The sequence below is a fragment of the Kitasatospora sp. NPDC036755 genome (assembly GCF_040636595.1).
Lineage (GTDB): Bacteria > Actinomycetota > Actinomycetes > Streptomycetales > Streptomycetaceae > Kitasatospora.
Genome location: NZ_JBEZUT010000009.1, coordinates 1 through 53,614 on the forward strand (window position 1 = coordinate 1; position 53,614 = coordinate 53,614).

The 53,614-nt window shown below is 73.9% G+C and carries 44 protein-coding genes and 2 pseudogenes; 21 read left to right on the forward strand and 25 right to left on the reverse strand.

The window, feature by feature from the left end:
• The 4 genes and pseudogenes from AB0E96_RS02550 to ftsH all read right to left on the reverse strand — a co-directional run.
• A partial coding sequence (locus AB0E96_RS02550) for a DUF255 domain-containing protein (RefSeq protein ID WP_359817653.1) occupies nucleotides 1-85 on the reverse strand: 85 nt, incomplete at its 3' end.
• A 5-nt stretch (nucleotides 86-90) separates the two neighbouring features.
• A pseudogene (locus AB0E96_RS02555) lies at nucleotides 91-1,044 on the reverse strand (ADP-ribosylglycohydrolase family protein); the annotation flags it as partial.
• Nucleotides 1,041-1,880, reverse strand: a complete 840-nt coding sequence (nadE, locus tag AB0E96_RS02560; protein WP_359817579.1) for an ammonia-dependent NAD(+) synthetase — start codon at nucleotides 1,878-1,880, stop codon at nucleotides 1,041-1,043. The pseudogene AB0E96_RS02555 and the gene nadE, both read right to left, overlap by 4 nt.
• Before the next feature lie 65 nt (nucleotides 1,881-1,945).
• Nucleotides 1,946-4,105 (reverse strand): ATP-dependent zinc metalloprotease FtsH, encoded by a 2,160-nt coding sequence (gene ftsH / locus AB0E96_RS02565; protein ID WP_359817581.1) that lies wholly within the window; start codon nucleotides 4,103-4,105, stop codon nucleotides 1,946-1,948.
• A 253-nt stretch (nucleotides 4,106-4,358) separates the two neighbouring features.
• Between ftsH and AB0E96_RS02570 the strand changes: the two genes are divergently transcribed.
• Nucleotides 4,359-4,952, forward strand: a complete 594-nt coding sequence (locus AB0E96_RS02570) for a DUF1707 domain-containing protein (RefSeq protein WP_359817583.1) — start codon at nucleotides 4,359-4,361, stop codon at nucleotides 4,950-4,952.
• Between the two features lie 38 nt (nucleotides 4,953-4,990).
• On the opposite strand, the gene AB0E96_RS02575 is transcribed toward AB0E96_RS02570, so the two are convergent.
• The 5 genes from AB0E96_RS02575 to AB0E96_RS02595 form a co-directional block, all read right to left on the reverse strand.
• Nucleotides 4,991-5,680, reverse strand: coding sequence for a DsbA family protein (locus tag AB0E96_RS02575; RefSeq protein ID WP_359817585.1), 690 nt, complete (start codon nucleotides 5,678-5,680; stop codon nucleotides 4,991-4,993).
• 164 nt (nucleotides 5,681-5,844) lie between these two features.
• Complete coding sequence (locus tag AB0E96_RS02580; RefSeq protein WP_359817587.1) at nucleotides 5,845-7,425, reverse strand: alpha/beta hydrolase; 1,581 nt, start codon at nucleotides 7,423-7,425, stop codon at nucleotides 5,845-5,847.
• Nucleotides 7,426-8,024: 599 nt separating this feature from the next.
• Nucleotides 8,025-8,735, reverse strand: a complete 711-nt coding sequence (locus AB0E96_RS02585) for a DUF6461 domain-containing protein (protein ID WP_359817589.1) — start codon at nucleotides 8,733-8,735, stop codon at nucleotides 8,025-8,027.
• Nucleotides 8,736-8,965: 230 nt separating this feature from the next.
• Nucleotides 8,966-10,201, reverse strand: coding sequence for a glycosyltransferase (locus AB0E96_RS02590; RefSeq protein ID WP_359817591.1), 1,236 nt, complete (start codon nucleotides 10,199-10,201; stop codon nucleotides 8,966-8,968).
• Nucleotides 10,202-10,646: 445 nt separating this feature from the next.
• Complete coding sequence (locus AB0E96_RS02595) at nucleotides 10,647-11,873, reverse strand: amidohydrolase (protein WP_359817593.1); 1,227 nt, start codon at nucleotides 11,871-11,873, stop codon at nucleotides 10,647-10,649.
• Between the two features lie 142 nt (nucleotides 11,874-12,015).
• Here AB0E96_RS02595 and AB0E96_RS02600 point away from each other — a divergent pair, with 142 nt between their 5' ends.
• Both AB0E96_RS02600 and AB0E96_RS02605 read left to right on the forward strand, forming a co-directional pair.
• Nucleotides 12,016-12,507 (forward strand): HPP family protein, encoded by a 492-nt coding sequence (locus AB0E96_RS02600; protein WP_359817595.1) that lies wholly within the window; start codon nucleotides 12,016-12,018, stop codon nucleotides 12,505-12,507.
• 278 nt (nucleotides 12,508-12,785) lie between these two features.
• On the forward strand, nucleotides 12,786-13,523 hold the full coding sequence (locus AB0E96_RS02605) for an ankyrin repeat domain-containing protein (RefSeq protein ID WP_359817597.1): 738 nt from the start codon (nucleotides 12,786-12,788) through the stop codon (nucleotides 13,521-13,523).
• Between the two features lie 54 nt (nucleotides 13,524-13,577).
• On the opposite strand, the gene AB0E96_RS02610 is transcribed toward AB0E96_RS02605, so the two are convergent.
• Both AB0E96_RS02610 and AB0E96_RS02615 read right to left on the reverse strand, forming a co-directional pair.
• Nucleotides 13,578-14,171 (reverse strand): DoxX family protein, encoded by a 594-nt coding sequence (locus AB0E96_RS02610; RefSeq protein WP_359817599.1) that lies wholly within the window; start codon nucleotides 14,169-14,171, stop codon nucleotides 13,578-13,580.
• Between the two features lie 199 nt (nucleotides 14,172-14,370).
• On the reverse strand, nucleotides 14,371-15,291 hold the full coding sequence (locus AB0E96_RS02615) for a hypothetical protein (protein ID WP_359817600.1): 921 nt from the start codon (nucleotides 15,289-15,291) through the stop codon (nucleotides 14,371-14,373).
• 447 nt (nucleotides 15,292-15,738) lie between these two features.
• On the opposite strand from AB0E96_RS02615, the gene AB0E96_RS02620 reads away from it, so the two are divergent.
• Complete coding sequence (locus tag AB0E96_RS02620) at nucleotides 15,739-17,106, forward strand: NUDIX hydrolase (RefSeq protein ID WP_359817602.1); 1,368 nt, start codon at nucleotides 15,739-15,741, stop codon at nucleotides 17,104-17,106.
• Between the two features lie 36 nt (nucleotides 17,107-17,142).
• Nucleotides 17,143-17,388 carry a hypothetical protein gene (locus tag AB0E96_RS02625; protein WP_359817604.1) on the forward strand — a complete coding sequence of 82 codons (246 nt, stop codon included), beginning with the start codon at nucleotides 17,143-17,145 and terminating at the stop codon, nucleotides 17,386-17,388.
• An 84-nt stretch (nucleotides 17,389-17,472) separates the two neighbouring features.
• Here AB0E96_RS02625 and AB0E96_RS02630 read toward each other — a convergent pair whose 3' ends face one another.
• The 3 genes from AB0E96_RS02630 to AB0E96_RS02640 form a co-directional block, all read right to left on the reverse strand.
• Nucleotides 17,473-17,886 (reverse strand): hypothetical protein, encoded by a 414-nt coding sequence (locus tag AB0E96_RS02630; RefSeq protein WP_359817605.1) that lies wholly within the window; start codon nucleotides 17,884-17,886, stop codon nucleotides 17,473-17,475.
• Nucleotides 17,887-18,187: 301 nt separating this feature from the next.
• Nucleotides 18,188-18,451, reverse strand: a complete 264-nt coding sequence (locus AB0E96_RS02635) for a hypothetical protein (RefSeq protein ID WP_359817607.1) — start codon at nucleotides 18,449-18,451, stop codon at nucleotides 18,188-18,190.
• Nucleotides 18,448-19,608, reverse strand: a complete 1,161-nt coding sequence (locus tag AB0E96_RS02640; RefSeq protein WP_359817609.1) for an inorganic phosphate transporter — start codon at nucleotides 19,606-19,608, stop codon at nucleotides 18,448-18,450. Before AB0E96_RS02640 ends, AB0E96_RS02635 begins: the two co-directional genes overlap by 4 nt.
• Nucleotides 19,609-19,848: 240 nt before the next feature.
• Here AB0E96_RS02640 and AB0E96_RS02645 point away from each other — a divergent pair, with 240 nt between their 5' ends.
• On the forward strand, nucleotides 19,849-20,580 hold the full coding sequence (locus AB0E96_RS02645; protein WP_359817611.1) for a hypothetical protein: 732 nt from the start codon (nucleotides 19,849-19,851) through the stop codon (nucleotides 20,578-20,580).
• Between the two features lie 474 nt (nucleotides 20,581-21,054).
• On the opposite strand, the gene AB0E96_RS02650 is transcribed toward AB0E96_RS02645, so the two are convergent.
• Nucleotides 21,055-21,630 carry an SRPBCC family protein gene (locus tag AB0E96_RS02650; protein WP_359817612.1) on the reverse strand — a complete coding sequence of 192 codons (576 nt, stop codon included), beginning with the start codon at nucleotides 21,628-21,630 and terminating at the stop codon, nucleotides 21,055-21,057.
• 216 nt (nucleotides 21,631-21,846) lie between these two features.
• Between AB0E96_RS02650 and AB0E96_RS02655 the strand changes: the two genes are divergently transcribed.
• Nucleotides 21,847-22,767: a LysR family transcriptional regulator gene (locus AB0E96_RS02655; protein ID WP_359817614.1), complete on the forward strand. Its 921-nt coding sequence runs from the start codon at nucleotides 21,847-21,849 to the stop codon at nucleotides 22,765-22,767.
• Between the two features lie 263 nt (nucleotides 22,768-23,030).
• Here the strand turns inward: AB0E96_RS02655 and AB0E96_RS02660 are convergent, their stop codons facing one another.
• The gene (locus AB0E96_RS02660; protein ID WP_359817616.1) at nucleotides 23,031-23,801 is read right to left on the reverse strand and encodes a crotonase/enoyl-CoA hydratase family protein; all 771 of its coding nucleotides are present in this window, start codon (nucleotides 23,799-23,801) and stop codon (nucleotides 23,031-23,033) included.
• 169 nt (nucleotides 23,802-23,970) lie between these two features.
• Between AB0E96_RS02660 and AB0E96_RS02665 the strand changes: the two genes are divergently transcribed.
• Nucleotides 23,971-25,305 carry a PLP-dependent aminotransferase family protein gene (locus tag AB0E96_RS02665; RefSeq protein WP_359817617.1) on the forward strand — a complete coding sequence of 445 codons (1,335 nt, stop codon included), beginning with the start codon at nucleotides 23,971-23,973 and terminating at the stop codon, nucleotides 25,303-25,305.
• Nucleotides 25,306-25,354: 49 nt separating this feature from the next.
• Here AB0E96_RS02665 and AB0E96_RS02670 read toward each other — a convergent pair whose 3' ends face one another.
• The gene (locus tag AB0E96_RS02670; protein WP_359817619.1) at nucleotides 25,355-26,317 is read right to left on the reverse strand and encodes a YafY family protein; all 963 of its coding nucleotides are present in this window, start codon (nucleotides 26,315-26,317) and stop codon (nucleotides 25,355-25,357) included.
• Between the two features lie 93 nt (nucleotides 26,318-26,410).
• Between AB0E96_RS02670 and AB0E96_RS02675 the strand changes: the two genes are divergently transcribed.
• Complete coding sequence (locus AB0E96_RS02675; RefSeq protein WP_359817621.1) at nucleotides 26,411-26,953, forward strand: DinB family protein; 543 nt, start codon at nucleotides 26,411-26,413, stop codon at nucleotides 26,951-26,953.
• 90 nt (nucleotides 26,954-27,043) lie between these two features.
• Here AB0E96_RS02675 and AB0E96_RS02680 read toward each other — a convergent pair whose 3' ends face one another.
• Entirely contained in the window at nucleotides 27,044-27,259 is a 216-nt protein-coding gene (locus AB0E96_RS02680) for a heavy-metal-associated domain-containing protein (RefSeq protein ID WP_359817622.1), read from the reverse strand.
• 402 nt (nucleotides 27,260-27,661) lie between these two features.
• On the opposite strand from AB0E96_RS02680, the gene AB0E96_RS02685 reads away from it, so the two are divergent.
• On the forward strand, nucleotides 27,662-28,363 hold the full coding sequence (locus AB0E96_RS02685) for a DUF3152 domain-containing protein (protein WP_359817623.1): 702 nt from the start codon (nucleotides 27,662-27,664) through the stop codon (nucleotides 28,361-28,363).
• 186 nt (nucleotides 28,364-28,549) lie between these two features.
• Complete coding sequence (locus tag AB0E96_RS02690; protein ID WP_359817655.1) at nucleotides 28,550-29,449, forward strand: glutaminase; 900 nt, start codon at nucleotides 28,550-28,552, stop codon at nucleotides 29,447-29,449.
• A gap of 98 nt (nucleotides 29,450-29,547) precedes the next feature.
• On the opposite strand, the gene glmS is transcribed toward AB0E96_RS02690, so the two are convergent.
• Both glmS and AB0E96_RS02700 read right to left on the reverse strand, forming a co-directional pair.
• Complete coding sequence (glmS, locus tag AB0E96_RS02695) at nucleotides 29,548-31,374, reverse strand: glutamine--fructose-6-phosphate transaminase (isomerizing) (protein ID WP_359817624.1); 1,827 nt, start codon at nucleotides 31,372-31,374, stop codon at nucleotides 29,548-29,550.
• Between the two features lie 96 nt (nucleotides 31,375-31,470).
• A complete protein-coding gene (locus tag AB0E96_RS02700; RefSeq protein WP_359817625.1) occupies nucleotides 31,471-31,746 on the reverse strand; it encodes a hypothetical protein in 276 nt (91 codons plus the stop codon).
• A 216-nt stretch (nucleotides 31,747-31,962) separates the two neighbouring features.
• Here AB0E96_RS02700 and asnB point away from each other — a divergent pair, with 216 nt between their 5' ends.
• The 3 genes from asnB to AB0E96_RS02715 all read left to right on the forward strand — a co-directional run bounded on the left by asnB (nucleotide 31,963) and on the right by AB0E96_RS02715 (nucleotide 36,834).
• Nucleotides 31,963-33,813 carry an asparagine synthase (glutamine-hydrolyzing) gene (asnB, locus tag AB0E96_RS02705; RefSeq protein WP_359817627.1) on the forward strand — a complete coding sequence of 617 codons (1,851 nt, stop codon included), beginning with the start codon at nucleotides 31,963-31,965 and terminating at the stop codon, nucleotides 33,811-33,813.
• A gap of 300 nt (nucleotides 33,814-34,113) precedes the next feature.
• Entirely contained in the window at nucleotides 34,114-35,250 is a 1,137-nt protein-coding gene (locus tag AB0E96_RS02710) for a hypothetical protein (RefSeq protein WP_359817629.1), read from the forward strand.
• Between the two features lie 144 nt (nucleotides 35,251-35,394).
• Nucleotides 35,395-36,834: a pyridoxal-dependent decarboxylase gene (locus tag AB0E96_RS02715; protein WP_359817631.1), complete on the forward strand. Its 1,440-nt coding sequence runs from the start codon at nucleotides 35,395-35,397 to the stop codon at nucleotides 36,832-36,834.
• Nucleotides 36,835-36,931: 97 nt separating this feature from the next.
• Here AB0E96_RS02715 and AB0E96_RS02720 read toward each other — a convergent pair whose 3' ends face one another.
• From AB0E96_RS02720 to AB0E96_RS02730, 3 genes are all read right to left on the reverse strand, one after another.
• The gene (locus AB0E96_RS02720) at nucleotides 36,932-37,603 is read right to left on the reverse strand and encodes a hypothetical protein (protein WP_359817633.1); all 672 of its coding nucleotides are present in this window, start codon (nucleotides 37,601-37,603) and stop codon (nucleotides 36,932-36,934) included.
• 181 nt (nucleotides 37,604-37,784) lie between these two features.
• Nucleotides 37,785-38,021, reverse strand: a complete 237-nt coding sequence (locus AB0E96_RS02725; protein ID WP_359817635.1) for a hypothetical protein — start codon at nucleotides 38,019-38,021, stop codon at nucleotides 37,785-37,787.
• 115 nt (nucleotides 38,022-38,136) lie between these two features.
• Nucleotides 38,137-42,192, reverse strand: coding sequence for an amino acid adenylation domain-containing protein (locus AB0E96_RS02730; RefSeq protein WP_359817637.1), 4,056 nt, complete (start codon nucleotides 42,190-42,192; stop codon nucleotides 38,137-38,139).
• A 263-nt stretch (nucleotides 42,193-42,455) separates the two neighbouring features.
• Here AB0E96_RS02730 and AB0E96_RS02735 point away from each other — a divergent pair, with 263 nt between their 5' ends.
• The 5 genes from AB0E96_RS02735 to AB0E96_RS02755 all read left to right on the forward strand — a co-directional run bounded on the left by AB0E96_RS02735 (nucleotide 42,456) and on the right by AB0E96_RS02755 (nucleotide 47,936).
• On the forward strand, nucleotides 42,456-43,154 hold the full coding sequence (locus AB0E96_RS02735) for a GNAT family N-acetyltransferase (protein WP_359817638.1): 699 nt from the start codon (nucleotides 42,456-42,458) through the stop codon (nucleotides 43,152-43,154).
• 262 nt (nucleotides 43,155-43,416) lie between these two features.
• Nucleotides 43,417-44,679, forward strand: coding sequence for a MurT ligase domain-containing protein (locus AB0E96_RS02740; protein WP_224281748.1), 1,263 nt, complete (start codon nucleotides 43,417-43,419; stop codon nucleotides 44,677-44,679).
• Nucleotides 44,680-44,725: 46 nt separating this feature from the next.
• Nucleotides 44,726-45,454 (forward strand): glutamine amidotransferase, encoded by a 729-nt coding sequence (locus AB0E96_RS02745; protein WP_359817641.1) that lies wholly within the window; start codon nucleotides 44,726-44,728, stop codon nucleotides 45,452-45,454.
• Nucleotides 45,455-45,806: 352 nt separating this feature from the next.
• Nucleotides 45,807-46,832 carry a 6-phosphofructokinase gene (locus tag AB0E96_RS02750; RefSeq protein WP_359817643.1) on the forward strand — a complete coding sequence of 342 codons (1,026 nt, stop codon included), beginning with the start codon at nucleotides 45,807-45,809 and terminating at the stop codon, nucleotides 46,830-46,832.
• Between the two features lie 108 nt (nucleotides 46,833-46,940).
• The gene (locus AB0E96_RS02755) at nucleotides 46,941-47,936 is read left to right on the forward strand and encodes a 2-hydroxyacid dehydrogenase (protein ID WP_359817645.1); all 996 of its coding nucleotides are present in this window, start codon (nucleotides 46,941-46,943) and stop codon (nucleotides 47,934-47,936) included.
• Nucleotides 47,937-47,991: 55 nt separating this feature from the next.
• On the opposite strand, the gene htpG is transcribed toward AB0E96_RS02755, so the two are convergent.
• The gene (gene htpG / locus AB0E96_RS02760; protein ID WP_359817647.1) at nucleotides 47,992-49,974 is read right to left on the reverse strand and encodes a molecular chaperone HtpG; all 1,983 of its coding nucleotides are present in this window, start codon (nucleotides 49,972-49,974) and stop codon (nucleotides 47,992-47,994) included.
• Between the two features lie 404 nt (nucleotides 49,975-50,378).
• Between htpG and AB0E96_RS02765 the strand changes: the two genes are divergently transcribed.
• Nucleotides 50,379-51,068: an SDR family NAD(P)-dependent oxidoreductase gene (locus AB0E96_RS02765; protein WP_359817649.1), complete on the forward strand. Its 690-nt coding sequence runs from the start codon at nucleotides 50,379-50,381 to the stop codon at nucleotides 51,066-51,068.
• A 294-nt stretch (nucleotides 51,069-51,362) separates the two neighbouring features.
• Here AB0E96_RS02765 and AB0E96_RS02770 read toward each other — a convergent pair whose 3' ends face one another.
• Entirely contained in the window at nucleotides 51,363-52,382 is a 1,020-nt protein-coding gene (locus AB0E96_RS02770) for an NAD(P)-dependent oxidoreductase (protein WP_359817651.1), read from the reverse strand.
• 201 nt (nucleotides 52,383-52,583) lie between these two features.
• Between AB0E96_RS02770 and AB0E96_RS02775 the strand changes: the two are divergent.
• Nucleotides 52,584-53,522 (forward strand): annotated as a pseudogene (locus AB0E96_RS02775) (cytochrome c oxidase assembly protein); the annotation flags it as partial.
• Between the last annotated feature and the right edge of the window lie 92 nt (nucleotides 53,523-53,614).

A 53,614-nucleotide genomic window follows, 5' to 3' on the forward strand; every position in this document is an offset into this window, starting at 1 on the left:
CATTGATCGCCTCCTCTCCCCGTGGCCGCCAATCCACCGGATTGGGGGCGTGCTGGAGCAGGTAAGGCGACTGCTCGGTGCCCAGTCCCCCAACCGGCGGGCCAGGCCCAGCAGTTCAGGCTGCCGCAGGACCCGCCCGCCGAACCCGGGCAGCCTGACGTGCAGCGGCCCGGTCCAGCGTTCCGGGATCGCCGCCAGGCCGTACCGGGCCCCGGCCAGGCCCCCGGTGACGGCCGCCACGGTGTCGGTGTCCCCGCCGAGGTCGATCGCGGCGCGCAGCGCCTGCTCGAAGCCCCCGGCGGTGCGCAGCGCCCAGACCGCCGATCCGAGGCAGGGCCAGACCGCGCCGTTGGCCTCGGTGGCGCGGTCCGGGTGCCAGTCGGGGGCGAGGACGGTGGCGTAGCGCTCGCGGTGCTCCGGGTCGACGTGGGCCAGGACGGCGGGGAGTTCCGCCAGTGGGTCGGCGCCGTCGAGCGCGATCCTGACGAGCTCGTGGAAGATCGCCGTGCCCTCCCAGGCGGCCGGGTCGCCGTGGGTCAGCGCCGCGATGCGCCGGCCGGCGTCCATGGTGGCCCTCCGCCCGGCGCGGGCGAAGGCGACGGCAGAGGTCGAGGCCCGCATCAGGGCGCCGTTGCCGGCCGCGTGCAGGGTGTCGGCGAAGTGGGCGGCGGCGGCCGTGTCCCAGGGCAGGCCGCTGCCGAGGACCGTCTCGGTCTGGATGCCGATGTCGCTGGGCCCGGCATCGGCCCAGCGGCGGAACCGGTCGAAGACGTCCGGGAGGTCCAGTTCGCCCCGCTCGACCAGGGACTCGGCGACCAGGACGGCCATCTGGGTGTCGTCGGTGGCCTCGCCGCGCGCCCAGCCGCCGCCCGCCACCAGGTCACCGGGGGTGTCCGGGAAGCGGGCGGAGAAGGCGTCGGCGGGGCCGAACTCGTACGGCGCCCCGAGGGCGTCGCCCACGGCGGCCCCGAGGACGGCCCCGGCCTCGCGGTCGGTGTGGTCAGCACGGTCGGTGCGGTCAGCGCGGTCGACCGGGCCGGTCATGCCACCGGCGGGGTGACGGGCAGGTTGCGCTTGTGCTCGGTGCGGCGGTAGTGGCCGAGGACGGTGCGGAAGACCTCCTCGCTGACCGGCATGCCCTCCAGGAAGTCGTCCAGGGCGTCGTAGCTGACGCCGAGGGCGTCCTCGTCGGGGCGGCCCGGGGCGAGGTTCTCCAGGTCGGCGGTCGGGACCTTCTTGACCAGTTCGGCCGGCGCACCCAGCGCCTCGGCGACCGCCCGCACCTGGCGCTTGGTCAGGCCGGAGAGCGGCATCACGTCGGCCGCGCCGTCGCCGAACTTGGTGAAGAAGCCGACGGCGGCCTCGGCCGCGTGGTCGGTGCCGACGACCAGTCCGCCCTTGGCGCCGGCCGCCGCGTACTGGACCACCATGCGCTGGCGGGCCTTGACGTTGCCGCCGACGAAGTCCTCGTGGCCGTGGTCGGAGTAGGTGAGGCCGGCGGCCTTCAGCGCGGCCAGCGCGCCGTCGGTGGCGGGCTTGACGTCGACGGTCAGCACCTCGTCGGCGCGGATGAAGCCGAGCGCGAGCTGGGCGTCCGCCTCGTCCGCCTGGACGCCGTACGGCAGCCGCATCGCGGTGAAGGTCACCTCGCGGCCCTCGGCCCGCAGCTGCTCGACGGCGAGCTGGCAGAGCCGCCCGGCGGTGGTGGAGTCGACGCCGCCGCTGATGCCCAGCACCAGGCTGCGCGCGCCCGTGGTCCGCAGCTGCTCGGCCAGGAACTCCACCCGGCGCTCGGCCTCCTTAGCGGGGTCCGGGACGGGCACGACTCCGAGGGCACGGGCGATCTCCCGCTGGACGTCGGCGGGCAGGGGCTCGGTCATTCCGACTCCTCGGGACGGTGGCACAGGACGCGGTCACGAGGATACGACCATCACCCGGGCGGCCGTCACGGGCGGGGGGCCTCCCCGGGTTCCGCCGGCCCCTCGGGCCCTCGGGGGCCGCCCGTTCCCCCCGCCTCCTCCAGCGTCTCCGGCTCCTCCGGCTCCTCCGGCGTCTCCGGCTCCTCCGGCTCCTCCGGCTTCCGCAGGGAGACCGGCCCGTCGGGGCCCGGCGCCGGGTGCGCCAGGATGTCGAGCACCACCCGCCCGTCCACCGTCTCCTGGGCCACCAGCAGCGCCGCCAGCTCGTCCAGGTGGTGCCGGTGTTCGGCGAGCAGGTCGAGGGCCCGCCGCTCGGCCCGGCGCAGCAGGCCCGCGACCGCTTCGTCCACGGCGTGCTGGGTCTGCTCGGAGTACGGGCGGCGCAGCAGGTCCTCGGGGCTGTCGCCGAGGTAGTGGGGGGTGCCGCTGGAGTAGCCGACGGGGCCGAGTTCCGGGGAGAGGCCGAACTCGCGGACCATCCGGGTGGCGACGGAGGTGGCGTTGGCGAGGTCGTTCGCGGCGCCGGTGGAGCCCTCGCCGAAGACCACCAGCTCGGCCGCCCGGCCGCCGAGCTGGACGGTGATCAGGTCGGTCAGGTAGCCCTCGCTGTACAGGTGCCGTTCGGCCTCGGGCAGTTGCTCGGTGGCCCCGAGCGCGACGCCGGCCGGGAGGATGGTCACCTTGGCGACCGGGTCGGCGTGCTCGCACAGCGCGGCGACCAGCGCGTGTCCGGACTCGTGCACCGCGACGGCGTGCCGTTCCTCGGGGAGCAGGGCGTTGGAGGACTCGCGGCGGCCGAGCAGCACCCGGTCGCGGGCGGCGTCGAGGTCGTCGGCGGTGAGGGTGGCCCGGTCGGCGCGCACGGCGTTGATGGCGGCCTCGTTGACCAGGTTGGCGAGGTCGGCGCCGGAGAAGCCGGGGGTGCCGCGGGCGAGCCGTCCGAGGTCGACGTCCGGGCCCAGGCGTTTGCCCTTGGCGTGCACGGCGAGGATGGCGGCCCGCTCGGCCTGGTTGGGCAGCGGGACGGTGACCTGCCGGTCGAAGCGGCCGGGGCGCAGCAGGGCGGGGTCGAGGGCGTCGGGGCGGTTGGTGGCGGCGATGACGACGATGCCGGTGCTCTGGTCGAAGCCGTCCATCTCGGCGAGCAGCTGGTTCAGGGTCTGTTCGCGTTCGTCGTTGCCGCCGAGCCGGGTGCCGCCCGCGCGGCGGCCGCCGACGGCGTCGATCTCGTCGATGAAGATGATCGACGGCGCGCGTTTGCGGGCGTCCTCGAAGAGGTCGCGGACCCGCGAGGCGCCGACGCCGACGAACATCTCGACGAATCCGGAGCCGGTCACCGAGAGGAACGGCACCGAGGCCTCGCCGGCGACCGCCCGGGCGAGCAGCGTCTTGCCGGTGCCGGGCGGCCCGACCATGATCACACCACGTGGCCCCTTGGCCCCGGCGGCGGCGTACCGCTCCGGGCTGCGCAGGAAGTCGACCACCTCGCTGACCTCCTGTTTCACCCCCTCGTACCCGGCGACGTCGGCGAAGCCGGTGTTCGGCCGCTCGGCCTCGATGATCTTGGCCCGGGACCGCCCGATGGCGCTCAGGCCGCCGCCCAGCGAGCGGGCGGCCATCCGGCCGGACCAGAGGAAGAGCGCGCCGAAGACGAGCAGCGGCAGGAACAGCAGCAGGGTGGACCAGATCGAGCCGCCGCTGCTGCTCCGGCTGCCGGTGACGGTCACGTGGTGGTCGGAGAGCGCGCTGCTGAGCCGGGAGGTGTCCAGGGCGGTGGGGATCTGGCTGGTGAAGTGGGTGCCGTCCTTGAGGGTGCCGCTCACCCCGCCGGTGTCGCTGACGTCCACGGTCTGCACCTGGCCGGCGTCGACCCGGTTGACGAAGTCGGTGTAGCCGAAGCGGGTGCCAGGCTTGCCGGGGTTGGAGAAGAGCACCACCAGGAGCAGCGTCGCCAGTACGGCGAGGGGCAGCAGCCAGCGGCGCCACGACGGCGGCGGGGGCTTGGCCGGACCGCCGGGGCCCCCGGGACCGCCCTGGCCCTGGTTCCGTCCCTGGCCGGGTCCCCGTGGCTGGCCCCAGCCCTGGCGGGGGCCCGGACCGGAGCCGGAGCTGCGGCCGGAGCCGGGGCCGGAGCCGGGTGGGGTCGCGGGTTGACGGGCAGCGCGCAGCCGGATTCGTACGATCATCCACGCTCACCGCCTCTCGCGGGGCCCGACGGCCTCCGCCCCTCCATGGTCGGTCGGTCGGCGCCCGGACGGGAGCCCGGAGGGGGTGACTGCGGTCCACTCGGGGGAGTACGGCCCGCTCGACACCGGGCCGGGGGCGGGTAGGGGGCCCGGCAGTCGCTCCGGCCGCCCCTCCCACCGCAAGGGGCAACGGGGCCCGGTGAGTTGATGATCAAGCTGTCGGCCCGAGCGGTCCGTGACCTAGAGTAGCCACATGGTCAACGAGGAATTGCCCGCGATACCCGGGCCGGCCGAGGCCCCCGTGGAACCCCGGGCCGGGGACAGCGACCGGGAGGCGGTGGCCGAACAGTTGCGGATCGCCGCCGGCGAGGGCCGCATCGACCTCGGGGAACTGGAGGAGCGGCTCGACCGGGCCTACGCCGCCCGCACGTACCGCGAACTCGACGCCCTGGTGGCGGACCTCGGCGGCCGTGCCGGGGCCGATGCCGAGTCCGCGACGGAGGACGTCCTCGTGCTCCGGCCCCGGATGAACAACCTGACGCAGGGCGGCCGGTGGTCCGTGCCCCGCCGGATCGTCGCGGAGACCAGGATCTCCCTGCTCACCATCGACTTCACCGAGGCCAGGTGCGCCCACCGGGAGATCGCGGTCACGGCGTCGACCGGCATGGGCCACATCCGGCTGATCGTCCCGCGCGGCTGGGGCGTTCGGATAGACCCGTCGAGCACCAATACCGGGAACATCGTCAACAAGGCCGCCGAACTCGCGGAGCCCGGCTGCCCGACGCTGACCGTGACCGGCCACCCGCGGTCGGGACCGATCAAGATCAAGCAGCGCCGCCGGAACTGACGACCCGGCGGTCGGGGCACCGGTCCGGTTCAGGCGGTTCAGGAGAAGTCGAGCCCGCCCGTCCGGGTCCGCTTGAGCTCGAAGAACTTCGGGTACCCGGCCAGCAGCCGCACCCCCTCGAAGACCCGCACGGCGTCCTCGCCGCGCGGCACGGCGCTCAGCACCGGACCGAAGAACGCGACGCCGTCCACGTGGATGGTCGGCGTGCCGACCTCCTCGCCGACGGGGTCCATCCCCTCGTGGTGGCTCTTGCGCAGGGCCTCGTCGTACGCGGTGCTGTCGGCCGCCCCGGCCAGTTCCTCGGGCAGGCCCGCCGCCGCCAGCGCCTCCCGGAGGAGGGCGTCGTCGGCGGCCCGGTCCTGGTCGTGCAGCCGGGTGCCGAGCTCGGTGTACAGCGCGCGCAGGACCTGTGGACCGTGCTGCTCGGCGGCGGCGATGCAGACCCGTACCGGGCCCCAGCCGGTGGTCATCAGGCGCTGGTACCGCTCGGGCAGGTCGGTGCGGCCCTCGTTGAGCACGGACAGGCTCATCACCCGGAAGTTCAGGTCGAGTTCGCGCTGTCGCTCGACCTCCAGGATCCACCGGGAGGTGATCCAGGCGAACGGGCAGACGGGATCGAAGTAGAAGTCGACCTTGACGGTGTCGTTGTCGGTCGTGCGGCCGTTGCCGGAGCGCTGGTCCAGGTCGGGCGCGGTGGCCGTCACGTCGCTCGCCACATCATTCGTCATATTTATCGTCACACCGGAGAGGCTAGCGCCGGACTGGCCCACTCTCCAGAGCCAATCAACGGATGATCCAGTGGGCCACTTTCCCGCCCGGCCTACCATCCGGCCGCACCTCACCCCGGTCTCCCTGCCTCCCCGCCTCCCCGGCCGCTCAACCTCTCAACCGCTCAACCGCACGTCGTCCCGTCCGCCGGCACCGTGCCGTCCAACAGGTAGGCGTCCACGGTCTGCTTCAGGCACGCGTTGCCCGTGTTGTAGCCCCCGTGCCCCTCGCCCTGCAGGGTGACGGTGACGCCGACGCCCGCGCCGAGCTGCTGCGCCATCGTCCGGGCGCCCTCCACCGGGGTGGCCGGGTCTCCGGTGGTACCGACCACCAGGACCGGGGCGGCCCCCGGCGCGGAGACCTCGGGGTGGGCGGTCCGGCCGGGAACGGGCCAGCCGGTGCAACCGGTCAGGCCCCACGCCGTGTACGCCCCGAAGACCGGGGAGGCGGCGCGGAACTGCGGCAGCTGCTGCTGCACGTCCTGGTCCGAGTAGCGCTGCCGGGCGTCCACGCAACTGATCGCCCGGTTCGCGGCGTTCAGGTTGCTGTAGTGGCCCTGCGCGTCGCGCCCGTTCAGCGCGTCGGCGAGCTTCAGCAGCGTGTCGCCGGTCCCCTGCTCCATCGCCTCGGTGAGCCCGGCGGCCAGCGCGGGCCAGGACTCCTGGCTGTACAGCGCGGCCGCGATCCCGGTGACCGCCAGGCTCTCGGTGAGCTGCCGCCCCTGCGCGGTCGGCAGCGGCGACTGCTCCAGCTTTTGCACCAGCGCGGCGACCTTCGCGGTGCCCTCGTCCCCGCCCGTGCCGGTCGGGCAGGTGGCTCCGGCCTGGGCGGCGCACGCCTTCATGAAGTCGGCGAGGGCGAGCTGGAAGCCCTGGGCCTGGCCGAGCGCCGACTGCTGCGGGTCCTTGGTCGGGTCGACCACCGAGTCCAGCACCATCCGGCCGACCTGCTGCGGGAACAGGTGGGCGTAGACGCCGCCGAGCTGGGTGCCGTAGCTGATGCCGAAGTAGGACAGCTTCTCGTCGCCCAGCGCCTGCCGCATCAGGTCCATGTCGCGCGCGGCGCTCTCGGTGTCCACGTACGGCAGCACCGGGCCGGAGTTGCGCTCGCAGGCGGCGGCGAACCGGGCGTTGCTGTCGTCCAGCGCCTTCACCTCGCCGGGGGTCTCGGGGGTGCTGTCGGCGGCGGTCGCGGCGTCCATCGCCCGGTCGTCCAGGCACGTCACCCCGGCGCTGGCACCCACTCCGCGCGGGTCGAAACTCACCAGGTCGTAGCGGGAGTTGAGGGAGGAGTAGGTCGCGGCGAGGGCCGGCAGGGTGGCCACGCCCGAGGCGCCGGGGCCGCCGAAGTTGAACAGCAGCGAGCCGATCCGCTGCTGCTCGTCCCTGGCCCGGCTGCGGATCAGCGCGAGGTCGATCGTGGTGCCGTTCGGCTTGGTGTGGTCCAGCGGGGCCTTCAGCGTCGCGCACTGCCAGTCGACGGCGGGCGCGGTGCCCTCGCCCTGCGCGCTGGTGGGGGCGGCGCAGGCGTGCCAGTCCAGTGGCTGGGCGGCCGATCCGGTGGCGGCGGCGCCCGCTCCTGCCGCCGCGCCGGTGGCCGGGGCGGGCTCGGCGGCGGAGGAACCGTCGCCCTGGCAACCGGTGGCGGCGGTGAGCAGCAGGACGGTCAGGCCGAGCGCTCCGGCACCACGGACGACGGTGTGCATGGGGTCGGGTCCACCTCTCGGTCGGCCGGGTACCCCGGCGCGGTCTCGGGCCCGCCGGACGCTCCGGCCCGCTGCGGGGCGGCGTGCGCCCGGCGCTCGGTTCGTCGACGCACCACAGACCCTAGGGGCCCGGACCCGGCGATGCTCTGCGGAGACCTCCGGACGGGGGGCGTGCGCCGAACCGACTGCCACCGGCCGACCGGGTGACGGCCAGTCCGGCCGGGCGAGGAGGGCGCGCCTCCGCCCTGCCCCGCGTCCCTGCGAGCCCGTCTCCGGGCCGGCCGCCCGCTCCGGTTCTCCACCCTGCCGATCGGCAGGGTGGAGAGCATGGTCACGCCCGGGGAACCTCCCGATCGGCACATGTGCGACGGCCTTGCACCGCGCAAGGATGAACGCCATCGGGGCCCCGTCCGAGGGTCCCCGGAAGGAGCCCTGTCGTGACCGTTCTCTTCCCGCCCCCCGCGTTGTCGCTGTGGCTGTCCCTGCCCCTGTCTCCGTCTCTGTTTCCGGTCCTGCGCCTCGCCCTGTTCGCTGCCTTCCGCGCGGGCCTCCGCAGCGGTCCCCGTACCCCCGGCCTCGTCGGTCGTCGGCGCACGCCCTCAGCGCAGCGCCATGCCCGGGGTTCCCCGCACCGCGTACGCCGGCAGCCGCAGCCCGCCGAGGGCTCCCCGGGGCAGGCTCAGCCCGAAGCGCCGCTCGACGGCGCCGAGGGTGCGGCGGCGGGCGGCCCCGTCGGGCTGTCGCCCGGGAGCGCAGGAGGTCACGCCGTCGGCCTCCAGCACTCCGGCGGCGACGAGGTCCGGCACCAGCAGGTCCGGCTCCTGGCCCCAGCGCCAGCGCTCCTCGCCGAGGCCGAAGCCGCACAGCACGGCGCCGTCCCGGGCGTAGTCGAGCAGGGCCGGCCGCTGTTCCGGCATCGGGCGGAAGTGCACCACCTCGGCTCCGTCGCGCGCTATCTCGGTGAGCAGTTCGCCTCCGGTGGAGTCCCCGTACTCGATCGCGAACGTCCAGCCGGCGCACGCGCCGACCCGGATCACGCCGTCCCCGTCGTCACCGGGGCGGTAGACCTCGATGTCCAGGTCCCGGATCTCGGTGTCACTGATCGGCTCGGTCGCGGTGGCCGGATCGGCGCCCATCCGGCGGGCGAGTTCCTCGGGCGTGATCCCCCGGGCGAAGACGACGCCGCCGACCTCACCGTCCGTACCGCTCCCACCCGTTGACGACCGACCGGTGCTCGACCGGCCGATCTCCGCGAGCCACTGGATGCCGTCGCCGTCCTGCTCGGCTCCCCCGTGCGTGCCCTCGGTCATGCCGCCCTCCCCTCGCGCACGGCCTGCGGTGACCGGGCGCGCCGGTGGGCACCCTAACCGACCGGGCCGACACCCGGCGGCCGCTCGCGTGATCGCCGCCGGAACCGGCCGCGCGCAGACCGACATCCGCCCCTGATCGATCGGAAGGAGACCGATTCGGAGCCTGACTCACCCGGCCCCAGCCGCCGTTCACACATCACGGGCACCGGCACCGGCACCGGGGCCGGACCTCACCCGGCCACGGCCGGCGCCTTCTGGCCCACGGCTTCGAACAGCAGCTTCGCGGCCACCGTCGCCCCGTCGGTGCGGATGCCGCCCGCGACGGCCTCCGCCCGCACCCGAGTCTCCGGCGCCAGGGCCGTGGCGAACGCGGCGGAGAGCGAGTCGACGGTCGGCGTGCGGTCGAGGTGCGCCACACCGATGCCCAACTCGGCCACCCGGCCCGCCCAGTAGGGCTGGTCGGCGATCCGGGGGACGATCACCTGCGGCACGCCCGCCACGGCCGCGGTCGTCGTGGTGCCCGCACCGCCGTGGTGGACGACGGCGGCCACCCGGCGGAACAGGACCTGCTGGTTCACCTCCCCGACGACATGGCAGTCCTCGCGGTCGTCGATCGGGGCGAGTCCGGCCCAGCCGCGAGCGAGGAGCACGCGGCGGCCGTGCGCGCGGCCCGCCTCGACGGCCACCTTCGCGATGCCCTCCGGGGCGTAGGCGGCCATGCTGCCGAAGCCGACGTACACGGGTGGTTCACCGGCGTCCAGGAACGCCTCCAGGTCGGCCGGGAGCGGGCGGTCGTCGGGCAGGATCCACGCCCCGGTCTGCAGGACGTCGAGTTCCGTCATGCCCGCAGACGGGCACAGCGTCGGGTCCGCCGCCAACCACGGTTGCGAGGTGAACACATGGTCGCGGACGTTCTCCACCGGCGGCAGGCCGAGCTCCGCCCGGTGGCTGTTGAGCGCCTCCCCGTACAGCCCGTTCACCCGCTGGGCGTCCTGCTCCCACAGCTTCCGGTAGTCCGTCTCGCCCGCCGGGGACGGCGTGCCCGGCCGCTGACCGGGCCGGAAGTGCCGCGAGGGCAGTCCGAGGGTGTGGAAGCAGGCCAACACGTAGTGGAGGCCGTACTTCTCCGCGACGTCCCGCGCACCGGCCGGCATCAGCCCGGTCGCCAGCAGCACGTCACAGCCCTCGGCCGCGGCCGTCAGCGTCTCGAACCGGGCGGCCACCAGCTCGCGGGCGAGCCGGAACGCGTCCTCCGCGGTCGGCGGCTTCGGGCCGGCGACCACCGAGTGGACGGACGGGCCGAGCGGCACCAGCGGCACTCCCGCCCGCGCCAGCACCGCCGCGAACTCCTCGTCCGGCGGCGCACACACCCGGACCTCCGCGCCGAGCCCCCGCAACGCCACCGCCAGCCCGGCCAACGGCTCGACGTCCCCCCGCGATCCCCACGTCGTCATCAACACACGCATTTCACGACTCCCGTTCCCGCAGGTCATGGCCTTACGGCCGGGATTCTGCGCCATGACGGGGGCCTTGCCGCAAGCCCCGGGGCACGGTATAGCTTGATAGTGGCAGGGGGATTGGTTCTGCTCGCCCTTCCTTTTGGCCGCCCGGTCCGACCCGCTCCCCCGAACCGGCCGCAACGGCCGCCCCGGAGCAACCCACCCCTTCGCGGCCACCCGGCTGCCCGCCGGACGCTTCCCGGGTGGCGGGTCCGCCACGTTCGCGGACCCCACCCCGAGCATCGCACCGAACCTCACGCCGACAGCTCGGCGCGTCCTCCGGCTACCCCCCCGGCCGCCCTGTTCGGCACGACCTTCCGTGCACCGGCCTGCCCGACACCTGCCTTCCGTGCACCGGCCTTCCGTGCACTGGCCCGCCCGGCGCCGGGCAGGTCCCGTCGGCCCGCGCCCGTCAGACCGTGAGCCGCCCGTCCCGCGCCACCACCCGGCCCGCACGGACCACCAGTTCGCGCGCCGGCAGGTCGATCACCACCTGCGGCAGGCACTCGCCCGTCACCAGCAGGAAGTCGGCGGGCGAGCCCGGCGTCAGGTCGGCGGCCGGCAGGTCCAGCAGTTCGGCGCCGCCGTCGGCCGCCAGTGCGAAGCAGTCGGCCAGTTGCTCGTCGGTGCGGGCGTCGGTGGTCCAGCCGAGCAGGTGGGCGCGGTGCAGCATGTCGGCGTTGCCGTACGGGCTCCACGAGTCGCGCACCCCGTCCGAGCCCAGCCCGACCCGCACCCCGTGCGCCCGCAGCTCGCGGAACGGCAGCACCTGGTGGGCCGAGGGCGCCACGGTGGTGAGGCCGACGCCGGATTCGGCCAGCTCGGCGGCGAGGTCGGCGAGCGGGGCGCCGGTCAGCTCGGGGACGCAGAAGGCGTGGCTGACGACCACCTTGCCGGCCAGTCCGGCCGCCCTGGTCAGTGCGGCGATGTCGCGCAGCGGGCCGAGGCCGCGCTCGCCCCGGTCGTGCAGGTGGATGTCGAGGCCCAGTCCGTGCTGCACGGCCAGGCCGAACAGCAGCTCCAGCTGGGCGGGCCCCTCGCCGTCCGAGCCGGCCGCGCCCTCGGCCGGGGTGCCGTCGAAGCCCGCCGGGTCGATGCCGCCGATGGCGTCGATGAGCCCGCTCGCCGCCGCCTCGGCGAGCAGCGCACCGGCGCCGGGCATCCGCCGCACCCCGTGCTGGGGGAAGGCGACCAGCTGCACGTCCAGCACTCCGGCCAGCCGTTCGCGGGCCTCGGCGAGCCCGGTCACGCCGGCCAGTCCGTACGCGGGCGCGACGTCCACGTGCGCCCGCACCGCGCGGGTGCCGCGGGTCACGGCGTGGCCGAGCAGCCGGTGGGCCCGGTCGGCGATCGGGGTGCGCTGGTTCCGGTGGAGGTCGACGTCGCCCTGCACGTACTCGGGCAGCGAGCCGGCCGGGCGGCGGCTGTACCAGGGCTCGCCCCAGGCGGTCTTGTCGGGGTGGATGTGCGCGTCCACCAGGGTGGGCAGGGCGATCCGGCCGGCGCCCTCGACCACCTCCGGCACCGCTCCGTCCGGCACCCGCTCGGCGAGCCGGCCGTCCACGGAGACCAGGTCGACGGCCCGCTCGGCGCCGTACGGGCGGACGTTCCGGAAGAGTGTGACGGACGGCGTGGTCATGGGGTGCTCGCTCTCGCTCCGGTTCCCGGGGTGGTCCGACTTCGTGGACGGAATCTGTCCGACAGGCAAAACGTCCAACCTTTCCTTCAACATTCTGTTTATCATCTCCGGGTCCCCGTCCCCCGTCCGGAGTCGCTCACGCATGCCCACACCACCGCCCGCCGCCACGCCCGGACCGCACCCGCTGCACGCGCTGCGGGCCACCGTCTTCGCCATCGGCGCCCTGCTCCTCCTGGTCGGGGTGGGCGTACTTCTCGACCAACCGCTGCTGATCCCGCCGTTGGCCGCCAGCGCCGCGCTGGTGCACGGCGCGCCCGGACTGCCGATCTCGCAGCCGCGCAACCTGCTCGGCGGTCAGCTGATATCGGCCCTGATCGGCTTCGCCACCCTGGCCGTCACCGGCAGCACCGCCTGGGGCGCGGCCGTCGCCGCCGGGCTCTCGCTGGGCGCGATGATGCTCACCCACCTCTCGCACTCCCCGGCCGTCGCCACCGCCGTGATCGTGGTCCTGCAGGCGCCGCACCCCGTGCCCTTCCTCCCGCTGCTCGCGCTGGCCGCCGGTCTGCTGGTCCTCATCGGCCTGCTGCCCCACCGGATCGGCCGGCACCCGGTCCGCTACCCGGTGTCCTGGTGACGGCGACGCCCGAGCACCCGGCGCCGCCGGAGTTCCCGGCGTCGCCGTGGCTCCAGGCCGGGCCGTAGCTCCGGGCCACGCGCGGCCACCGCCTCCCGTGCGCTTCCGCCCCCCTCCACTCTCCCGCCGAACGCCGACGGCCGGGTCATCCGATCGGATGACCCGGCCGTCCTCCGTTCCGCCCGACAATGGCGACCGCCCCTCCGGCGCCCCCGAGCACCCGGGACGGCAGGCTGGGGCCGTCGTACGTCCGCCCACCCCGCCGAGGAGCACCCGCCATGACCGCCCTCCCGCTCTCCCCCGCCGACCGGGCCCTGCTGGACGCCGCCGACCGCGGCGACCTCGACGCCGTCCGCGCGGCCCTGACGGCGGGTGCGTCCGTCGAGGCCCGTGACGCCGAGGGCCGCACGCCGCTGCTGCGGGCCGCCTTCGCCGACCGGGTCGCCGTCGCCCGGCTACTGGTCGAGGCCGGCGCGGACGTCAACGCGCAGGACGCCCAGCTGAACAGCCCCTGGCTGGTCACCGGCATCACCGGCAGCGTCCCGATGCTGCGCGCCCTGCTCCCCGGCGGCCCCGACCTCGGCCTGCGCAACCGCTACGGCGGGGTGTCGGTCATCCCCGCCGCCGAGCGCGGTCACGTCGCCTACGTCCGCGCGGTCCTCGGCGAGACCGCCATCGACGCCGACCACGTCAACGACCTCGGCTGGACGGCCCTGCTCGAAGCCGTCCTCCTCGGTGACGGCGGCCCGGCCCACCAGGAGATCGTCGGCCTCCTGCTCGCCCACGGCGCCGACCCGCGCCTCCCCGACGCCGACGGCGTCACCGCCCGCGCCCACGCCGAGCGCCGCGGCTTCCACGGCATCGCCGAGGCGCTGCGCGCGGCCGAGGCCAAGACCACGGCCGGGACCGAGACCGAGACCGAGGCCGAGGCCGGGACCGGGACTGGGACCGGGACCGGGACGGAGGACACGACCAAGCGCGCGGAGCACGGGAAGGGCCCGGGCGGCGCCGCCTGAAACCCCGGCGGACGGGTGTCCCCGTACCACTCACCGGACGGTGCCGTGGCGGAGTCAGCCCGCCGACGGTCGCTGCGCGGGCTCGGGGGCCCCGCCGGCCGCGAGCGCGACGACGGCGAGTTGGCCGCCACCCGGGGCCGGCTCGGGCGCCCCGCCCGGAACCGGGCCGGGCTCGGCCCGTTCCTCACCCCGGGCGGCGACGGCCAGGCAGGCCGCGATCAGCACGACGTTCTTGAGGATGTACTGCCCCTCCAGCGTCGGGACGGGCGGCACTCCGTGCAGCCAGACCTCGTCCGGCAGCAGGACGAGCGTCGCGAACACCCCGGTCATGTGCACCAGGAACACGGCCAGGACGACACGGAACAGCACCCCGGTGACCAGGCCGGCCCCGATGGCGACCTCCATCAGCGCCAGCAGCGGCCGCGAGACGCCGGGCGGCACCAGGTCGAAGGTCATCAGGCTCATGCAGCGGGTGGCGAGGTCCTCCGCGGGGCTGCCCCCGGGAACGAACTTGAGCACCCCGAACCAGAGGTACACCACCCCGACGCTGACCCGCAGGGCCACCGGGGCCACCCGCCGGTAGCCGCGGGAGAAACCGTCGGCCCGGCGTCTGCCCGACCTCACCACCCGCGCGAGATACGACTCCATCCGCCCCTCCTTCAGATCCCTTCGGAGTCCCCGGCACCGAAGAGGACGGAATGCACCACGGCAGGCGGGATCCGGGTGAGGGGCGGCCCGAAGCACCGACCGGGGCACGGCCCGTCAGGTGCCGGCTCGGAAGCCCGCAGCCTAGCGCCCCGTTCCCCCGATGGATAGAGATCGACAAAACGGTCGCGGCAGCCGGCGGTCAGCGGACCGCGGGCGGCAGGACGGGCTGGCCGAGGACGTAGCAGCGCAGGTCCACGTCCTCGGTCAGGGCCGGCGCGTGGCCGGGAAGCGCGACGGCACCGACCGCGACGACGAAGGTCCTGGTCACGGCGTCGCTCCCCTTCTTGGCCTGCGGGGCCTGGAAGAGCAGGTAGCGGGCCAGCAGGTAGTCCTCCGTGGTGAGGCGGGGGCGGGCCAGGAGGTCGAGGGCGGCGGCGTGCAGGGCGGCGCTGTCCCGGGGGGTGGGGGTGGCGGTGTAGATCGGTCTGCCGCCGCCCTCCACCCAGGAGGCGTCCAGGCCCCGGGCCGCGTACCGGGCGATGAGTTCGGCGTCGATGCGGCGGGCGGCGTCGCCCCGCAGGATGCGGTTGCCGGCGATCCGCCGTCCGTCCGGCAGCAGTGCCCAGTTCTGGAGGGTGTCGCCCTCGACGCCCTCGGCGGCGAAGCGCTCCTCGGCGAGACGGCCGTAGCGGAGCATGGCGTCCCAGGCCGGGGTCGCGCGGCCTCCGGTGTAGGTGCGCGTGGCCCGGTCCCACGCCGCGCCCTCGCGCAGTCTTCGGACCTCGCCGAGGCGGTCGTAGTTGGTGTCGCCGTCCCGGATCGGGGTGCGGAAGCGCTCCGGGTCGAAGGCGGTCCCGGCGCCGGGCGGCGGTCCCATCGTGACGGCGAGGCGGTAGCGCCAGTCGACCAGTCGCGCGTGGACGGTGGCCAGCGCGGCCACCCGGGCCGGACGGTCCGGGGCGCTCTCCCATGCCCGGGCCAGCAGGCCGGCCGCTTCGACGGCGGCGCTCGCCTGCTCGGCGGCGAAGGCGCGGGCCTTGACCTGTCGGGCGGGGTCGGCGGAGCGCAGGGCGAGCGGGCTGGTGGGGAAGTCATCGGAGGTGATCGGGGCAGTGGGCATGACGCTCTCCTGGTCGGTCGAGCAGGCTGGTCCGGCCAACGCCGTCCGCTTCGAGCGGCGGCCGCCATGTGCCCATCCTCCCGGGCGGGTTGCGGCCGCCGGTAGCGCTTGCGGCGATTCACGTCCCTCGTTCCTCCGGCCGGACGCCGCACGCGCGTCGGCTCCCCGTGGTTCGTCCCTGCCCACCTTGCTCCCCTCCGCGCCCCTCCGTGCCCCTCCGTGCCGTGGGCTCCCGCCGACTCGGCGGAGGGCTCGCGACACCCGAAACCTGCTCCGGCACCCGACCATCCGAACGAGTGAAGCCGCTTGAATGCCGCATTCGAACAGCACCATCATCAGGCGCCATCGACCCGTCGCACCCTCCCGAACTCGCGGCCGGCGTCGACCACTTGGCCAAGCGGACGGCCGGACCAGCAGCCCCACCCGCCCGAACGAGGAGTCCTCCCGGTGATCGACTTCGACGTGCTGACCGACCTGGCCCTGCACGAGGGCATCGAGCGGATCGACGTCGGCGTGGTGGTCCGCGACCCGGCAGGACGGATCCTGATGGTCCGCCGGACCGCGCACGACGACCTGCCCGGCCGATGGGAGTACCCCCACGGCGCCTGGGACGGCGACGAGGACCCTGCGGCCGGCGCCGCCCGGGAACTCGCCGAGCAGACCGGGCTCACCGGCCCGACACCGGAGTACGCGCGGCACCTCGACCTCACCGACCGACACGGAAGGCGGGTACGGCAGTTCGTCTTCACCACCGTCGCTCCGGCCGGCTCCCCGATCGCCCTCTCCCCCGATCACGACGACCACCGCTGGGCCACCGTGGACGGGCTGCCGCCGACCGGCGACGGGGAGCGCACCGCGATCGAGTGGCTGATCGGCCGGCTGGCCGTTCCCGGCTGGCGTCCGGCCGGCGGCTACCTCGCCACCATCGCCCGGCCCAGCTCCTACGGCTGCTTCCTGGTCACCGACCCGCAGGGCCGCGTCCTCGGAATGCGCTCCGCCCTGGACCCGGGCACCTGGAACTTCCCCGGCGGCAACGTCGAACGCGGCGAGACCCCGTTCGCCACCGCCCTGCGCGAGGCCCGGGAGGAACTCGGCCTCGACCTCGCCGCCGAGAACCCCGAGGTCGTCGCCCGCAGGCGGCTGGTCGCCGCCATCCACGAGCAGGCGGGCACCGGACACCACCCCGTCCCGGCGTGCGGCTACGTCTTCGACGGCGGCACCCTCACCGCCGAACAGCAGGCCCGGATCCGCCTCGATCCCACCGAGCACACCGAGTGGCGGTTCGAGAGCGCCCACGACTGGCGCACCCTCATGGACCCGGACCGCTACCGGCGGCTGCGGCAGATCCTGCGCGCCCACCGCTCGGGCGTTCCGCTCTACCTGGAGCACCCCACCCCGGACGGCGACGACTTCGAGGGCGTCCTGGTCTTCGTCACCGACCGCTCCGGCCGCCTGCTGATGCACCAGCGCGAGGACCGGCCGGGCATGCCCTGGCCCGGCCACTGGACGCCGATCGGCGGTTGGCGGGAGGCCGACGAGAGCGCCCCGGAGAGCGCTGTGCGCGAGGTCCGCGAGGAGGCCGGCATCGAGATCACCGGGCTGCGGCCCCTGCCCGACCCGCACCAGGACCTCGGCCTCCCGCTCACCCGCGTCCTGCACGCCGTCTGGGACGGCCCCGACGCCGCCCTGCGGCTCGGCGACGAGGGGTTGGCCGTCCGCATGGTCCCCTTCGAGGAGGTCCTCGACCTGCCCGTCCCGCCCTATCTGCGGCACTACCTGCCCCTGCTCACCGAAGCCGCCCCGAGCACCCCGTGAACCCCACCCCCACTCCCCACCCGGTCACCTTCGGACATGCCCGGCCGCCACCGCCGCCCACCGCCACCGGAGCAGGAAGGCCTGCCCCCCGACGTCGATCTGCGGCTGCGCGCCATCACCCTGGGCCGCACCGTCGTCGACGAGGGCGTGGTCACGCTCCCCGGCGCGGCGCACCCGTACGCCTACCGCACCCTCTACCGGCCCGACGGGAGAGTGGACCACATCCTCGAACGCCTGGATCCCGGCCCACCGCATCCGCGCGGCTCCCGCCCCACCGAGTAGTCGGCCCCCTGACGTGCCGAACTCGTGCGGCCCGGCACCTCCCTTCGGTGCCGGGCCGCACGAGCGGTGGCCGTGCGGATCGGGTCAGAGCACGGTGACGGTGAACACGGGCGAGGCGGTGCTCCCGCTGACGATGCGCAGCTCGTTCAGGCCCTTGATGCCGAGCTTCACGCCGAGCGAGTAGGACCCGTCGCGGGTCGTGGTGACGGAGGCGGGCAGGGTGACCCACGCGCCGTTCTGCTTCTGCTGCAGCGTCACCGTGCTGCCCGGCGCGAGGCCGGTGGTCGTACCGGTGACGCGGAACAGCTGCCACGCCTGGACGGAGGAGACCGACGGCTTCGCGGTGATCCCGGCCTGCGCGGCGGGCACGGGCTGGGTGACGGGGGCGGGCTGGGAGACGGGGGCGTCCGCCATGGCGGTGCCCGCCACGGCGAGGGAGAGCGCGCTGAGGGTGGTCACGGCGGCCAGGCGCAGGGAGTTCCGCTTGGAGACGATCACAGGTGCATCCCTTACGAGGAGGGTTCGGCCCGAAGGCACGAGCGGTGCGACTCGGGCTCTGTCACTCTGCAGGACGCACCGCCCCGCACACGGGTTGTGGACGGAACGTCACCGCTCTGTAACAGTAGGCGATGGACCGGCGAGCCGTCACCTGCGCACCTCCGGGCGATGCCCGGCCCGGCGCGGCCCGGGCGGCCGCTACCTGGGGGACATGACCTCTCCGCCCTCCCCCGCCCGGCGCCCCGCCGACCCCGGCGAACAGCAGGCCCAGGAAGACCAGGAGGCACCGCTCGGGCTGCGCTCAGCGGTGGTTGACGATCACGAAGATGCCCAGGCCGATCGCGGCGAGGACCACCGCGAAGCACACCGCGGCAACGGCGTAGCCGAGCGCCCCGCCGGTGGGGCGGGAGCCCGCGGCCCGGCCGCCTCCCGCCTCCTGAGCGCCTCCCACCGACGGGTAGAGGGCGCGCACGCCGACGGCGAACAGCGCGGGAAGGCCGGCGCCGGCGAGGATCCCGACCACGACGATCTTCCAGAGCGCGTCGACATTGACCCAGGAGTTCACAGGCGCACCTTGTCGGGGGGAGTCTCGGGCTCCGGCACGACCGAGCCGGTCCACGCGGCGTTGACGTTCTCCGGGGTGACGGCCGGGTAGCGGGAGGCGACGAAGAAGGCGATCGACGCCGCCACCAGAACGGCGAAGACGGTCACGACGCCGCCGGTGCCGCCGATGCCGAGGGCGGCCCAGTAGGCCAGTGCCCCGACCAGTCCCGAGGCGGGGAGGGTGAGCAGCCAGGCCGCCACCATGCGGCCGGCGATGTTCCACCGCACGACCGCGCCCTTCTTGCCGACCCCCGATCCGAGGATCGACCCGGTGGCGACGTGAGTGGTGGAGAGCGAGTAGCCGAAGTCGGCGGAGCAGAGGATGACGGCGGCCGAGGCCGACTCGCTGGCCATCCCCTGCGGCGGTTCGATCTCCACCAGTCCCTTGCCCAGCGCCCGGATGACCCGCCAGCCCCCGACGTAGGTGCCGAGTGCGATGGCCATGGCGCAGGAGGCGATCACCCACACCGGGGCCTTCGCGTCGGCGCTCAGCGTCCCGTTGGCGATCAGGGCCAGGGTGATGACGCCCATGGTCTTCTGCGCGTCGTTGGTGCCGTGGGCGAGCGAGACCATGCAGGCCGAACCGACCTGGCCGCCGCGGAAGCCGCGCGTGCGGGCGCCTTCGTCGACCCCGCGGGTGAGGCGGTAGACGAGGTAGGTGCCGAGGGCGGCGACCGAGCCCGCGATGAACGGCGACAGGGCGGCCGGCACGATCACCTTGGCGACGAGGCCCTGCCATTTGACGGCGGAGGCGCCGGCCGCCGCCATGGTCGCCCCGACCACGCCGCCGATCAGCGCGTGCGAGGAGCTCGACGGGATCCCGACGTACCAGGTCGCCAGGTTCCACAGGATGCTGCCCGTCAGGCCCGCCACGACCACGGTCAGCGTCACGTCGTGGCTCTGCACCAGGCCGCTGGCGATCGTCGCGGCGACCGCGGTCGACAGGAAGGCGCCCACCAGGTTCAGGACCGCCGAGACGCCGACCGCGACCCGCGGCGGGAGCGCGCCGGTGACGATCGAGGTCGCCATGGCGTTGCCGGTGTCGTGGAACCCGTTGGTGAAGTCGAACCCCAGCGCGGTGAGCACCACCAGCGCCAGAACCACGTCATTGCCGATCACGGGGACGAACCTAGCCCGCCGACCGCCGTCGAACCGGCCTCCCACGACCTGGACGGGCCGGGATGGCCCGGGGCATCACCCGATCGGACCAGTACGCCGCGGCCGGCGCGCGGCCTGGCGCACGCACGGCTCTCCTCGCACGCACGGCTCTCCTCGCCCGCCCCGCCCCGCCCGATCGGTCAGCCGATCGGTCAATAATTCAGTGTTGCCGATCAGTTCACGACTGATAGCGTCCCCGGCGTGGCAAAGCTGAACCAGATCATCGCCGTTGAAAAGGGCGTCAAGTCCAAGTCCTTCCAGGAGCTGACGCAGGCCCACCAGGACCTGCAGAAGCCCGCGCTGCTGGCCGGGATCTCCCGCGCCTACCAGCCCAAGGACGAGGAGGGCGAGCAGCTCCCGCCGGAGTCGACCCGGGTGCAGCTGAAGGCCGAGGACATCCTGCGGTCGACGGCGAACACTCTCACCCGGCTCTTCGACGTGACGGCCACCAAGGACTGGGCGAACATCGACGCCCGCGCCGACGTGGTGGTGGACGGCCAGGTGCTGCTCCCCCGGGTGCCGGTGCCGTACCTGCTCTTCCTGGAGAAGCAGCTCACCGACCTGTTCACCTTCGTGAAGAAGCTCCCGGTGCTGGACGCCTCCGAGTCCTGGAACCTCGACCCGTCCACCGACTCCTGGAAGACCGAGCCGGTGCGCACCATCCGGACCAAGAAGGTGCCGCGCAATCACGTGAAGGCCGAGGCCACCGAGAAGCACCCGGCCCAGGTCGAGGTCTACTACGAGGACGTCGCGGTCGGCTACTGGACCACGGTCAAGTTCTCCGGCGCGCTGCCGGCCCGCCGGGTGAACGAGCTCGCCGAGCGGGTGGAGAAGCTCCAGCAGGCGGTGAAGTTCGCCCGCGAGGAGGCCAACGCGGTCGAGGTCACCGACCAGCGGGTGGGCGACGCCGTCTTCGGCTACCTGTTCCGGTAGCCCCATGATCGCCCGCCCGGGGAGCCGGGCGGGTGCACCGGGCGCGACGCGGACCCGACCGGGGAGCCGGACGGGTGCGTGCGCTGCGCGGTGCGAAAAGCTGAAACTGACGTTGAAGCTGACGAGGGGTCACAGTGGAGGTTCGAATCCTCCTCCCGGCGCCACCGGCCGGGGTAGCCCAAGGCAGGCAGAGGCAGGCCCCCTGAATCTCAGACTCTCGCTCCAGTCTCAGCATTCGCCGCCGAACACCGGATCGACCGGGTGCGGACGAATATCGACGAATGCGGGTTCAAGTCCCGTCTGTGCCGCTCCGTGGCACGGTAGTTCAAAGGTAGAACGCGTCGATTTCAATCTGATCCGCGGCCCTTAAACGTGCCGGTGTGCGCAATTGGGCGGCAATCAGGGGCCCGGGAGCAGGCTACGCTCCCGGGTCCTCTCAGCTTTCCCGCCACCCGGTTCCGCGGGTGGCCGGCCTCAGGAGGGCTGCTCGGCCAGCGACTTGATGCCGTCGAGGGTCGCCGTCATGCCGGTCCGCAGCTCGTTCAGCCGGAAGTCGACGATCCGCTCCTCCAGCTCCGGCTCGGCGTCGATGTACAGGCTGGCACCGCTGCGGCCCGGGCCCACCACCACCGACTGGCACAGCCGGGTGCCGCCGTCCTCGGAGGTCAGCTCGAAGCGCCACCGGGCGAGCGCTCCGGCGAGGTCCGACACCGGCTCGCCGTAGCGGCCGTCCGCGTCCATCACGCCCCAGGCGAAGACGTGCCGGCCGTGCGGACCGGCCGGTTCCGTCACCCCGGCCGGTTCCGTCACCCCGGTCAGCTCGGTGACCTCGGAGACCGTTCGCCAGTCGGGCATGTCCTTGCGGCTGTTGTGCCCCTCGAAGCGGGCGCCGACCGCGGGGCCGTCCGCGCCGTCCAGCCAGGCGACGCGTCGCAGCTCCGGGCTGAGCCGGGCCGGCAGGGCGATGTCCGTCACCAGTTCCCACACCCGTTCCACCGGCGCCGCGACGAACACCTCGCACCGCGCACCCGGACCGTCGGCGTACCGCATCCCCGTTCCCCCTGTCCCTCGTCACGGCGCTCGCACGCCGCTCTCGTCCGTCGTCGCGGGTCGACACCCGCCCGCGCCCCGCCATCGCGTCCGGAACGCCGGCGGGGCTGCGGGCGGGTTGCCGCCCTGGGCCCTGCTTCGATGATCGATCCCCCGCAACACCCAAGTCAATCCGCCGATGTGCTGGGGCACCCCCAAGGGATACCTTGGGTCTCCGTGACCATTGACGACCTCCGCGTCTTCGCCGCGGTCTGCCGGGCCGGCTCGCTCAGCGCCGTCGCCCGCGACCTGAACCGCACCCAGTCCGCCGTCAGCCAGCACGTGAAGCGGCTCGAACGGGAGGTCGGCCTCGCCCTGATCGAGCGCCACCCCCGCGGAGTCGTCCCCACCAGGGCGGGGAACCTGCTGCGCACGGCGGTCGCCGCCGGCCTCGGCAGCATCGACCACGCGCTGCACCGGATCGCCGAACTCGCCCGCGGCGAAGGCGGATCCGTGCGGATCACCACCGGGGCCACCAGCATCCGGCACTTCATGTCCGCGGCCGTGGTCGACTTCCGGCGGCGCTTCCCCCAGGTCAGCCTGGAGTTCCAGACCGAGGTCTCCAGCCGCAGCTGCCTGGAGTCGCTCACCGCCGGCCGGGTCGACCTCGCCTGGATCACCCTCGGTGTCCCGGCCCGGGGCATCGACCAGCGGCCGGTGGTCGAGCTGCCCTGGGTGCTCGCGGTCGCGGCGGGCGACCCGCTCGCCGCCCGGGCCCGGCTCTCGCCCGCCGACCTCCAGGACGCCCGGCTGATCGGGCTCCCGCAGAACTCCGTCTCCCGTTCCCAGGTCGAGGCCTGGCTGGGGAAGGCGGGCATCCGGCCGGTCTTCGACACCAGCGTCGCGGACTGGGACACCGCGATCCTGCTCGCCGAACTCGGCCTCGGCCACGCCGTCGTCCCCGCGCTCCCGCAGTGGCAGGGCCCCGGCCATCCCGGCCTGCGTCTGCTCCCGCTGCCCGACCTGCCCGCCCTCACCGCGGGCTGGGCCGTCCGGGACTGGGAGAACCTCGGCCCGCTCGCCCGCGCCTTCGCCGACACCGTGGCCGCCCACTGCGGCCGCGGGACTCCCCCCGCCGCCGCACCGCAGGCCGACTGACCGGGCCGGGTCCGGCGTCCGCCGCCGGGTCGGCGCCCGACCCCTCGACGATCAGCTGGTTGTGCTCCTCGGAGCGGCTGAACCCGGCCTCCCGGACGGCGAACACCCCGGGGAATTCAGGCAGTTCGAGGAGGTCGGCCGCCTGGCGGCGGGCGAGGCGGCGCGGAGGGCGGTCACGCGCGAGCAGATCCGCCATCCCGCCGTGATCAGGCCCGCGGCCGCCCGCGGACAACGGCTCCGGTTCCCCCCGCCCGGGCCCGGCCTCAGGAGGACGAGCGGTCCAGGAAGCGCCGGATCCCCTCCCGTACGCCCTCGGTCGGCACCGTCGCGGCGAAGGCCGCCGCCTCGACCGCGAGCCCCTCGTCGATCGGCAGGTTGACGCCCCGGGTCACCGCGCGCAGGCAGGCGGCCACGGCCGTCGGTGCGTGCCGGATGATCCGGTCGGCCAGGTCCCGGGCCGTGTCCAGCAGTTCGTCCGCCGGGACGACCGAGTTGACCAGGCCGATCCCGGCGGCGCGGGCGGCCGGGATCGGGTCGCCGGTGAGGATCATCTCCAGGCCGCGCTTGCGGCCGACGTGCCGGGGCAGTCGCTGGGAGCCGCCGAAGGGCGGCGGGAAGCCGAGCGAGATCTCCGGCTTGGCGAAGGTCGCGTGCTCGGCCGCGACGGCCAGCGGGGCGGCTTCGGTGATCTCGCAACCCCCGCCGTAGGCCAGGCCGTTGACGGCCACGATGACCGGCTTGGGGAACTCCTCGATCCGCCGGGTGAGGGTGTGCCCGCGCCGGACGAACTCGCGCAGCGCCCGCTCCGGCCCGCCCGCGACGCTGGCCGCCAGCGACGGGATGTCGGCGCCCGCGCTGAACGCCCGCCCGCCGGCGCCTGTGAGGATGACGGCGCGGACGGTGTCGTCGGCGTCGATGCCGTCGAGCTCGGCGAGCAGTGCGTCGATCGTCGGGTAGTCGAGGGCGTTGAGCTTCTTCTCCCGGTCGATGGTGAGGGTGACGACGTGCCGGTCCCGCTCGCTGCGGATGGTCATGGGGGTGGGCTCCGTTCCTGGCCTCGCTGCTGGGTGGTTCGAGGCTAGGAACACCCGCCCAGGACAATCCACTTATTGTCCTGGATACACCCGGGTACACTCCCCCACGCGCTCCCCCGCACGCGCCCGCACGCCCCGCGCCCCCACTCCCAGGAACGGCAGGTGACCGGTGCGACCGCCCTCCTACAAGGCCGTCGTCGACGAGTACGCGACCGCCATCCGCTCCGGCGCGCTCCCGGCCGGCACCCGCCTGCCGACCCACCGCGCGCTCGCCCGCGAGCGGCGGATCGCCCTCGCCACCGCCACCCGGGTGTACGCCGAACTGGCCGCCGCCGGACTGGTGGTGGGCGAGCAGGGCCGCGGCACCTTCGTCCGGCTGCGCTCCGGCTTCGACGGCCTCGAACCCTCGCGCGCGCTCCCGGTGCCCCGGGTGGCCGACCTCTCCTTCAACCAGCCGCTCGCCCCCGGGCAGGGCGACCAGCTGCGGCAGGCCCTGCGCGCGCTCGCCTCCTCCGGCGACGCCGAGGCCCTGCTGCGCCAGCACCCGCCGGGCGGCCACCGGCACGACCGGGCGGTGGTGGCCACCCATCTGCTGGACCGCGGGATCGACACCGCACCCGAGAACGTCCTGCTGACCAGCGGGGCGCAGCAGGCCCTGGACTGCGTCCTGCGCACGCTCACCCGCCCCGGGGACGTGCTCGCAGCGGACGCGCTCGGCTACCCGGGCATCAAGCTGCTCGCCACCGCCCACGGGCTGGACCTGGCCCCCGTCCCGGTCACCGCGGCGGGCCCGGACCTCGACGCGCTCGACCGGCTCTGCCGAGCCCGGCCGGTGCGGGTGGTGTACACCCAGCCGACCGTCCACAACCCGCTCGGCTGGGTGCTCGACCGGACGCGGCGCGAACGGCTCGTCCGGCTCGCCGCCGAGCACGGCTTCACGCTGGTCGAGGACGGCACGTACGCCTTCCTGGAGGCCGCGCCGCCGCCACCGCTGCACGCCCTCGCACCCGGGCGCACCTGCTACCTGGCCGGCCTCTCCAAGAGCGTGGCGCCGGGCCTGCGGTTCGGCTTCGCCGTCCTGCCGGACCACCTGCTCCGGGCCGCCACCACCCACCTGCGCACCGCGGCCTGGGGCGCGCCCGGCCTGGTCACCGCTCTCGCCACCGGCTGGCTCGCCGACGGCACGGTGGCCCGGCTGGAGCGGGAGCGCCGCACGGACGCCGCGGCCCGCCAGGCCGTCGCCGGTGCCGCCCTGGCCGGTCTGACCAGCACCGCGCACCCCACCTCCTACATCCGCTGGCTCACCCTCGAACCCCACCAGCGCCCCGACCACGCGGCCGCCGCCCTGGCCGCCGAGGGCATCCTGATCTCCACCGCCGACGCCTTCGCCACCACCCCCCACCACCCGGGCGCCCTCCGTCTGGCCCTCGCCACGCCCCCGCTCTCCGACCTCCCGGCCGTCCTCGCCCGTCTCCGCGCCACCCTCGACGCCATCGCCCCCTGACGAGGCCCCTGACGGCGCGTCCCGACGGCGCGCCCCGACGTCCCGCCCCCTACTCCCCCGCCGCGCGGGCGAAGCGGGTGCTCCAGTCGGCGAGCAGGGTCCGCAGGGCGTCCGGGGCGACCACCCGGAACTCGGCACCGAGGGAGCCGAGGGCCATCGCGGGCCAGTCGAGCGAGTCGGCGGTCATCCGCAGGCGGCAGCGGTGCGGGGTGACGGGCTCCACGGTGGCCCAGCGGCCGACATGGGCGCGGACCCGCTCCGCCGGTGCCTCGATCAGGGCCTCCACGCGGTGCGGCCGGGAGATGCCGTCGACGCTCGCCCGGACGAACTCCGCGGCGTCGGCCGCCGGGAGGACACGCGGGGCGAAGCGGGCGCCGGTGCCGGAGGGGGCGCTGAGGCGGTCGAGGCGGAAGGTGCGCCAGTCGGCCCGGTCGAGGTCGTACGCGACCAGGTACCAGCGGCGTTTCAGGCAGACCAGCCGGTGCGGTTCGACGTGCCGTTCCGTGCCCTGCCCGGCGGCAGCCGTGTAGGAGAACCGCACCCGTTCGCCGTCCCGGCAGGCGAGCGCCACCACCGTCAGGACGTCCGGGTCGACGCCCGCGCCCGCCTGCTGCCCCCAGTCCACCGGGACGGTCATCGCGCGCAGTGCCTCCACCCGCCGCCGCAGCCGGGCCGGCATCACCTGGACCACCTTCGCCAGCACCCGCACCGAGGCCTCGGCGACGCCCTCCACCGGGCTCTCGGCGGCCGCCTGCAGGCCCACCGCGAGGGCCACCGCCTCCTCGTCGTCGATCACCAGCGGCGGCAGCGCGGCGCCCGCGGCCAGCTGGTAGCCGCCGTCGACGCCGCGCTGGGCCTCGACGGGGTAGCCGAGTTCGCGCAGCCGGTCGATGTCGCGCCGCAGGGTGCGGACGGAGACGCCGAGCCGGTCGGCCAGTTCCTCGCCCGGCCAGTACCGGTGGGTCTGGAGCAGGGAGAGCAGTCGCAGCGTCCGGGTGCTGGTGTTCGCCATGCCTCCGATTCTCCCCGGAATTCAGGACGGAAAGTGGCCGCAATGGTCCGTAGCGTTGTTCTTGTCCGAGGGAGCAGGAACGAACGGAAGGCCATGACGATGACCACGAACACCGCCGCCCGACAGCTGACCGGCGAGCGCGCCGACCTCCTGACGGCCCTGGAGAAGCAGCGGCACTTCCTGCGCTTCACCACCCGCGACCTCACCGACGAGCAGGCCGGCCTGCGGACCTGTGCGAGCGAGCTGTGTCTGGGCGGCCTGATCAAGCACGTGACCGACGTCGAGCGTCTCTGGGCCGAGTTCATCGTGCGGGGTCCGGCCGCGATGCCCGACTTCACCAGCTGGACCGAGGAGGACTTCGCCCGCCGCTCGGACCAGTTCCGCATGCTGCCCGGCGAGACGCTGGCCGGTGTCCTCGCGGCGTACGCCGAGGTGGCGGCCCGCACCGACGAGCTGGTGGCCGCCCTGCCCGACCTGGACGCGGCCCAGCCGCTGCCGAAGGCCCCCTGGTTCGAGGCGGACGCCGAGTGGTCGGCCCGCCGGGTGCTGCTGCACATCGCCAACGAGACCGCCCAGCACGCCGGTCACGCCGACATCATCCGGGAGTCCCTGGACGGCGCGAAGAGCATGGGCTGACGCGGGACCCACGGGTCCCACCGGGACCGGAACCGCAGAGGGGTCCGTCGGCAGCCGCCGGCGGACCCCTCCGCGCCTCCCGGACCGCCCTCAGGCCCGCCCGACGAAGGTGAACCCCGCCCCGTCGACCACACCGCGGACCAGGGCGTCGTCCAGCGGCTGTGCCGAGGCCACGGTGACCCGGCCGCTCGGCGCGTCGGCGCTGACGTCGGTGACGCCCGGCAGGACGGCGAGGCCGGCGCTGACCGTCCGCTCGCAGTGGCCGCAGCTCATGCCGTCGACGGTGAAAACAGCGGTGGTGGACATGACGGCGCCTCCGATGGCAGGCCGGACGGGACGTGGTCGCCCCGGACGGACGGAACCGGGGCGGGTCGAACCAGGACGGGATCGACTCTCCCTACGACACCCGAATCCGGCGCCGCCGCCCAGGGACACGCCGCCCGGGTGACACCATCGAGCGGTTCCGGGAACCGGCCGGGCCGCCCGTCCGACAGGGCCCGCACCGCATGACGTGCGTCACACCCCTTGAACCGCCACCCCGTTTCATGCGTTCCTCCAGGTGAGACCGTTTCTTCGCACAACCGGGCGACGGCCGGAGCCACCGCCCGTCCGCCCGACGATCCCGTCCTGGAGCACTGCCCCGATGTCCACCCCGGCCCCGGCCCACGTCCGACCGGACACCACCGCCCTCCCGCCCGGAGCGGGCCGTTGAGGCCGCTCGCGCGGCTCCGCCGCCCGAAGCCCCGGCACGGCGTGCTCGCCCTCGCCCTGGTCGCGGCGCTGACCGCAGGGCTGCTCTGGTGGCAGCCGTGGCGCGGCGGGACCGACCCCGGCCGGCTGGCGTTCACCACCGCGCCCGGCGGTTCCGCCCGCTTCGGCACCGGCGAGCACCTGTACCGCTACAAGGTGCGGGTGGAGGACGGGATCGCGGAGAGCCCGGCGCAGTTCGCCGCCGAGGTGGACGCGGTCCTCGGCGACGTCCGGCAGGGCTGGGCGGCGGGCGGCACCGCCTCGTTCCAGCGGATGCCGGCCGACCCGGTGGACTTCACCGTCTACCTGGCCACGCCGAAGTCCACCGACCGGATCTGCGGCCAGTACGGCCTGGACACCGGCGGCTGGGTGAACTGCGGCGTCACCCACCAGGTGGTCATCAACCTGAAGCGCTGGACCGAGCTGTCCGAGTTCTACCAGGGCAAGCCCGAGCTGTACCACGCGCTCGCCGTCAACCACGAGGTCGGCCACATCCTCGGCAACGGCCACGTCGACTGCCCCGGCCCGGGCGCCCCGGCCCCGGTGATGATGCAGCAGATCAAGGGGCTGCACGGCTGCGTCCCCAACGGGTGGCCGTACTCGGAGGCCGGCGCCCTGCTCACCGGTCCGCCCGTCCAGGCGCCCACGAACGCCCCCTGACCCTCCCCGGTCCACCCCCCGTACCGGATCCCCTCCCCGAACACGGATAATCCTGGTCGGACCGGACGCACCCGCACCGCGCGCCCGGTCCCGGTCGTGCCCCACCGGTCCCGGTCGTACCCAGTCGGTGCCGGTGGAGGAGAAGCGTTGAACGGTGTGCCCGGCGGGGAGATCCTGGACTGGCCGGTGCTGCTGGAGGCCGCCGCGGCGGCCGCCCGGGCGACCGAGGGCCGGGGCCGGGTCGCCGACTACATCCCGGCCCTCGCCACCGCCGACCCGGAGGCCTTCGGCATGGCCGTCGCCACCGTCGACGGGGAGCTGCACGGCGTCGGCGAATGGGAGCGGCCGTTCTCCGTCCAGAGCGTCTCGAAGCTGTTCTCGCTCGCCCTCGCGGTGGCCCACGGCGGCGACACGCTCTGGCGGGGCGTCGGCCGCGAGCCGTCCGGCAACCCGTTCAACTCCCTGGTGCAGCTGGAGACCGAGCACGGCATCCCGCGCAACCCGTTCATCAACGCGGGCGCCCTGGTGGTCACCGACCGCCTCCAGACCATGACCGGCGACGCCTCCGGCGCGGTGCGGGAGTTCCTGCGCCGCGAGTCCGGCAACCCGCTGCTCGACACCGATCCGGTCGTCGCCGCCTCGGAGGCCGAACACGGCCACCGCAACGCCGCGCTGGCCCACTTCATCGCGAGCCACGGCAACCTCGAGAACCCGGTCGAGACGGTCCTGGAGCACTACTACGCCCACTGCGCCGTCGCCACCAGCTGCCGCGACCTGGTGCTGGCCGGCTCCTTCCTCGCCCGCTACGGCGTGCGCGCCGACGGCACCCAGCTGCTGTCCCGCAGCGAGACCAAGCGGATCAACGCCGTCCTGCTCACCTGCGGCACCTACGACGCGGCCGGCGAGTTCGCCTTCCGGGTGGGCCTGCCCGGCAAGAGCGGTGTCGGCGGCGGCATCCTCGCGATACTCCCCGGCCGCGCCGCCGTCTGCGCCTGGGGGCCGCGCCTGGACCAGGCGGGCAACTCCGTCGCCGCGGTCGCCGCCCTGGACACCCTGACCACCCTCTCCGGGTGCTCGGTGTTCTGACCCCGGGACGGGCGCGCGGGCCCCGGCCGTCCGCACAGCGACCGGGACCCGCGGGTCCGTGGTGAGCGCCCGGCTCCGCGGGCGCTCCGTGACGGCGGCTACTCCACCGTCACGCTCTTCGCCAGGTTGCGCGGCTTGTCCACGTCGCGGCCGAGGGCGACGGCGGCGTGGTAGGCCAGCAGCTGGAGCGGGATGTTGAGCAGCAGCGGGTCCAGCTCGGGCTCGCTCTTGGGCACCAGGATGCAGTGGTCCGCGAGCTTCTCCTCCGGCCGCCGGTGGGCGACGGCGATGATCCGCCCGGAGCGGGCCTTGATCTCGCCCAGCGTGGTCAGGTTCTTGTCCAGCAGCTCGTCGTCCGGAACCAGTGCCACGGTGGGCAGTTCGGGGCTGATCAGCGCCAGCGGGCCGTGCTTGAGCTCGCTCGCCGGGTAGGCCTCGGCGTGCACGTAGGAGATCTCCTTGAGCTTCTGCGCGCCCTCGCGGGCCACCGGGAAGCCGCGCACCCGGCCGATGAACATCATGCCCGCGGAGTCGGCGTACTCGGCGGCGAGCCCGGCGATGGCCTCGCTCTGCTCCAGCACCTCGCGGATCTGGTCCGGCAGCGCCTGGAGCGCCGAGACGATCCGGCGGCCGTCGGCGGGCGACAGGTCGTGGATCCGCCCGAAGTGCAGGGCGAGCAGCGCGAAGGCGACCACGGTGGAGGTGAACGCCTTGGTGGAGGCGACCGAGACCTCCGGACCGGCGTGCAGGTAGATACCCCCATCACACTCTCGGGCGATAGCACTGCCCACCGTGTTGACGACGCCGAGCACCCGGCCGCCCTTGCGCTTGACCTCCTGGACGGCGGCCAGCGTGTCGTAGGTCTCCCCGGACTGGCTGACCGCCACGTACAGGGTGTCCGCCTCGATCACCGGGTTGCGGTAGCGGAACTCGGAGGCCGGCTCGCTGTGCGCGGGGATCCGGGCCAGCTCCTCGATCAGCTGCGCGCCCATCTCGCCCGCGTAGTAGGCCGATCCGCAGCCGAGGATCTTCACCCGGCGGATCTCGCGCAGCTCCCGGGCGTCCAGGTTGAGGCCGCCGAGGTGCGCGGTGGCGAAGCGCTCGTCGAGCCGGCCGCTCAGGGTGCGCTCGACCGAGCCGGGCTGCTCGTGGATCTCCTTGAGCAGGAAGTGCTCGAAGCCGCCGGTGTCGTAGGAGTCGACCTCCCAGTCCACGGTGGACGGCTGGCGGTGGGTGGTGCGGGCGTCCGCGGTGAAGGTGCGGAAGCCGTCGGCCCGGACGGTGGCCAGCTCGCCGTCCTCCAGGTGGACGACCTGGCGGGTGTAGCGGACCAGCGCGGAGACGTCCGAGGCTGCGAACATCTCCTTCTCGCCGATGCCCAGCACGATCGGGCTGCCGTTGCGGGCGACGACGATCCGGTCCGGCCGCTCGGCGTCGAGCACCGCGATGCCGTAGGTGCCGACCACCCGGCCGAGCGCGGCCCGCACCGCGTCCTCCAGCTCGACGCCCTCGGCGACGTTCGCGGCGATCAGGTGGGCGAGCACCTCGGTGTCGGTCTCGGAGCGGAACACCGCGCCGTCGGCCGTGAGCTTGGCGCGCAGCTCGTCGGCGTTCTCGATGATGCCGTTGTGGACGACGGCGATCCGCTCGGCGTTGTCGAGGTGCGGGTGCGCGTTGGCGTCGCTGGGGACGCCGTGGGTGGCCCAGCGGGTGTGGCCGATGCCGGTGGTGCCCTTGAACCGGGCCGGCACGGCGGCGGCCAGGTCGGCGACCCGGCCCTTCACCTTGCGGAGCCTGATCCCGCCGCTGCGCCCGGTGACGGCGACGCCGGCCGAGTCGTAGCCGCGGTACTCCAGCCGCGCCAGGCCCTCCAGCAGGAAGGGGGTCGCGTCCTTGGGGCCGATGTAGGCCACGATTCCGCACATGCGTGGTCTCCTCTTCGAAGTCTTCGGTGGGTCGGGGAGGGCGGTCCTCCGGGGTGGGGCCGCGGGCCTCCCGGTCCGGCCGGGAACGGCTGCGGCTCAGCCGTAGACGATCCGCCGCAGCTGGCGGGCCGAGAGCTCCGGCGCCGAGACCCGGCGCTGCGGCAGCTCCTCGGCGAGCCGGGCGAAGATCCGTTCGTTGGTCAGACCGCGTGCCTGGAGCTCGGTGTGGCGGCGGCGCACGTACTCCTCGGTGCTCTCGGAGAAGTACGCCAGCACCTCCGCCACGACCCGCGCCGCCTCCCGGGGCCCGAGCGGGCTGGTCCGGGTGAGGTGGGCGAGGAGGTCTTCGTGAGGGTGGGATGAGCTCGGCACGAGTGAGGAGCCTAGGTCGGGCGGCCCGCCGAAGCCAAGGTTTCTGCCCGAAATCGGGCAGACATTACGACTTTCAGACCACGTACACGCTTCCTTCACATTCGACCGTCGAACGACCACCCGTTCGCCCCCGTTCCCGAAAGCCCCTTGAAGCGGCGCCAACTCCGCACGTAGCGTGACCCCCTGAACACGAAGCGGAAGACCGGAGGCTTGCTGATGTGCGGGATCACCGGATGGGTCGCGTTCGAGCGCGACCTCACCGCCGAACGGGGTGTGCTCGAGGCGATGACGGCCACCCAGGTCCGGCGCGGGCCGGACGCCGGCGGCGTGCACCTGGAGCCGCACGCCGCGCTCGGCCACCGCCGGCTCGCGGTGATCGACCTCGAGGGCGGCGTCCAGCCGATGACGGTCGAGCACGACGGGCGGACGCTGGCCGTGCTCACCTACAGCGGCGAGGTCTACAACCACCGCGAACTGCGCGCGGAACTGGAGGCGGCCGGGCACCGCTTCCGCACCCGCAGCGACACCGAGGTCGTGCTGCGCGCCTACCTGCAGTGGGGCGAGCACCTGGCCGAACGGCTCAACGGCATGTTCGCCCTCGCGATCTGGGACGTCCGGAGCGAGGAGCTGCTGCTGGTCCGCGACCGGATGGGCGTCAAACCGCTGCACTACCACCGCACCCCGGACGGCGTGGTCTTCGGCTCCGAGGTCAAGGCCCTGCTCGCCCACCCCGCCGTCCGCCCCGTGGTGGACCTCGACGGCCTGCGCGAACTGCTCGGCTACACCCGCACCCCGGGGCTCACCCCGTACCGGGACATCCACGAGGTCCGCCCGGGGCACGTGGTGCGGGTGCGCCGCGAGGGCCTCACGATCCGCCGCTACTGGGCGCTGGAGGCGCGCGAGCACCGCGACAGCCTGGAGGCCACCGTCGCCACCGTCCGGGCGCTGCTGGACGACATCGTGCACCGCCAGCTGGAGGCGGACGTCCCGCTCTGCTCGCTGCTCTCCGGCGGCCTGGACTCCAGCGCCGTCACCGCCCTGGCCGCCCGGACCCTGGGCGCCACCGGGTCCGGCCCGGTGCGCTCCTTCTCGGTCGGCTTCGCCGGCCAGAGCGAGACCTTCCACGCCAACGACGTCCGGCAGACCCAGGACGGCCCGTTCGCCCGGCTGCTCGCCGAGCACGTCGGCGCCGACCACAGCGTCGTCGAGCTCGATGCGGCCGACCTGACGGACCCGTCCCGGCGCTCCGTCGTGCTGCGCGCCCGCGACCTGCCGAACGGCGTCGGCGACATGGACACCTCGCTGCTGCTGCTCTTCCGGGGCGTGCGCCGCCACTCCACCGTCGCGCTGTCCGGCGAGTCCGCGGACGAGCTGTTCGGCGGCTACCGCTGGTTCCACGACCCGGCGACCATCGCCGTCGAGGACTTCCCCTGGGCGCTCGGCCTCACCGGCATCGCCGGCGGCGGCGCCACCCCGCGCGAACACCTCCTGGACGCCGAGCTGCTCCGCAAGCTCGACCTGGACGGCTACCGCAGGGCCCGCTACCGCGAGGCGATCACCGAGGTTCCGCACCTGCCCGACGCCGATCCGACGGAACGGCGGATGCGCGAGATCTCGTACCTCAACCTGACGCGTTTCGTCTGCATCCTGCTCGACCGCAAGGACCGGATGAGCATGGCCAACGGCCTGGAGGTGCGGGTGCCGTTCTGCGACCACCGGCTGGTCCAGTACGTGTTCAACGCCCCGTGGGCGATGAAGTCCTTCGACGGGCGGGAGAAGAGCCTGCTGCGCGCCGCCGTCCGGGACGTGCTGCCGCCCGCGGTCGCCGAGCGGGCCAAGAGCCCGTACCCGGTCACCACCGATCCGCACTACCCGGCGAAGCTGCGCGCCGAACTGGCCCGGCTGGCGGTCGAACGCACCTCCCCGGCCCTGGACCTGCTGGACCGGCGGCGCCTCGCCGACGCGCTCGCCCCGGACACCGACCCGCAGTCCGTCCGGCTCGCCGTGGACCTCGCGCTGGACTTCGACGCCTGGCTGACGGAGTACCGGGTGACGCTGGAGATCTGACCGCCCGGGCCGTGGGACACGGGAGCCGCGGGCACCGCAGGACCGGCCACGGGCACCGGAGCACAGGAGTCGTGGGTGCCGGAACAGGGGCGCCGCCACCCGAACGGCGCACCGAACGGCGTCCGCGCCCCGATAATCCGTTTGGGTGATTGTGCGGAACAGGCCCGCCGGGCCCGGTGGTTCCACGGTGCGATAGCGTCGCCGACACCTCCCGAATGGCGGGCGAAAACGCGGATAACCGCTCACGTGCCGTCAGGATGGGAGAGAAACGTTCACCTCGATCCGCCGGGGGATCCCGTCATGCAGCCGCGAGTCTTCGCGATTCTCACCGCCATGCTCCTGGGCGTCCTGGGCCTGGGGGCGGTGGCCGTCACCGACTGGTCGCCCGCGGCGGCCGGCTCGGCCCGGGCCGCCGTCGCCCCCGGAACCCCCGGAGCCCCCGGAGCCCCCGTCGACGGCGCCAAGCCCGCCGCGGCCGGCACCGGCGCCGCCACCCCGACCGGCGACCCCGCGGTGTGGACCCGCTCCACGCTGCGCAACAAGCTGATGGCCGAGATGGACGCCAGCGACCCCGGCGTCGCCCTCGCCGACCTCGACAAGATCACCAAGGAGAAGCCGTACACCGTGCGCTTCTGCCACCCGATCGCGCACGAGCTCGGCCACTCGGCGGTCAAGCGCTTCAACGCCGACTTCCAGAAGGTCATCTCCTTCCCCCACGAGACCTGCGCGGCCGGCTACCTGCACGGCGCGGTCGAGGAGATGCTCAACGCCTCCGCCCAGCCCGAGACCGACCTGCTCAAGCTCTGCGCGCCCAAGAACAGCGGCCCCTGCATCCACGGCGTCGGCCACGGCACGATGTTCGTCGTCAAGCAGGACGTCGCCAAGGCCCGCGACCTGTGCAACAAGTTCCCCTCCGACCAGAACAGGATCCGCTGCTCCGAGGGCCTGTTCATGCAGCTCTTCGGCCCGGACGAGGAGGACGAGCAGGCCAAGGCGAACCTGCCGGCCGACAAGCTCGCCCAGGACCCGCTCTACCCGTGCAAGGACCAGCCGTCGCTGTTCCAGTCCGCCTGCTTCTTCTACGCCCCGACCTTCTTCCTGTCCTCGCACGACTACCCGAACCACCCCGAGGTCTACGCCGAGGCCCTCAAGTGGTGCCTGAACGGCAAGGCCAGTGGCGGGGCGGTGGACTGCAGCCGCGGTGTCGGCTCGCGCACCATGAAGTACAACCTGGACCGCGAGGACTGGGCGGCCGAGCAGTGCGCCACCTCCGCCGACGGCTGGCAGCGCAAGGCCTGCGCCGAGGGCCTGGTCAGCTACTACACGGTCAACTACACCGACGGGGGCGCGGCCGGGCGGCTCTGCGCCAAGATCACCAACAAGGAGATGCAGGGCTACTGCCGCTCGGCGAGCGGCCTGTCCAGCTCACTGGACTGACACCCCGGTCTCAGCATGAGGGCCCGCGCCGCACGGCGCGGGCCCTTTGCGTAGGATCGCCCGATCATCGCCTGATCAGGGTGCGCCGAGGACGCCGCGCCTGCCCGGCGCTTCGTCCAGCCCCCGGCCTCCCTGGAGCACGCCATGACCACCGAGGACTTCCCCGGCACCGAGTTCCGCGGTGCCGCCCACGCCACCGCCGACCTGGTCTCCGACTACCTCGCCGGGCTGCCCGGGCGCCCGGTCTGGCAGCCCATGGACGAGACCGCCCGCCAGGCCCTGCTCGACGCCCCGCTGCCCGCCGAGGGCCGCCCGCTCGACGAACTGATCGACACCATCGGACGGGACGTCCTGCCGTACCCGATGGGCAACGGCCACCCGCGCTTCTTCGGCTGGGTCAACTCCGCGCCCGCGCCCGCCGGGGTGCTCGCCACCCTCGCCGCCTCCGCGATGAACCCCAGCTCGGCCGGCGGCGACCACGCCGACGTCCACCTGGAGCGCGCCGTGGTGCGCTGGATAGCCGAGCTGGTCGGCTTCCCCCACCCGGCCGGCGGCGGCCTGCTCACCTCCGGCACCTCGATGGCGACCATCGTCTGCCTCGCCGCCGCCCGCGACCGCGCCGCCCGGCGGGCCGGCCGGGACGTCCGCGAGGAGGGCCTGGCGGGCCTGCCGCCGCTGGTCGGCTACGTGACCGGCGAGACCCACTCCTGCGTCCGCAAGGCCGCCGAACTCCTCGGCCTCGGCAGCAGGCAGCTGCGCACCGTGGCCACCGGTCCCGACGGCCGGCTGGACACCGCCGACCTGCGCGCGGCCGTCGAGCGCGACCGCGCGGCCGGTCTGCTGCCCTTCCTGGTCGTCGCCTCGGCCGGCACCGTCGGCGCCGGCGCGGTGGACGAGTTCGACCCGATCGCCGACCTGTGCGGGGCACAGGGCCTCTGGCTGCACGTGGACGGCGCGTACGGCGCCTTCGGCCGGCTCGACCCGGCCATCGCCCACCGCTACGCCGGCCTGGAGCGCGCCGACTCGCTCGCCCTCGACCCCCACAAGTGGCTCGGTGTCCCGGTCGACTGCGGCTGCGCGCTGGTCCGCGACACCGAGGAGCTGCGCGGCACCTTCAGCCTCGTGCCCTCCTACCTGCGCGACGAGTCGGCCGGGGCGCTCGGCTGGTTCTCCGAGTACGGCACCGAGCAGACCCGCCCCTTCCGGGCCCTCAAGGTCTGGGCCACCATCGCCCACAAGGGCCGCGCCGGGCTCTCCCGGGACATCGCCCGGTGCACCGCACTGGCCCGCAGGCTCGGCGAACTCGTCACGGCTGACGATGAGTTGGAGCTGCTCGCCGAGGTGCAGACCTCGATCGTGGCGTTCCGCCACCGCGCCCCGGGCCGGGACGCCACCGCCCGCGACGCCCTCAACCGCGACCTCCCCGTCGCCGTCCAGCGGCGCGGCGAGGTCTTCGTCACCGGCGCCCGCCTCGACGGCGCCGAGATGCTCCGCGCCTGCCTCCTCAACGCCGCCACGACGGAGGCCGACCTGCGCCTCCTGCTCGCCGAGGTCAAGGCCGCGGCCGCCGAGCTGCTGCGGTAGCGGCGCCCGGGAGGGCGGGCACCCGCGGACACCTTCGGACACCCGCGCGCACCCGCGCGCGAGCGGAACGCCCGGTATCCGCCCTCCCCGGCCGCGGTCAGTCCTTCGCCTCGACCTCGGCCGCCGCGCGGATCTCCAGGGTGTGCTGCGCCAGGTCCTCCGTCCGGCTCTCCCCCGTGCGATCGACGACGATGCCGACAGTGTTGCCGTCCGCCCAGACGCAGGTGGTCTGGGTGGTGGACGGGTACACCAGCACCGCGCACATCAGCTGGCCGCCGAGCGGGCCGGTCGGGAAGTCCTCCACCTCGGTGACCGTCTCCTCCGTCATGTCACCGTTGCCCAGGCGCCCGAAGTACTTCAGCACCTCCCGCTGCGGATCCGGGAAGCTGCCGGTCAGCCCGATCACCGTCAGGGTGGCCTCGGAGGCCCCGGGGGCGCCGTAGCCGGCCACCGCCACCTCCCGGTACGGGCTCAGGGCGGTCAGTTTCCGCTGGTAGTCGCCGCGCACCGCCTGGACGTTCCCGTCGCCCGGCATCCGCAGCCGGTATCCGAGCTCCTCCGGCAGCAGGATCCGGTGCCGGGGCGGGGCGCCCGCCCCGGTCACGGCGGCCACGGTCAGTGCGGTCGCCAGGCCCACGACGACCACTCCCGCCGCCATCAGCTTCGGGGACACCCGGCGGTACCACGGCAGCGGAGCCACCGGCTCCAGGGTGTTCGCCCAGATGGCCCGGAGGCCGCCGGAATTCTCGGGGGACTGCTCGGCTCCCATACCGCCCGTCTCATCTCACTCATGCGATCACACGCTGAACAAATCAACGGATGGTATGCCAACGCATCAGGGCGGCGCACCGGCATTCCGGTGCCGGACCGGGTGACGGATCACGCCCCCGGGCCGGTGCGGGCCGACGGAAGCGGCGCGCACCGGCCCGAGGGCGTGCCGGGGGCGGTGCTCAGCCCTCGGCGGCGGGCCGGACGGCACAGGCCGAGTTCGCCAGCATCGCCCCGAAGCCGCCGAACAGGGTGCCGATCACCTGGTGGCAGGCGGCGGCCTGCTCGGGCGTCGTGGGGCCGTTGTCGGCGGCCGCCGGCTGGGCGAGGGCGAGCGGGACGGCGAGCAGCAGGGCGCAACAGGCCGTGGCCAGTGCGGAGTTCTTCACGGGTGTCGGAACGGAGGTGCCAGCGGACATCGGGGAGCCCCTTCGGAGGGAGTCGGGTTCGGCGGAGAGCCGAGCCATCCCTATCCGAAGGGGCTCCCCCGCTCACGGATCCTGGGCCGTCCGTGAGCGTGTCCCGATCATCCGATCAACGGTCAGAGAGCTCGGCGGGCTTCACCGATTCGGCGCCCTCCACCGCCCGGATCGCGGCGGCCAGCTCGACCACCCCGTCCTCCCGCAGCACCCCGTAGTGGTCGCCCACCAGGTCGACCACGGTGGGCGGGGCGGACGAGTAGCCGGTGCTGCCCTCGATGAAGGAGTAGTCGTCGCCCGTGGCCTTGAAGAGCGTCACCGGCGCCTCCAGCCGCCGTTCCGCGAGTTCACGGAAGCTGTACTCGAACTCGTAGGTCTCACCGACGATCCCGGTGATCCGCCGGATCAGCTCCTCGTCCAGGTCCGGGAACATCCGGTGCACGGAGGCGACGAAGGTCGGCTCGTCCACCGTCTCGGCCAGGCAGCGCTCCAGCTCCGGGCCGCTGATCCGACCGGTGAACACCCCGAACAGGATGGTCAGGTACGCCGGGTCGGCGTACGAGGCCTCGCGGCCCCGCCGCCCGCCGGCGGCCCCGCCCACCTTCGGGTTGCCGGGGCAGATGAGCAGCAGGCGCTCCACCCGCTGCCCGTCCTGCTCCAGCTGCCAGGCCGCCTCGAAGGCGACCCGGGCGCCGAAGGAGAAGCCCCACAGCGTGTACGGCCCCCGCGGCTGCACCCGGCGCAGCTCGGCGATGTCGGCGGCGGCCGTCTCCCGGATGGTCGGGTACGGCGTCTCGCCCGGATTGATGCCGTGCGCCTGGACGCCGTAGAAGGCCCGGCCCGCGCTCGCCTCCCGGCCGAGCGGCCGCAGGTTCATCGGGTAGCCGCCGAGGCCGGGCCAGCAGAACACCGCCCGGTCGGCGTCCCCCGGGTGCAGCCGGATCAGCCGCGAGGCCGCGAGGCCGTCGGCGCCGCCGCCGTCACCGCCGTCACCGCCGTCACGGCCCCGGCCGCACGCCCGCTCGACGCGCGCGGCCAGGTCGCCCAGCCGGGGGCACTCGAACAGCACCTGGAGCGGCAGCGCGACGCCGTACTCGCGGTTGATCCGGTGCACCAGGGCGACGGCGATCAGCGAGTTCCCGCCGACGGCGAAGAAGTCGTCCGTCACCGACACCTCCTCGTAGTTCAGCGCCCGCCCCCAGGCCCCGGCCAGCCACCGCTCGTACCCGGTGGCGGGGGCGACGTACTCGCCGCGCACCCCGGCCGTGCGGACGGCCTCGGAGGCGGCCAGCGCCCTGAGGTCCACCTTGCCGTTCGCGGTGAGCGGCAGGGCGTCCATCACCAGCACCCGGTTGGGCAGCATGTAGTCGGGCAGCAGGGTGGCCAGTTCGTCCTTGATGATCTCGGCCGGGCCCTTCATGTGGACGGTGTCCTCGTACATGCCCTCGCTGCGGATCTGCTCCTCGCTCACCCTGCCGCCGAGGAAGAAGTACGAGGGGCCCGGGGAGATGCCGCGGCCCGCCAGGATCTCGTCGATGCGGCGCGAAGCGGGCAGCGGGTGGCCGGACTTGGAGCTGTAGCCGGAGGACATGAACCCCAGGGCCAGGCCGTTGCGCTGGAGGCGGTGCAGCACCGCGCCGAGCTCGATGTACTCCAGCCACTCCTGCTCGGCGCGGCCGACGGCCGTGATGCCGAACGCGGCCCGGGCGTAGACGGCCTGGTTGATCGCGATCACGTGCCGGGGCTCCACCACCTCGTCCGAGACGTGCGTCAACTCGCCGTCGGCGTACCGGTAGAGGCCTCCCGGCAGGCCGTCCACCCGGCCCTGGTGGGCCTGGACGTACAGCTCGGTGGTGTCGGGCCGCACCGGGCCGCCGCCCCGGACCACCGCGAAGGCGCCCAGGTAGTGGTCCTCCTCGGCGACGTCCAGCCGGCCCTTGACCGCCGGGTCGAGGCCGACCGGGCGCACGTCCAGCCCGTACGCGGGCAGCACCTCCGCCAGGACGCCCAGCATGTGGCCGGTCTCGAACTCCAGCACCTCGCGGATGTTGTTCCGGTAGACCGGTTCGATCGCGCCGTGCTTCCCGGAGAAGTGCAGCGTCAGGTGGGACCCGTGCTCCGCCGGGCCGGGCTCGGCGGGCCCGATCCGGACCAACGCGTGCTCGACCGGGTGGTAGTAGTACAGCCCGGCCGCGAGCCCGTCCAGGCCGCCGGTCTCCAGGTACAGCTGGGTCGCGTACAGCGCGCCGGGCGAGGCGTAGGCGTACTTGGGCAGCAGCCGCTCCTCGCTGTGGAACTGGCCGAACCACCGGAGGACGCGGCCGAGTTCCGCCAGGCCCAGCCGCTCCGGACCGCGGCCGTGCGGGACGGCCGGGCGCGCGGCGAGCAGGGCCGTGAGGTCGTCCCGGGTGACGGCTCCGCCGTCGTAGAACCGGTAGGTCTTGCGGGCGAAGACCGCCCGGCGCTGGTCCTCGGTCTCCTCCCGGCCGGGCAGCTCGATTCGCTCGCGGCCCGCCAGCCCTTCCCGGTCGCGCAGGCCCGGGTCGGACAGCTGGGCCTTGACCTGGAGCTTGCTGGCCTTGGACTGGTGGTGGCCGCCGTGGCTGCCCTGGTCCATCAGGGCGGCTTCGCGCGGGTTGAGTTCGACGCAGGCGACCAGGTCGGGGTGCCCGGTGCGGTCGTCCCCGGTGACGACCGCCGCCGAGCGGCGCACCCAGGTGTGCTCCTCGATCGCGCGGGCGATCTCGTCCAGCTCGATCCGGTACCCGCGCAGCTTGACCTGGTTGTCCACCCGGCCGGCGAACTGCAGGGTGCCGTCCGGGTTCCACTGCACGAGGTCGCCGGTGCGGTACAGCCGCTCGTCGGCGGCGAACGGGGAGCGGACGAACCGCTCCGCGGTCAGCTCCGGCCGGTTCAGGTAGCCGCGGGCCAGCTGGACACCGCCGATGTACAGCTCGCCCACGCCGTCGGCGGCGACCGGCGCCAGTTCCTCGTCGAGGACGTAGCACCGGGTGTCGGCCACCGGCCGGCCGATCGGCACCGAGCCGGCGCCGTCCGCCGGATCGGTCGGGTCGACCCGGTGGGAGGTGGCGTTGATGGTGCACTCGGTCGGGCCGTACAGGTTGACCAGCGCGGCCTGCGGCAGGGCCAGGAGCAGGTCGCGGGCGAGGCGCCGGGAGAGCGCCTCGCCGCCGGAGAACACGCTGGTCAGGCCGGTGCAGCCGGCGAGGCGCTCGGTGTCCAGCAGCGCCCGGAGCAGGGTGGGCACGCACTGGAGCGCGGTCACCCCGTGCCGGCGGACGGCGTCGACCAGCGCCTCCGGGTCTCGGTGGAGACCGGGCGTGCCGGCCGCCACCCGGGCCCCGACGGCCGGGGCGAGGATCTCCCACTGCGCGGCGTCGAAGCTCATCGGGGTCTTCTGGAGCACGGTGACCTCGGGGCCGAGGTGCCCGGCGGAGCGCATCCAGCGCAGCTGGGAGACCACCGAGCGGTGCTCGATCATCACGCCCTTGGGCCGGCCGGTGCTGCCCGAGGTGTAGATCACGTAGGCCAGCGACTCCGGCTCGGCGTCCTCGGCCTCCGCGGTGGCCTCGGTGGCTTCGATGGCTTCGATGGCTTCGGTGGCCTCGGCGACTTCGGCGGCCGCGGAAGTGTCGAAGGTGACGACCGCGGTCCCGGCCGGGACCAGCCCGGACAGCCGCTCGCGCAGGTGGGCCTGGGTGAGCACGATCCGGGTGCCGCTGTCCTCGATCATGTAGCGGAGCCGGTCCTCGGGGTACTCGGGGGACAGCGGCAGGTAACCGGCCCCGGCGTACAGCACGCCCCAGGCCCCGACGACCAGCTCGACGGACGGCTCGGCGTACAGGCCGACGCAGCCGTCCGGGCCGGCGCCCAGGCGGCGCAGCCGCGCGGCCAGCCCGCGGGCGGTGGCGGACAGCTCCCGGAAGGTGAGGCCACCGCCCTCGCCGAGCACGGCGGGCGAGCCGGGCCGCAGGCCCACCTGCCGGTCGAGCAGCCCGGTGAGCGCCGTGCCGGCCGGAGCACGGCGGGCGTGCGGGACGGCGGGGGTGTCGGTGGTGGCGGTGGCGGCGGTGGTGTCGGTGGAGGGATCGGCGACGGGGGCGGCGGAGGTGTCGGTATCGGTGGCGCGGACGGACGGGGTGTTGCGCATGGGAACGGCTTTCGGTGCGTGGACGTACGGGCCCGGCCTCCTGCTCACCAGGAGCACCGGAACGCCACCCACCGTCGGCCGCCCGCCGTCCCACCCGCATGAGGCACCGGTCGGGACCTGCGCCGATGCCGTCCCGGTCGGCCGGACCACCGTCCCGGCCCCGGGGGCCGTTTTGTCCCACCCCGCCCGATCTCGTCCCGGGGCATTCGCCCGTTCACGATCACGTAACCGAGCGGAAGCGCACCGTCGGTAGCGTCGGCGGCATGAAGGCATCACGCACTCGCCCCGAACGGCTCTGGCACCGGCCCTTCCGCAGGTCCGACCGCAGGTGCGCGGCGCCCGAGGGCCAGGCCACCCGGCTGCCCGCGCTCACCGGCGGCCCGCACCGGACGGCGCGGCCGCACCCGCCGGCGAACGGTGCCGCCAGCCGGGCGCCGGACGCCCCGTCCCGGCTGTCCCTGCCGGACGGGACCGCGCTGCTGCTGCGCCCGGCCGGGCCGGAGGACCGGGCGGCGGCGCTGGCGATGCACGGCCGCTGCTCCCCCGCCGCGCTGCGGTTGCGCTACCACGGTCCGGTCCGCGACGCCGGCCGCTACCTGGAGCACCTGCTGGACGCGCGGCACGGCCGCAGCTACGCGGTGACCGCCCCGGACGGGCGGATCGTCGCGCTCGGGCACCTGATGTGGGACGAGGGCGAGGCCGAGCTGGCCGTCCTGGTCGAGGACGCCTGGCAGCGGCGGGGGCTGGGCCTGGCGCTGCTGCGGCGGCTTTCGGCGGCGGCTCTGGCGGCCGGCGTCCGGACGGTGTACGCGGTGACCCAGGGGAGCAACACCGGGCTGATCGCCGCGCTGCGGCGGCTGGGCGCGCCGCTGGACTTCCGGGCCGAGGACGGCACCCTGGTGATCACCGCCACGTTGGCCGCCGGGGATCCGGCCGACTGCGTCCACCATCCGGGACGCTGATCATTTCTTCACCAGATCCTTACCCGGGCAGGTCGGGAACCCGGCGGTGGTCGTGGAGCGTCCTCAAGCAGTAAGGCGCTGCTCCGTACACCGTCCTCCCCGAGGCGCCGTCAGCCGTGCTCGCGGACGCGTCGCAGCAGGCGGCACGGGGTCCGGATCGTCCGGCCGGGCGACGGAGTCGGTAGGCTGACCCCCGTCCCCGCCGCCCGACGGCCCGTTATCCGGCCACGGGTGGTGCCGCAGCAAGGAGGAACCACTGAGCATGGCAGGCACCGAATCGGAGCCCACAGGCGCACGCGACGCCTCGCTGCCGGCCCGCGCCAAGATCGCGGTCACCGCCGGCCGGGTCGCCGCCGCCGTGTCGCGCAAGGCCGGGCGCGGGAGCGGCTCGGTGATCGGCGGCAAGGTCGCCCTCAAGCTCGACCCCGACCTGCTCGCCACCCTCGCCGACCACCTCGACGTCGTCCTGGTCAGCGCGACCAACGGCAAGACCACCACCACCCGCCTGATCGCCGAGGCGCTGCGCGCCGCCGGCCCGGTGGTCTCCAACGCCCTGGGCGCCAACATGCCGGCCGGCATCACCTCCGCCCTGGCCGGCGGCACGGACGCCCGCTTCGGCGTGATCGAGGTGGACGAGAAGTACCTGGCGACGGTCGCCCGCGACACCCGCCCCAAGGCGATCGCCCTGCTCAACCTCTCCCGCGACCAGCTCGACCGCGCCGCCGAGACCCGGATGATGGCCGAGAAGTGGCGCGAGGGCCTGCAGAACACCGAGGCCGTGGTCATCGCCAACGCCGACGACCCGCTGGTGACCTGGGCCGCCTCCTCCTGCAAGAAGGTGGTCTGGGTGGCCGCCGGACAGGCCTGGAAGGAGGACGCCTGGTCCTGCCCCGCCTGCGGCGGTGTGATGCAGCGCCCCGGCGACGACTGGTTCTGCCAGGACTGCGGCTTCCGCCGGCCCAACCCGCACTGGGCGCTCCAGGGCACCCACGTGATCGACCCGCAGCGCGGCGCCTGGCCGATCCAGCTCCAGCTGCCGGGCCGGGCCAACCTGGCCAACGCCACCAGCTCGGCCGCCGTGGCCGCCGTGTTCGGCGTCGCCCCGCAGGTCGCCCTGGAGCGGATGCGCTCGGTGGCCGCCGTGGCCGGCCGCTACGACGTGGTCCAGTACCAGGGCCGCGACATCCGCCTGCTGCTGGCCAAGAACCCGGCCGGCTGGCTGGAGACCTTCTCGCTGATCGACGGCCCGCCCGCCCCGGTGATCCTCTCCGTCAACGCCCTCGACGCCGACGGCACCGACACCTCCTGGCTGTGGGACGTCGACTACGAGCGCCTCGCCGGGCACCCGGTCTTCGTGATGGGCCAGCGCAAGCTGGACCTGGCCGTCCGCCTGGAGGTCGCCGGACTCCAGTTCCACGTGGTCGACACGCTGGAGCAGGCCGTCCGGATGGCCCCGCCCGGCCGGATCGAGGCCATCGCCAACTACACCGCCTTCCAGCAGCTGCGGAAGGTCGTGGCCGGCTGATGCCGCGCCCGCACACCAGTCTTTACGTGACGGAAGGCCTTCGAGGATGAGTGAGAGCAGCCTGCGCGTGGTCTGGGTCTACCCGGACCTGCTCAGCACCTACGGCGACCGGGGCAACGCCCTGGTCGTGGAGCGCCGGGCCCGCCAGCGCCACCTCAACGTGACCCGGATCGACGTCCGCTCCGACCAGGCGATCCCCACCAGCGGTGACATCTACCTGATCGGCGGCGGCGAGGACCGCCCGCAGCGCCTGGCCGCCGAGCGGCTGCGCGCCGACACCGGTCTGGTCCGGGCCTCCGAGAACGGCGCGATCATCTTCGGCGTCTGCGCCGGCTTCCAGATCATGGGCCACGAGTTCATCAACGACCTCGGCGAGCGGGAGCCGGGTCTGGGCCTGCTCGACGTCTGGACCACCCGCGGCGAGGGCGCCCGGTGCGTCGGCGACGTGCTCGCCGACGTCGACCCCCGGCTCGGCCTGCCGCAGCTGACGGGCTTCGAGAACCACCAGGGCGTCACCCACCTCGGCCAGGGCGTGCAGCCCTTCGCCAACGTCTCCGTCGGCCGGGGCAACGGCACCGGCGACGGCACCGAGGGCGCCTGGCGGGACACGGTGTTCGGCACCTACCTGCACGGCCCGGTGCTGGCCCGCAACCCCGCCGTGGCCGACATGCTGCTCAAGCTGGCGCTGGACGTCAACGCCCTGCCGCCGGCCGACACCACCTGGTACGACGCGCTGCGCGCCGAGCGCATCGCGGCCGCGACGCGCCCCCAGTAGTACATCCGTACGCCCCCGGCCGGGTGCCCGCCATGCGGTCACCCGGTCCGCGGGCGGCCCCGGAAGTACCACAATGGGGCTGCCTACTGCACACCCTCCTCGGCAGCAGGCTGCAATTCCGCGCGGGGGCGCCGACGGCGCCGCTCCCGCGTCGGCTCCTGCCCGGCCGGACCAGGGGCCGTATGCTCGACTTCACGGCCGTTTTCGGGCGTTCTGTCCGGATCGGCCGGCCATTCACCCCTCGGCCACCTCCCCGCCACCACGGCGCGGGAGCGCCCCGTTACGGTGACGGCTCGTCGTCCCAGCCTGTAGTCCGGCCGTTCCTCGGTTCTGCTCGGGAGTTGCAAAGCTAATGCGTATTGGAGTGCTGACCAGCGGCGGTGACTGCCCCGGCCTGAACGCGGTGATCCGTTCCGTGGTCCACCGGGGGGTGGTCGACCACGGCGACGAGATCATCGGGTTCGAGGACGGGTGGCGCGGATTCCTGGAGGGCCACCACCGCCCCCTGACCCTGGACTCGGTGAGCGGCATCCTGGCCCAGGGCGGCACCATCCTCGGTTCCTCCCGGGTCCAGCCCAGCCACCTGCGGGACGGCGTCGAGCGGGCCAAGAAGTACTGCTCCGACCTCGGCCTGGACGCGGTCATCCCGATCGGCGGCGAGGGCACCCTGAAGGCCGCCAAGCTGATGAGCGACGCGGGACTGCCGATCGTCGGCGTGCCGAAGACCATCGACAACGACATCGCCGCCACCGACGTGACCTTCGGCTTCGACACCGCCGTCTCGGTCGCCACCGAGGCGCTGGACCGGCTGAAGACCACCGCCGAGTCCCACCAGCGGGTCATGGTCGTCGAGGTCATGGGCCGGCACACCGGCTGGATCGCGCTGAACGCGGGCATGGCGGCCGGCGCGCACGCCATCGTCGTCCCGGAGCGCCCGTTCCACATCGACAAGCTCACCGAGGTCGTCCGCGAGCGCTTCGACCGCCAGAAGAAGTTCGCCATCGTGGTCTGCGCCGAGGGTGCCAAGCCCGAGCCCGGCACCATGCACTGGGAGGAGGGCACCAAGGACATCTACGGCCACGAGCGGTTCACCGGCATCGCCACCCAGCTCTCCCGCGAACTGGAGCACCGCCTCGGCAAGGAGGCCCGCCCGGTGATCCTCGGCCACACCCAGCGCGGCGGCACCCCGACCGCCTACGACCGGGTGCTCGCCACCCGCTTCGGCTGGCACGCCGTCGAGGCCGTCCACAAGGGCGCCTTCGGGCACATCACCGCGCTGCAGGGCACCAACATCAACCTGGTGCCGCTGGCCGAGGCCGTCGCCGAGCTGAAGACCGTCCCGCAGGAGCGCTACCTGGAGGCCGAGACGGTCATCTGACCGCCCCCGCCCTCCCCGAGGGCCCCGGACCGCGCCACGCCGTCCGGGGCCCTCGCGTCCACCGCCTCCGGTGGGCGCCGCCCCGCCCCGCCCGTTAGCGTGTCCGGCATGGAGATCCTCGCGTACGGAGTGCAGGCCGACGAGCGCCCGCTGCTGGAGGAGGCCTTCGCCGGCCGGCACAAGCTGCGCTGCCTCGACGTGTTCCTCAACCGCGACACCGCCCCGCTCGCCGCCGGCTACCCGGCCGTCAGCAGCAGCGTCAACGCCGTCCTCGACGCCGAGACCCTCGCCGTCCTCGCCGCCGGCGGCACCGGGCTGATCGCCCAGCGCTCCACCGGCTTCAACAACATCGACCTCGACGCCGCCGCCGACCTCGGCCTCACCGTCGCCCGCGTCTCCCACTACAGCCCGTACGCCGTCGCCGAGCACGCCTGGACGCTGGCGCTGGCCGTCAACCGGCGCCTCACCCGGGCCGCCAACCGCTCCCGCGAGTTCGACTTCCGCCTCGACGGCCTCCTCGGCCGCGACATCCACGGCATGACCGTCGGCGTCATCGGCACCGGCAAGATCGGCGAGTGCTTCGCCCGCATCGCCGCCGGCTTCGGCACCGAACTCCTCGGCTGGGACATCGCACAGAACCCCGCCTGCCTCGACCTCGGCATGCACTACACCGAACTGCCCGAACTCCTCACCCGCGCCGACCTGGTGAGCCTCCACGTCCCCCTGCTGCCCGCCACCCACCACCTGATCGACGGCGGCGCCCTGGCCCGGATGAAGGACGACGCCATCCTCATCAACTCCAGCCGCGGCGGCCTCGTCGACAGCGCCGCCCTCGTCGAGACCCTGCGCGCCGGACGCCTCTCCGGCGTCGGCCTCGACGTCTACGAGGAGGAGACCGGCGTCTTCTTCACCGACCGCTCCATCCACGGCATCACCGACGACACCCTCGCCCGCCTCGTCACCTTCCCCCAGGTCCTCGTCACCAGCCACCAGGCCTACTTCACCCGCACCGCCGTCGGACAGATCATCGACGCCACCGCCCGCAACATCGACGACCACGCCGCCGGCCGCACCAACGAGAACACCCTCGTCCCCAAGCGCTGACCCCGGGGCCTCCGCGCACGGGGGTGCGGCCGGCCGGCCGCACCCCCGTCCGGGGTTACAGGGTGCTGGTGAGGCGGTCGGTCAGCAGCCGGGTGAAGCGCGCCGGGTCGGGCAGGTCGCCGCCTTCGGCGAGCAGGGCGCTGCCGTGGAGGAGTTCGGCGGTGTCGGCGAGCGCCGGGTCCTCGGCGTTCGCCCCGTGCGCCTGGCGCAGCGCGATGACGAGGGGGTGGGCGGGGTTGAGTTCGAGGATGCGCTTGACGGCCGGGAGTTCCTGGCCCATCGCCCGGTACATCTTCTCCAGGGTGGGGGTCAGGTCGTGGGCGTCGCCGACCAGGCACGCGGCGGAGGTGGTCAGGCGGGTGGAGAGGCGCACCTGCTTGACGTGGTCGGCCAGGGTGCCCTGGAGCCAGTCGAGGAGGGCGGCGAAGTCCTGTTCGCGCTGGGCCTTCTCGGTCTTCGCCTCGTCGCCGCCGTCACCGTCGGCGTCGCCGTCGAGGTCGACCTGGCCCTTGGCGATGGACTGGAAGCGGTGGCCGTCGAAGGCGGGGATCTGGTCGGTCCAGACCTCGTCGACGGGGTCGGTGAGGATCAGGACCTCGTAGCCCTTGGCGGTGAAGGCCTCCATGTGCGGGGAGTTCTCCACCATGGCCCGGTTCTCGCCGGTCAGGTAGTAGATGGTGTCCTGACCGTCCTTCATCCGCGACACGTACTCGCGCAGCGTGGTCGTCTTCTCCGGGTCGTCGGTCGAGGCGGCGCGGACCAGCTCCAGCAGCGCGTCGGTGTTGTCGCGGTCCTCGAGCAGGCCCTCCTTGAGGACCCGGCCGAACTGCTCCCACAGCGCGGTGTAGGCCTCGGGCCTGTCGGCCTGCGTGCTCTTGAGCGCGCCGAGGACCTTCTTGACGAGGCGCCGGCGGACGGCGGTGATCTGGCGGTCGTGCTGCAGGATCTCGCGGGAGACGTTCAGCGACAGGTCGTGGGCGTCCACGACGCCCTTGACGAAGCGCAGGTAGTTCGGCATCAGCGCGTCGCAGTCGTCCATGATGAACACGCGCTTGACGTACAGCTGCACGCCCCGCTTGGTGTCACGGGAGAACAGGTCGAACGGGGCGTGGGCGGGGATGAACAGCAGCGCCTCGTACTCGAACGTGCCCTCGGCGCGCATGTGGATCGTCTCGGCCGGGGCCTGCCAGTCATGGCTGATCTGCTGGTAGAAGTCGCTGTACTCGGCCTCGGTCACCTCGCTGCGCGGGCGGGCCCACAGCGCCTTCATCGAGTTCAGCGTCTCCAGCTCGCCCGCGGCTTCGTCCGCGCTGGCGGACTCGGCGCCGGACTCGGGGCCGGACTCCGTGCCGGGTTCGGCGGGCGCGGCGGGCGCCACGGATTCGGCGGCCATCCGGATGGGCCAGCGGATGAAGTCCGAGTACTGCTTGACGATCTGACGGATCTTCCACCCGGCCAGGTAGTCGCCCAGACCGTCCTCGCCGTCGACGGGCTTGAGGTGCAGGGTGACCGACGTGCCCACCGGAAGGTCATCGGCCTCCGCGATCGTGTAGCTGCCCTCGCCGTCGGACTCCCACGCGGTGCCCTGCTCGGTGCCGGCCCGGCGGGTGTGCAGGGTGACCTTGTCCGCGACCATGAACGCCGAGTAGAAGCCCACGCCGAACTGGCCGATCAGGCTCTGCGCCGCCTCCGCGTCCTTGGCCTCCTTGATCTTGGCCAGCAGGCTCGCGGTACCGGACTTGGCGATGGTGCCGATCAGGTCGACGACATCGTCGCGGGTCATGCCGACGCCGTTGTCCCGCACCGTCAGGGTGCGGGCGTCCCGGTCGACGTCCAGCCTGATGTGCAGGTCGGAGGTGTCGACGGCGAGACCGGTGTCGGTGAGGGACTCCAGGCGGAGCTTGTCGAGCGCATCGGAGGCGTTGGAGATCAGCTCGCGCAGGAAGATGTCCTTGTTCGAGTAGATCGAGTGGATCACCAGCTGCAGCAGCTGACGGGTCTCCGCCTGGAACTCCAGCGTCTGGGTCGGGCTGGCCACGACAGGTTTCTCCTTCGAGAGGCAGTAGGGGTTCGGATCGGGTCAGGCCACCGGAGCCGGTCGACGTGCTGCGGCCGGTCCCGGGGACGTTCTCATGCGACGGAGGGGGCCGGTGGGAGTGCCCGGCACGGCAGCGACGGCCGGGAACGAGGCCGGGCCCACCCCGGCCGGGCCGGCGGCCCGCTCACCCATGCCGTCACCTCCGCTGACCGGACACCTGTCGTCGTTCGGGTGACATGGTATCGCGGGCCCCCCGAGGGCAGGCGCTGCCGCCGCGGCCGCCCCCGACGTGCTCCGCCCGCCGCACCGGGAGTCGAATCGGTGAGCGAAGTCGCCTCCCGGAAGCGGGAGTTCCGGCAATAAACCACTGGCCGAGCGCGCCACCCCGGGAGACGCTGAGCGCCATGACAACAACCTTGATCACGGGCGCCAACAAGGGCCTCGGCCACGAGACCGCCCGCCGCCTGATCGCCGAGGGCCACACCGTCTACCTGGGAGCGCGCGACACCGGCCGGGGATCCGCGGCCGCGGCCGCGCTCGGCGCCCGGTTCGTACAGCTCGACGTCACCGAGGACGCCTCCGTCGCCGCCGCGGTGGCCACCATCGAGGCCGAGGGCGGTCTGGACGTCCTGGTCAACAACGCCGGCATCGAGGTGCGGTCGCCGGAGGACGAGATCATCGGTGCCGCGGAGCTGACCGCCGACGTGCTGCGGGAGGTGTTCGAGACCAACGTGTTCGGCCTGGTCCGGGTGACCCACGCCTTCCTGCCCCTGCTGGAGCGCTCCCCCGCCCCGGTCGTCGTCAACGTCAGCAGCAGCCTGGCCTCGCTGGCCATGGGCGGCAAGGGATACCCGGGGGCCGCCTACCCGACCTCCAAGACCGCGGTCAACATGCTCACCGTCCAGTTCGCCAAGGCGTTCCCGCTGATGCGGATCAACGCCGTGGAACCCGGATACACCGCGACCGATCTGAACGGGCACCAGGGCGCGCAGACCGTCGAGCAGGGTGCCGAGATCATCGTCCGGATGGCCGGGATCGGACCGGACGGCCCGACCGGCGGCTACTTCGACGCGGCGGGCAGTCTGCCCTGGTAGTCCCCCGGTCCGGCCCCGCAGTCGGCACCGGTGTCCCGGTCACCGCGGCGGCCGCCGCTGGACGGACGCGCCTGGAACCACGCCGCCGCTGGACGGTTTGCACGTCTGGACCGGCGCGCGGGCGGGCATCCCACCATCACCCCGCCGATGGGCCCGGCTGAGACTCCCCCACGAGTTCAACCGGGCCTCCGGCCGGCGGCCGGGCCCGGGCGCGGCTCCCCCCACGGAGCGGCAACCGGGCCCACACGGTGTTCAACCAGCGACACGCAGCGTACATGCCACATCCACCCAGCGCTACCTCCCGGGTGAACCGCCGTCCGCGACAACGGTCCCGGCGGCCCCACGACCCTGGGGGCCGTCCCGGCCGAGCAGCTCCCGGTACCAGGGGGCGGCCTCCGGGAGGCGGGCCAGCGGACCGGGGCCCGGCGGGCAGTCCGCGAGCCGCCAGATCCGCTCGCTGCGGTACCAGTGATCGCGGGCGACCAGGCCGAACTGCCGCTCGGAGACCCGGCCGGGCACTGCGGCCAGCAGCCGGCGGCACTCCTCCCAGGGAACCGCCGGACCTTCCGGGACGGACAGCAGGCCGAGATCGGCCAGGGCGGCCAGCAGGTCCCCGCAGCGAACCGGTTCGGGGTGGGAGGCGTGGTGGACGCCCGGCGGGGCGACCCGGCCGTCCAGCGCGAGCGCGGTGATCAGCCGGGCCAGGTCGGTGCGGTCCACCATCGAGAGCCGGGCGTCGCCGCCCTCCCAGCGGACCGGCACCCGGCGGACCAGCTCGGCCACCGCGGGCACCACCCAGCGGTCGCCGGTTCCGGTCACCAGCCCGGGGCGCAGCACGCAGCCGCCGGCCGCCAGCGCGTGGCGCTCGCCGAGCAGCCGGGTGCGGCTGGCCTCGGACACCGGGGCGGGCGGCACCTCGTCCACCTCGATGCCCGCGTGGGGGCCCTCGCCGTGGACCGCCGCCGTGGAGAGGTGGACGATCCGCCGCACCCCGGCCCGGGTGGCCGCGGCCATCAGGGTGGCGGCGCCCCGGTCGTTCACCGTCTCGCACTCCTCGGCGCCGCCGGCCACCCGGGAGGCGAGGTGCACCAGCGCCCCCGCGCCCGTACAGAGCTCTGTGAGCGCCTCCCGGTCGGCGAGGTCGCCCGCCACCCAGGCGGTGCCCGGCGCGGCCTCCTGCGGCGGTTTGCGGGCCAGCGCGCGCACCCGGACGCCGCGCGCCACCAGGGCCGCCAGCACGCCCGAGCCGATGAATCCGGTCGCCCCGGTCAGTGCGACCACGGGGTGCGCCCCGGGCGCGGGTTCCGCCGCCATCTCCGAGCCTCCCTGCCGACCGGTCGGTCAGTCTAGCCAGCCCGAGCCAGGCGGGGAGACACCCGCACGGAGGGGGTGGGGGGTGGCCCGAGGTAAGGCCCGCCTAGGCTGTATGCCAAGCGAAAAGGGGCGAACCGGACCCGCACCGGGGACCACGAGGACGGAAAGCAGGACCCGCCGATGGGCGACGGAATGTCAGGAATGCACCACCACGGCGGGATGATCCAGCTAGGCCCGTTCACCTTGTCGAACGTCTGGACCTGGTCCCCCGACTGGGTGTTCCTGCTCGGCGGGCTGGTCGTCCTGGGGCTCTACGCGGCGGGCGTGGTGCGGCTGTACCGGCGCGGCGACCGCTGGCCGATCGGCCGGATGGTCGGCTGGGCGTCGGGTGTCGCCAGCATGCTGCTGGTCACCTGCAGCGGGCTGAACGACTACGGCATGGCGCTGTTCAGCGCGCACATGATCCAGCACATGGTGCTCTCGATGCTGACGCCGATCCTGCTGCTGCTCGGCGCCCCGATCACGCTGGCACTGCGGGCGCTGCGCCCGGCCGGCAAGGGCCGGCCGCGCGGGCCGCGCGAGCTGCTGGTGGCGCTGCTGCACAGCCGGTACGTCCGGATCATCTCGCACCCGGCGTTCACCATCCCGATGTTCATCGCGAGCCTGTACGGGGTCTACTTCACCCCGCTGTTCGACTTCCTGATGCAGTACCGCCTCGGGCACATCTTCATGATGGTGCACTTCCTGCTCACCGGTCTGGCCTTCTTCTGGCCGATCATGGGCGTGGACCCGGGCCCGCACCGGCCCGGCCACGTGATGCGGATCATCGAGCTCTTCATGGGAATGCCGTTCCACGCCTTCTTCGGTGTGGCGGTGATGATGGCCGGCCACCCGCTGGTCACGACCTTCACCGTGGAGGGCGCGCCACCGGGGACGAACCTGCTGGAGGACCAGAAGCTGGCCGGGGGCATCACCTGGGCGTTCGGCGAGATCCCGACGGCGATCGTGCTGATCGCGCTGGTCTACCAGTGGATGGGCTCCGAGCAGCGGCAGGCCCGCCGCCGCGACCGCTCCGAGGAGCGCACCGGCGACGCCGAGCTGGAGGCGTACAACGCCTACCTGGCCTCGCTGCACAAGCGCGACCAGCGCGCGGGCGCGGCTCCGGCCGCCCGAACAGCACGAACCGCACCTCCGCCAGCTCCGCCCCCGCCTCCGCGTCCCCGCCGTCCAGC

Coding starts and splice junctions, on each gene's coding strand:
- nadE (WP_359817579.1), bottom strand. CDS start 1,880: ATGACCGAGCCCCTGCCCGCCGACGTCCAGCGGGAGATCGCCCGTGCC.
- ftsH (WP_359817581.1), bottom strand. CDS start 4,105: ATGATCGTACGAATCCGGCTGCGCGCTGCCCGTCAACCCGCGACCCCA.
- AB0E96_RS02570 (WP_359817583.1), top strand. CDS start 4,359: ATGGTCAACGAGGAATTGCCCGCGATACCCGGGCCGGCCGAGGCCCCC.
- AB0E96_RS02575 (WP_359817585.1), bottom strand. CDS start 5,680: ATGACGAATGATGTGGCGAGCGACGTGACGGCCACCGCGCCCGACCTG.
- AB0E96_RS02580 (WP_359817587.1), bottom strand. CDS start 7,425: ATGCACACCGTCGTCCGTGGTGCCGGAGCGCTCGGCCTGACCGTCCTG.
- AB0E96_RS02585 (WP_359817589.1), bottom strand. CDS start 8,735: ATGACCGAGGGCACGCACGGGGGAGCCGAGCAGGACGGCGACGGCATC.
- AB0E96_RS02590 (WP_359817591.1), bottom strand. CDS start 10,201: ATGCGTGTGTTGATGACGACGTGGGGATCGCGGGGGGACGTCGAGCCG.
- AB0E96_RS02595 (WP_359817593.1), bottom strand. CDS start 11,873: ATGACCACGCCGTCCGTCACACTCTTCCGGAACGTCCGCCCGTACGGC.
- AB0E96_RS02600 (WP_359817595.1), top strand. CDS start 12,016: ATGCCCACACCACCGCCCGCCGCCACGCCCGGACCGCACCCGCTGCAC.
- AB0E96_RS02605 (WP_359817597.1), top strand. CDS start 12,786: ATGACCGCCCTCCCGCTCTCCCCCGCCGACCGGGCCCTGCTGGACGCC.
- AB0E96_RS02610 (WP_359817599.1), bottom strand. CDS start 14,171: ATGGAGTCGTATCTCGCGCGGGTGGTGAGGTCGGGCAGACGCCGGGCC.
- AB0E96_RS02615 (WP_359817600.1), bottom strand. CDS start 15,291: ATGCCCACTGCCCCGATCACCTCCGATGACTTCCCCACCAGCCCGCTC.
- AB0E96_RS02625 (WP_359817604.1), top strand. CDS start 17,143: ATGCCCGGCCGCCACCGCCGCCCACCGCCACCGGAGCAGGAAGGCCTG.
- AB0E96_RS02650 (WP_359817612.1), bottom strand. CDS start 21,630: ATGCGGTACGCCGACGGTCCGGGTGCGCGGTGCGAGGTGTTCGTCGCG.
- AB0E96_RS02660 (WP_359817616.1), bottom strand. CDS start 23,801: ATGACCATCCGCAGCGAGCGGGACCGGCACGTCGTCACCCTCACCATC.
- AB0E96_RS02670 (WP_359817619.1), bottom strand. CDS start 26,317: ATGGCGAACACCAGCACCCGGACGCTGCGACTGCTCTCCCTGCTCCAG.
- AB0E96_RS02675 (WP_359817621.1), top strand. CDS start 26,411: ATGACGATGACCACGAACACCGCCGCCCGACAGCTGACCGGCGAGCGC.
- AB0E96_RS02680 (WP_359817622.1), bottom strand. CDS start 27,259: ATGTCCACCACCGCTGTTTTCACCGTCGACGGCATGAGCTGCGGCCAC.
- glmS (WP_359817624.1), bottom strand. CDS start 31,374: ATGTGCGGAATCGTGGCCTACATCGGCCCCAAGGACGCGACCCCCTTC.
- asnB (WP_359817627.1), top strand. CDS start 31,963: ATGTGCGGGATCACCGGATGGGTCGCGTTCGAGCGCGACCTCACCGCC.
- AB0E96_RS02710 (WP_359817629.1), top strand. CDS start 34,114: ATGCAGCCGCGAGTCTTCGCGATTCTCACCGCCATGCTCCTGGGCGTC.
- AB0E96_RS02715 (WP_359817631.1), top strand. CDS start 35,395: ATGACCACCGAGGACTTCCCCGGCACCGAGTTCCGCGGTGCCGCCCAC.
- AB0E96_RS02720 (WP_359817633.1), bottom strand. CDS start 37,603: ATGGGAGCCGAGCAGTCCCCCGAGAATTCCGGCGGCCTCCGGGCCATC.
- AB0E96_RS02725 (WP_359817635.1), bottom strand. CDS start 38,021: ATGTCCGCTGGCACCTCCGTTCCGACACCCGTGAAGAACTCCGCACTG.
- AB0E96_RS02730 (WP_359817637.1), bottom strand. CDS start 42,192: ATGCGCAACACCCCGTCCGTCCGCGCCACCGATACCGACACCTCCGCC.
- AB0E96_RS02735 (WP_359817638.1), top strand. CDS start 42,456: ATGAAGGCATCACGCACTCGCCCCGAACGGCTCTGGCACCGGCCCTTC.
- AB0E96_RS02740 (WP_224281748.1), top strand. CDS start 43,417: ATGGCAGGCACCGAATCGGAGCCCACAGGCGCACGCGACGCCTCGCTG.
- AB0E96_RS02745 (WP_359817641.1), top strand. CDS start 44,726: ATGAGTGAGAGCAGCCTGCGCGTGGTCTGGGTCTACCCGGACCTGCTC.
- AB0E96_RS02750 (WP_359817643.1), top strand. CDS start 45,807: ATGCGTATTGGAGTGCTGACCAGCGGCGGTGACTGCCCCGGCCTGAAC.
- AB0E96_RS02755 (WP_359817645.1), top strand. CDS start 46,941: ATGGAGATCCTCGCGTACGGAGTGCAGGCCGACGAGCGCCCGCTGCTG.
- AB0E96_RS02765 (WP_359817649.1), top strand. CDS start 50,379: ATGACAACAACCTTGATCACGGGCGCCAACAAGGGCCTCGGCCACGAG.
- AB0E96_RS02770 (WP_359817651.1), bottom strand. CDS start 52,382: ATGGCGGCGGAACCCGCGCCCGGGGCGCACCCCGTGGTCGCACTGACC.